The organism is Caulobacter sp. GW821-FHT10F06 (assembly GCF_058809215.1).
The window spans coordinates 57,672-112,830 of record NZ_JBXASK010000003.1 but is presented as its reverse complement, the minus strand read 5'-3'; the positions used below and the strand labels follow the sequence as shown (position 1 = coordinate 112,830).

At 67.8% G+C, this 55,159-nt stretch carries 55 protein-coding genes and 3 pseudogenes (2 of these 58 only partly in view); 30 read left to right on the top strand and 28 right to left on the bottom strand.

Annotated elements, in window-relative coordinates:
- The 3 genes from AC1RUS_RS06865 to AC1RUS_RS06855 form a co-directional block, all read left to right on the top strand.
- On the top strand, positions 1-1,268 hold the 3' portion of the coding sequence (locus tag AC1RUS_RS06865) for a M48 family metalloprotease (protein WP_492914374.1). 148 nt of this gene lie to the left of the window's left edge; 1,268 of the gene's 1,416 nt are visible here — the last part of the coding sequence; its start codon lies beyond the left edge, outside the window; the stop codon is at positions 1,266-1,268.
- Between the two features lie 26 nt (positions 1,269-1,294).
- Complete coding sequence (locus AC1RUS_RS06860) at positions 1,295-2,035, top strand: DsbA family protein (protein ID WP_492914372.1); 741 nt, start codon at positions 1,295-1,297, stop codon at positions 2,033-2,035.
- A gap of 183 nt (positions 2,036-2,218) precedes the next feature.
- On the top strand, positions 2,219-2,566 hold the full coding sequence (locus tag AC1RUS_RS06855) for a hypothetical protein (protein WP_492914370.1): 348 nt from the start codon (positions 2,219-2,221) through the stop codon (positions 2,564-2,566).
- 1 nt (position 2,567) lies between these two features.
- Here AC1RUS_RS06855 and AC1RUS_RS06850 read toward each other — a convergent pair whose 3' ends face one another.
- Together AC1RUS_RS06850 and thiS are read right to left on the bottom strand one after the other, a co-directional pair.
- Positions 2,568-3,377 carry a thiazole synthase gene (locus AC1RUS_RS06850; RefSeq protein ID WP_492914368.1) on the bottom strand — a complete coding sequence of 270 codons (810 nt, stop codon included), beginning with the start codon at positions 3,375-3,377 and terminating at the stop codon, positions 2,568-2,570.
- A gap of 158 nt (positions 3,378-3,535) precedes the next feature.
- A complete protein-coding gene (thiS, locus tag AC1RUS_RS06845) occupies positions 3,536-3,736 on the bottom strand; it encodes a sulfur carrier protein ThiS (RefSeq protein ID WP_035046802.1) in 201 nt (66 codons plus the stop codon).
- Positions 3,737-3,814: 78 nt separating this feature from the next.
- Between thiS and aroQ the strand changes: the two genes are divergently transcribed.
- The 4 genes from aroQ to aat are packed head-to-tail and all read left to right on the top strand — an operon-like array spanning position 3,815 to position 6,851.
- Positions 3,815-4,258 (top strand): type II 3-dehydroquinate dehydratase, encoded by a 444-nt coding sequence (gene aroQ / locus AC1RUS_RS06840; protein ID WP_492914365.1) that lies wholly within the window; start codon positions 3,815-3,817, stop codon positions 4,256-4,258.
- A gap of 53 nt (positions 4,259-4,311) precedes the next feature.
- Positions 4,312-4,836, top strand: a complete 525-nt coding sequence (gene accB / locus AC1RUS_RS06835; protein WP_492914363.1) for an acetyl-CoA carboxylase biotin carboxyl carrier protein — start codon at positions 4,312-4,314, stop codon at positions 4,834-4,836.
- 5 nt (positions 4,837-4,841) lie between these two features.
- Complete coding sequence (accC, locus tag AC1RUS_RS06830; RefSeq protein WP_492914361.1) at positions 4,842-6,185, top strand: acetyl-CoA carboxylase biotin carboxylase subunit; 1,344 nt, start codon at positions 4,842-4,844, stop codon at positions 6,183-6,185.
- 12 nt (positions 6,186-6,197) lie between these two features.
- A complete protein-coding gene (aat, locus tag AC1RUS_RS06825; RefSeq protein WP_492914359.1) occupies positions 6,198-6,851 on the top strand; it encodes a leucyl/phenylalanyl-tRNA--protein transferase in 654 nt (217 codons plus the stop codon).
- Here the strand turns inward: aat and AC1RUS_RS06820 are convergent.
- Both AC1RUS_RS06820 and AC1RUS_RS06815 read right to left on the bottom strand, forming a co-directional pair.
- The gene (locus AC1RUS_RS06820; RefSeq protein ID WP_492914357.1) at positions 6,785-7,408 is read right to left on the bottom strand and encodes a DUF2155 domain-containing protein; all 624 of its coding nucleotides are present in this window, start codon (positions 7,406-7,408) and stop codon (positions 6,785-6,787) included. The two genes, aat and AC1RUS_RS06820, sit on opposite strands and share 67 nt — an antisense overlap.
- Before the next feature lie 5 nt (positions 7,409-7,413).
- A complete protein-coding gene (locus AC1RUS_RS06815) occupies positions 7,414-7,809 on the bottom strand; it encodes an NADH:ubiquinone oxidoreductase subunit NDUFA12 (protein ID WP_492914355.1) in 396 nt (131 codons plus the stop codon).
- Between the two features lie 219 nt (positions 7,810-8,028).
- Between AC1RUS_RS06815 and AC1RUS_RS06810 the strand changes: the two genes are divergently transcribed.
- The 3 genes from AC1RUS_RS06810 to AC1RUS_RS06800 all read left to right on the top strand — a co-directional run bounded on the left by AC1RUS_RS06810 (position 8,029) and on the right by AC1RUS_RS06800 (position 12,339).
- On the top strand, positions 8,029-10,731 hold the full coding sequence (locus AC1RUS_RS06810; RefSeq protein ID WP_492914353.1) for a TSCPD domain-containing protein: 2,703 nt from the start codon (positions 8,029-8,031) through the stop codon (positions 10,729-10,731).
- Positions 10,732-10,802: 71 nt separating this feature from the next.
- Positions 10,803-11,306, top strand: a complete 504-nt coding sequence (locus AC1RUS_RS06805) for a pentapeptide repeat-containing protein (protein WP_492914351.1) — start codon at positions 10,803-10,805, stop codon at positions 11,304-11,306.
- Positions 11,307-11,400: 94 nt separating this feature from the next.
- Positions 11,401-12,339 carry a pentapeptide repeat-containing protein gene (locus tag AC1RUS_RS06800; RefSeq protein ID WP_492914349.1) on the top strand — a complete coding sequence of 313 codons (939 nt, stop codon included), beginning with the start codon at positions 11,401-11,403 and terminating at the stop codon, positions 12,337-12,339.
- Between the two features lie 61 nt (positions 12,340-12,400).
- On the opposite strand, the gene aspS is transcribed toward AC1RUS_RS06800, so the two are convergent.
- Positions 12,401-14,233: an aspartate--tRNA ligase gene (gene aspS, locus AC1RUS_RS06795; protein ID WP_492914347.1), complete on the bottom strand. Its 1,833-nt coding sequence runs from the start codon at positions 14,231-14,233 to the stop codon at positions 12,401-12,403.
- Positions 14,234-14,772: 539 nt separating this feature from the next.
- Between aspS and AC1RUS_RS06790 the strand changes: the two are divergent.
- Positions 14,773-14,876, top strand: a pseudogene (locus AC1RUS_RS06790) (hypothetical protein); the annotation flags it as partial.
- A gap of 204 nt (positions 14,877-15,080) precedes the next feature.
- Here the strand turns inward: AC1RUS_RS06790 and AC1RUS_RS06785 are convergent.
- Both AC1RUS_RS06785 and AC1RUS_RS06780 read right to left on the bottom strand, forming a co-directional pair.
- Entirely contained in the window at positions 15,081-15,818 is a 738-nt protein-coding gene (locus AC1RUS_RS06785; RefSeq protein WP_492914345.1) for an EcsC family protein, read from the bottom strand.
- Between the two features lie 14 nt (positions 15,819-15,832).
- The gene (locus tag AC1RUS_RS06780; RefSeq protein WP_492914343.1) at positions 15,833-17,203 is read right to left on the bottom strand and encodes an SIR2 family protein; all 1,371 of its coding nucleotides are present in this window, start codon (positions 17,201-17,203) and stop codon (positions 15,833-15,835) included.
- A 185-nt stretch (positions 17,204-17,388) separates the two neighbouring features.
- Between AC1RUS_RS06780 and hdaA the strand changes: the two genes are divergently transcribed.
- From hdaA to AC1RUS_RS06755, 5 genes are all read left to right on the top strand, one after another.
- A complete protein-coding gene (hdaA, locus tag AC1RUS_RS06775) occupies positions 17,389-18,087 on the top strand; it encodes a DnaA regulatory inactivator HdaA (protein ID WP_492914341.1) in 699 nt (232 codons plus the stop codon).
- A 222-nt stretch (positions 18,088-18,309) separates the two neighbouring features.
- Positions 18,310-20,532 carry an RNA degradosome polyphosphate kinase gene (locus tag AC1RUS_RS06770; protein ID WP_492914339.1) on the top strand — a complete coding sequence of 741 codons (2,223 nt, stop codon included), beginning with the start codon at positions 18,310-18,312 and terminating at the stop codon, positions 20,530-20,532.
- The gene (locus AC1RUS_RS06765) at positions 20,529-20,936 is read left to right on the top strand and encodes a hypothetical protein (RefSeq protein ID WP_492914337.1); all 408 of its coding nucleotides are present in this window, start codon (positions 20,529-20,531) and stop codon (positions 20,934-20,936) included. The genes AC1RUS_RS06770 and AC1RUS_RS06765 overlap by 4 nt, the downstream gene beginning before the upstream one ends.
- A gap of 63 nt (positions 20,937-20,999) precedes the next feature.
- Entirely contained in the window at positions 21,000-22,490 is a 1,491-nt protein-coding gene (locus AC1RUS_RS06760; RefSeq protein WP_492914335.1) for a Ppx/GppA phosphatase family protein, read from the top strand.
- Positions 22,491-22,644: 154 nt separating this feature from the next.
- Positions 22,645-22,908, top strand: coding sequence for a hypothetical protein (locus AC1RUS_RS06755; RefSeq protein ID WP_492914333.1), 264 nt, complete (start codon positions 22,645-22,647; stop codon positions 22,906-22,908).
- A 112-nt stretch (positions 22,909-23,020) separates the two neighbouring features.
- On the opposite strand, the gene AC1RUS_RS06750 is transcribed toward AC1RUS_RS06755, so the two are convergent.
- A complete protein-coding gene (locus tag AC1RUS_RS06750; RefSeq protein ID WP_492914331.1) occupies positions 23,021-23,842 on the bottom strand; it encodes a helix-turn-helix transcriptional regulator in 822 nt (273 codons plus the stop codon).
- A 98-nt stretch (positions 23,843-23,940) separates the two neighbouring features.
- Here AC1RUS_RS06750 and AC1RUS_RS06745 point away from each other — a divergent pair, with 98 nt between their 5' ends.
- Positions 23,941-24,834 (top strand): SDR family oxidoreductase, encoded by an 894-nt coding sequence (locus AC1RUS_RS06745; RefSeq protein WP_492914329.1) that lies wholly within the window; start codon positions 23,941-23,943, stop codon positions 24,832-24,834.
- Between the two features lie 48 nt (positions 24,835-24,882).
- Here AC1RUS_RS06745 and AC1RUS_RS06740 read toward each other — a convergent pair.
- From AC1RUS_RS06740 to rnd, 3 genes and pseudogenes are all read right to left on the bottom strand, one after another.
- Positions 24,883-25,000: pseudogene (locus AC1RUS_RS06740) on the bottom strand (hypothetical protein); the annotation flags it as partial.
- 44 nt (positions 25,001-25,044) lie between these two features.
- Positions 25,045-26,646, bottom strand: coding sequence for a response regulator (locus AC1RUS_RS06735; RefSeq protein ID WP_492914327.1), 1,602 nt, complete (start codon positions 26,644-26,646; stop codon positions 25,045-25,047).
- Positions 26,647-26,920: 274 nt separating this feature from the next.
- Positions 26,921-28,099, bottom strand: a complete 1,179-nt coding sequence (rnd, locus tag AC1RUS_RS06730) for a ribonuclease D (RefSeq protein ID WP_492914325.1) — start codon at positions 28,097-28,099, stop codon at positions 26,921-26,923.
- A gap of 114 nt (positions 28,100-28,213) precedes the next feature.
- Between rnd and purM the strand changes: the two genes are divergently transcribed.
- The 3 genes and pseudogenes from purM (at position 28,214) to purN (ending at position 29,947) form a co-directional block, all read left to right on the top strand.
- The gene (gene purM, locus AC1RUS_RS06725; RefSeq protein ID WP_492914323.1) at positions 28,214-29,239 is read left to right on the top strand and encodes a phosphoribosylformylglycinamidine cyclo-ligase; all 1,026 of its coding nucleotides are present in this window, start codon (positions 28,214-28,216) and stop codon (positions 29,237-29,239) included.
- Positions 29,240-29,369, top strand: a pseudogene (locus AC1RUS_RS06720) (hypothetical protein); the annotation flags it as partial.
- The gene (purN, locus tag AC1RUS_RS06715) at positions 29,366-29,947 is read left to right on the top strand and encodes a phosphoribosylglycinamide formyltransferase (protein ID WP_492914321.1); all 582 of its coding nucleotides are present in this window, start codon (positions 29,366-29,368) and stop codon (positions 29,945-29,947) included. The pseudogene AC1RUS_RS06720 and the gene purN, both read left to right, overlap by 4 nt.
- On the opposite strand, the gene AC1RUS_RS06710 is transcribed toward purN, so the two are convergent.
- The 3 genes from AC1RUS_RS06710 to ndk form a co-directional block, all read right to left on the bottom strand.
- The gene (locus AC1RUS_RS06710; protein ID WP_492914319.1) at positions 29,944-30,513 is read right to left on the bottom strand and encodes a hypothetical protein; all 570 of its coding nucleotides are present in this window, start codon (positions 30,511-30,513) and stop codon (positions 29,944-29,946) included. The genes purN and AC1RUS_RS06710 overlap by 4 nt on opposite strands.
- A gap of 53 nt (positions 30,514-30,566) precedes the next feature.
- Entirely contained in the window at positions 30,567-32,144 is a 1,578-nt protein-coding gene (locus AC1RUS_RS06705; RefSeq protein ID WP_492914317.1) for a tetratricopeptide repeat protein, read from the bottom strand.
- Between the two features lie 154 nt (positions 32,145-32,298).
- Positions 32,299-32,718, bottom strand: a complete 420-nt coding sequence (gene ndk, locus AC1RUS_RS06700) for a nucleoside-diphosphate kinase (protein ID WP_492914315.1) — start codon at positions 32,716-32,718, stop codon at positions 32,299-32,301.
- A 96-nt stretch (positions 32,719-32,814) separates the two neighbouring features.
- On the opposite strand from ndk, the gene AC1RUS_RS06695 reads away from it, so the two are divergent.
- Positions 32,815-34,686 carry an ABC-F family ATP-binding cassette domain-containing protein gene (locus AC1RUS_RS06695; RefSeq protein ID WP_492914313.1) on the top strand — a complete coding sequence of 624 codons (1,872 nt, stop codon included), beginning with the start codon at positions 32,815-32,817 and terminating at the stop codon, positions 34,684-34,686.
- A 65-nt stretch (positions 34,687-34,751) separates the two neighbouring features.
- Entirely contained in the window at positions 34,752-35,645 is an 894-nt protein-coding gene (locus AC1RUS_RS06690; protein WP_492914311.1) for an IMCp domain-containing protein, read from the top strand.
- 1 nt (position 35,646) lies between these two features.
- Here the strand turns inward: AC1RUS_RS06690 and AC1RUS_RS06685 are convergent, their stop codons facing one another.
- From AC1RUS_RS06685 to AC1RUS_RS06665, 5 genes are all read right to left on the bottom strand, one after another.
- Positions 35,647-38,091 (bottom strand): MASE1 domain-containing protein, encoded by a 2,445-nt coding sequence (locus AC1RUS_RS06685; RefSeq protein WP_492914309.1) that lies wholly within the window; start codon positions 38,089-38,091, stop codon positions 35,647-35,649.
- 102 nt (positions 38,092-38,193) lie between these two features.
- Positions 38,194-39,030, bottom strand: coding sequence for an acid phosphatase (locus AC1RUS_RS06680; RefSeq protein WP_492914307.1), 837 nt, complete (start codon positions 39,028-39,030; stop codon positions 38,194-38,196).
- Between the two features lie 223 nt (positions 39,031-39,253).
- Positions 39,254-39,592: a peptidase inhibitor I78 gene (locus AC1RUS_RS06675; protein ID WP_492914305.1), complete on the bottom strand. Its 339-nt coding sequence runs from the start codon at positions 39,590-39,592 to the stop codon at positions 39,254-39,256.
- Positions 39,589-40,047 carry a DNA polymerase III subunit chi gene (locus AC1RUS_RS06670; RefSeq protein ID WP_492914302.1) on the bottom strand — a complete coding sequence of 153 codons (459 nt, stop codon included), beginning with the start codon at positions 40,045-40,047 and terminating at the stop codon, positions 39,589-39,591. The genes AC1RUS_RS06675 and AC1RUS_RS06670 overlap by 4 nt, the downstream gene beginning before the upstream one ends.
- A 117-nt stretch (positions 40,048-40,164) precedes the next feature.
- Positions 40,165-41,646, bottom strand: coding sequence for a leucyl aminopeptidase (locus tag AC1RUS_RS06665; protein WP_492914300.1), 1,482 nt, complete (start codon positions 41,644-41,646; stop codon positions 40,165-40,167).
- Between the two features lie 218 nt (positions 41,647-41,864).
- On the opposite strand from AC1RUS_RS06665, the gene lptF reads away from it, so the two are divergent.
- From lptF to rsmA, 6 genes are all read left to right on the top strand, one after another.
- Positions 41,865-43,010, top strand: a complete 1,146-nt coding sequence (gene lptF, locus AC1RUS_RS06660; protein ID WP_492914298.1) for an LPS export ABC transporter permease LptF — start codon at positions 41,865-41,867, stop codon at positions 43,008-43,010.
- Positions 43,011-43,021: 11 nt separating this feature from the next.
- Complete coding sequence (lptG, locus tag AC1RUS_RS06655; RefSeq protein WP_492915278.1) at positions 43,022-44,110, top strand: LPS export ABC transporter permease LptG; 1,089 nt, start codon at positions 43,022-43,024, stop codon at positions 44,108-44,110.
- Positions 44,111-44,132: 22 nt separating this feature from the next.
- Entirely contained in the window at positions 44,133-46,490 is a 2,358-nt protein-coding gene (locus tag AC1RUS_RS06650) for an LPS-assembly protein LptD (RefSeq protein WP_492914296.1), read from the top strand.
- A 120-nt stretch (positions 46,491-46,610) separates the two neighbouring features.
- Complete coding sequence (locus AC1RUS_RS06645) at positions 46,611-47,915, top strand: peptidylprolyl isomerase (protein WP_492914294.1); 1,305 nt, start codon at positions 46,611-46,613, stop codon at positions 47,913-47,915.
- Positions 47,912-48,913, top strand: coding sequence for a 4-hydroxythreonine-4-phosphate dehydrogenase PdxA (gene pdxA / locus AC1RUS_RS06640; protein WP_492914292.1), 1,002 nt, complete (start codon positions 47,912-47,914; stop codon positions 48,911-48,913). Before AC1RUS_RS06645 ends, pdxA begins: the two co-directional genes overlap by 4 nt.
- A gap of 37 nt (positions 48,914-48,950) precedes the next feature.
- Positions 48,951-49,775, top strand: coding sequence for a 16S rRNA (adenine(1518)-N(6)/adenine(1519)-N(6))-dimethyltransferase RsmA (gene rsmA / locus AC1RUS_RS06635; RefSeq protein ID WP_492914290.1), 825 nt, complete (start codon positions 48,951-48,953; stop codon positions 49,773-49,775).
- A gap of 1 nt (position 49,776) precedes the next feature.
- Here rsmA and AC1RUS_RS06630 read toward each other — a convergent pair whose 3' ends face one another.
- The 5 genes from AC1RUS_RS06630 to AC1RUS_RS06610 form a co-directional block, all read right to left on the bottom strand.
- On the bottom strand, positions 49,777-49,974 hold the full coding sequence (locus AC1RUS_RS06630) for a hypothetical protein (protein WP_492914288.1): 198 nt from the start codon (positions 49,972-49,974) through the stop codon (positions 49,777-49,779).
- A gap of 4 nt (positions 49,975-49,978) precedes the next feature.
- Entirely contained in the window at positions 49,979-50,158 is a 180-nt protein-coding gene (locus tag AC1RUS_RS06625) for a hypothetical protein (protein ID WP_492914286.1), read from the bottom strand.
- Positions 50,155-50,412 (bottom strand): hypothetical protein, encoded by a 258-nt coding sequence (locus AC1RUS_RS06620; protein WP_492914284.1) that lies wholly within the window; start codon positions 50,410-50,412, stop codon positions 50,155-50,157. The genes AC1RUS_RS06625 and AC1RUS_RS06620 overlap by 4 nt, the downstream gene beginning before the upstream one ends.
- Positions 50,382-50,507 carry a hypothetical protein gene (locus AC1RUS_RS06615; protein ID WP_492914281.1) on the bottom strand — a complete coding sequence of 42 codons (126 nt, stop codon included), beginning with the start codon at positions 50,505-50,507 and terminating at the stop codon, positions 50,382-50,384. The genes AC1RUS_RS06620 and AC1RUS_RS06615 overlap by 31 nt, the downstream gene beginning before the upstream one ends.
- A 113-nt stretch (positions 50,508-50,620) precedes the next feature.
- Positions 50,621-50,746, bottom strand: a complete 126-nt coding sequence (locus AC1RUS_RS06610; protein ID WP_492914279.1) for a hypothetical protein — start codon at positions 50,744-50,746, stop codon at positions 50,621-50,623.
- Positions 50,747-51,173: 427 nt separating this feature from the next.
- Between AC1RUS_RS06610 and AC1RUS_RS06605 the strand changes: the two genes are divergently transcribed.
- Positions 51,174-51,374, top strand: coding sequence for a hypothetical protein (locus AC1RUS_RS06605; protein WP_492914277.1), 201 nt, complete (start codon positions 51,174-51,176; stop codon positions 51,372-51,374).
- A gap of 72 nt (positions 51,375-51,446) precedes the next feature.
- Entirely contained in the window at positions 51,447-51,704 is a 258-nt protein-coding gene (locus tag AC1RUS_RS06600; RefSeq protein ID WP_492914275.1) for a GlsB/YeaQ/YmgE family stress response membrane protein, read from the top strand.
- 37 nt (positions 51,705-51,741) lie between these two features.
- On the opposite strand, the gene gmk is transcribed toward AC1RUS_RS06600, so the two are convergent.
- The 4 genes in view from gmk to fabF are tightly spaced (at most 1 nt apart) and all read right to left on the bottom strand, a layout consistent with a single transcriptional unit that may run on beyond the window.
- Positions 51,742-52,386, bottom strand: coding sequence for a guanylate kinase (gene gmk, locus AC1RUS_RS06595; protein ID WP_492914273.1), 645 nt, complete (start codon positions 52,384-52,386; stop codon positions 51,742-51,744).
- Positions 52,379-53,260 (bottom strand): YicC/YloC family endoribonuclease, encoded by an 882-nt coding sequence (locus AC1RUS_RS06590; RefSeq protein WP_492914271.1) that lies wholly within the window; start codon positions 53,258-53,260, stop codon positions 52,379-52,381. Before AC1RUS_RS06590 ends, gmk begins: the two co-directional genes overlap by 8 nt.
- Before the next feature lies 1 nt (position 53,261).
- A complete protein-coding gene (mltG, locus tag AC1RUS_RS06585; protein WP_492914269.1) occupies positions 53,262-54,359 on the bottom strand; it encodes an endolytic transglycosylase MltG in 1,098 nt (365 codons plus the stop codon).
- Positions 54,356-55,159, bottom strand: partial view of a beta-ketoacyl-ACP synthase II gene (gene fabF / locus AC1RUS_RS06580; RefSeq protein WP_492914267.1) — the 3' portion only. Its footprint extends 477 nt past the window's final position; the window shows 804 of its 1,281 coding nt (coding positions 478-1,281); its start codon lies off the right edge, out of view; it ends in the stop codon at positions 54,356-54,358. Before fabF ends, mltG begins: the two co-directional genes overlap by 4 nt.

Below are 55,159 nucleotides of genomic sequence, written 5' to 3'. Positions count from 1 at the left end.
TGCTCAAGGACTCTGTGCCGATCTTCCAGGCCGCAGGCCTCGATCCGAAATCGGTCCATATCCTGCTGGTCGGCAGCAAAGACCTGCAGGCCTTCGCCGCGCCCGGCACCATGGGCATCTACACCGGCCTGATCCGCCAGTCCGAGAACCCCAACCAGCTTCGCGGCGTCATCGCCCACGAAGTCGGGCACTTGCAGGCTGGCCACTCGTTCCGCTCGGGCGAGATGACCAAGGCTGGCCTCAAGCCGATGATCCTGACCATGGGTCTGGGCGTTCTGGCCGCCCTGGCCGGCGCGCCCGACGCAGGCGCGGTGCTGCTGGGCAACGCCAGCTTCTTCGGTCAGTTAGGCGCCCTGGGCTACAGCCGCGAACAGGAAGGCCGCGCCGACCAGGCCGGAGCCACCTTGTTGGAAGCCACCGGCCAGTCCGGGCGAGGCCTCGTCGAGTTCTTCGACAACTTCCGCTACCAGGAGGTCTTCGACCAGTCGCGGCGCTACGCCTATTTCCGCAGCCACCCGTTGTCGTCCGAGCGTATCGACGCCCTGCGCAACCGGGTCGAGCGCTTGCCGCACTACGAGCAGGTCGACAGCCCTGCGGACCTGGCCGAACACGAGATCATGAAGGCCAAGCTGGAAGGGTTCATGAACCCCCAGTCCGCTCTCATCAAATACAAGGAAAGCGACCGCAGCTATCCGGCCCGCTACGCTCGCGCCATCGCCTACTATCAGATGAAGGAGCCCGACCGGGCCCTGGCCCTGATCGACAACCTGCTGACCGAGCAGCCCAACAATCCCTATCTGTGGGAGCTGAAGGGCCAGGTCCTGTTCGAGTTCAATCGCGTGCAGCTGGCCGAGGCGCCGCAGCGCCGCTCGGTCGAGCTGAAGCCGGACGCGCCGCTGCTGCGGATCAACCTGGGCCAGACCCTGATCGGCCTGAGTGATCCCAAGAAGGTCGAGGAAGGCGTCCAGGAGCTGAAGCGCGCCCTGATCACCGACAGCGACAACTCGGTCACCTGGCGCCTGCTGGCCCAGGCCTATGACCAACAGGGCAAGGACGGCGAAGCCCGCTTGGCCACCGCCGAGCAGTACTTCGCCATGGGCGCGCCACAGGAGGCCAAGGTCTTCGCCATGCGGGCCCGTGAGCTTCTGACCAAGGACACGCCCGACTGGCGGCGCGCCACCGACATCGTCCTGGCCTCGCGCCCCAGCAACCAGGACCTCAAGGATCTGGCCAAGGAAGGCGCGACTCAGTCCGTCTTCCGCCGCTGATCCCAAGCCTCCACACCGAGACCTTCATGACCCTTTCCCGCCGCGCCGGCGCCCTCACCGCCTCGCTCGCCCTGTCCGGCCTGCTCCTGGGCGCCTGCACGCCCGCAAAGCCCGACAAGGCGTTCGGCGAGAAGGTGCGCGCCTATCTGCTGGAGCACCCCGAAGTGCTGCTCGAGGTCAGCGCCAAGCTGGAGCAGAAGCAGGCGGCCCAGGCGGCCGACAAGGGCAAGAAGGCCATCGGCCAGTATCGCCAGGCGATCGAGCGCGACCCGCGCGACTTCGTGGCCAACCCCAACGGGTCGGTGACCGTCACCGAGTTCTTCGACTACCGCTGTGGCTACTGCAAGCTGGCCGCGCCGGAAGTGGTCAAGCTGATCCAGGAGAACCCAGACGTCCGGTTCGTGTTCAAGGACTTCGTGATCTTCGGTCACGACTCCGAGGTCGCCGCCCGCCTGTTCCTGGGCGCCAAGGACCAGGGCAAGGACCTGGCCCTGCACCAGGCCCTGATGGCCGAAAAGAACCTGGACGAGGCCGCGGCCGTGCGCGTCGCCACGGGCCTGGGCATCGACGTCGCCAAGGCGCGTGCGGTCGGCGCCAGCGCCGCCACCACCCAGCATCTGGCCGACACCCATGGCCTGGCCCAGAACCTCGCCATCGAGGGCACGCCCGCCTTCATCGTCGGCGACCAGCTGATCCCTGGCGCCGATATGAACGCCCTGAAGCTGGCCATCGCCAAGGCCAAGGCGGCGGGTCTGAAGATGAACTGATCGTTCGGCGCGTGGCCGACGCCTGAAACGTCCGCCGGTAGATTTCGCAGGGCAAACTTTGCCTTAGGACGGCGCGGCCGTTGTACGCGCCGCCAAGCCCTTGAAATCCTTGAGCGCGATTATTTCGAAAGTTGCACGAAGCTTGCGTTGCGTTCTCCGCCCTTATCGATGGCGGAGTGACCCATGCTTGTTTCCGGCTCCAGCAGCATCGCCGCGTCCCTCGGCGCGACGGCCCTGTCGCGCCTCGACCGCCTGATGGCGCCCAAGGAAGCCGGGCCCGCTGCCGACGGCATGAGCCCCGTCCCGACCAAGACGGCCAAGGACGAGTTCCTCGACTACCAGAAGATGACGCCCGCCCAGAAGATGCGGGCGGCCATGCTGTCCAAGCTGGGCGTGACCGAGGAGCAGCTTGCGGCGATGGACGCCAAGGAGCGCCAGAAGATCGAGGACAAGATCAAGGAGATGATCAAGGCCGAGATCGAGGGTCCGGACGGCGCCCGCAAGGGCTCGCTGGTCGACGTGAAGGCCTGAGCTAGATCAGGCCGGCAAGCGGCGAGCTCGGATCGGCGTACATCCGCTTGGGCATGCGGCCGGCCAGATAGGCTTCGCGACCGGCGATAACCGCGTGCTTCATGGCCCGGGCCATGCGGATCGGATCCTTGGCCTCGGCGATGGCGGTGTTCATCAGGATGGCGTCGCAGCCCAACTCCATGCCAATCGCCGCGTCCGAGGCGGTGCCGACGCCGGCGTCGACCAGCACCGGCACCTTGGCGTTTTCGATGATGATCCGCAGGTTGACGCGGTTCTGGATCCCTAGGCCCGAGCCGATCGGCGCGCCCAGCGGCATGATCGCCACCGCGCCCGCCTCTTCCAGCTTGCGGGCGTAAACGGGGTCGTCCGAGCAGTAGACCATCACCTGGAAACCCTCGGCGACGAGCAGCTTCAGCGACCGCAGCGTCTCCTCCATGTCGGGATAGAGGGTCTTGGGATCGGACAGCACTTCCAGCTTCACAAGGTCCCACCCGCCGGCCTCGCGGGCCAGGCGCAGCGTGCGCACGGCGTCCTCGCCGGTGAAGCAGCCCGCCGTGTTGGGCAGGTAGGTGAAGCGGTCCTGCTTGATGTAATCGACCAGCAGCGGCTGGGTCGGATCGGTCAGGTTCACGCGGCGCACGGCCACAGTGACGATCTCGGCCCCGGCGGCCTCGGCCGCGGCGGCGTTGGTCGCGTAGTCCTTGTACTTGCCCGTGCCGACGATCAGGCGCGACCGGAAGGTGCGGCCGGCGACGGTCCAGGTGTCGGACTCAGCGGTCGTGACGGAGTCGGTGGAAACATGCGCATTCATGGGGTTGGTTTACGCCTGCGGAAGCGCGGTTTCAAACACCTTGCGTCCTTCGAGGCTCGCAAGGCTCGCACCTCAGGATGAGGAAGTCTTGTTTGGGCTGTGTCGCTAAGACATCCTCATCCTGAGGCGCTGCGAAGCGGCCTCGAAGGACGCAACGACTAGCCGCCGCCAATAAACGTCACGATCTCGATGCGGTCGCCGTCGGCCAATGCGGTGTCGGCATAGGTCGAGCGCGGTACGATCTCGAGATTGCGCTCCACGGCAACCTTGCGGGAGTCCAGGCCCAGCGAGGCGACCAGATCGGCGACGCTGGAAACCTCGGCGATCTCCCGCTCATCGCCATTCAACAAAAGCCTCATCTCACCTCCTAAGCGAGCCCTGCTTGTGACGCGGAGGAACCGGCTATACAAGACCTTCGGAATCGACGGCGGAGCCGAATGGTAAAACCGATCCATGTGCTGAGCGGGCCCAACCTCAACTTGTTGGGAACGCGTGAGCCCGAGATCTACGGCAAGGACACGCTGGACGATGTCCGGGCGCGCTGCGAGGCGCGCGCGGCTTCGCATGGCCACTCTGTGGTCTTCCGGCAGTCCAACCATGAAGGCGAGCTGATCGACTGGGTACAGGAGGCGCGTGTGTCTGCCTCGGCGCTCGTGATCAACCCGGCTGGCTACGGCCACACCTCGATCGCCCTGCTGGACGCGCTCAAGATGTTGAGCGTTCCGGTGATCGAGTGCCACCTATCCAACCCGGGGGCGCGGGAGGAATTCCGCCGCCACACCTATGTCTCGCTCGCGGCTACGGGGATCGTCTCCGGCTTCGGCGCGGCGAGCTATGAACTGGCGATCGAGGCCGCTATCGGCCTGATCGGCGCGAACTAGGTCCAGGCCGCAAGCGTTCATTCGCAGCGGGCCAAGAGAACAAGGTAGCTTCAATGTCCAATCCCAAGGCTTCCGCCGATCCGGTCGAGACTCCGTCGATCGACGCCCGCCTGGTTCGCAAACTCGCGGACATCCTGAAGGACACCGGCCTGAGCGAGATCGAGGTCGAGCATGGCGGCCTGAAAATCCGCGTCGCCCGCGAACTGACCGTGGCGGCTCAAGCCACCACCTATGTCCAGGCCCCGCAGGCCTACGCTCCGCAAGCCGCCGCGCCCGTCGCCGCTGCTCCGGCGGCTGAAGCGCCCGCCGCCGCGTCGACCCCGGCCGCCGCCGCCCGCGCCGCCGGCGACCTGGTGAAGTCGCCGATGGTCGGCACCGTCTACATGTCGCCCCAGCCGGGCGCCGACGCCTTCATCAAGGTCGGCGACACTGTCGCCGCGGGTCAGACCCTGTTGATCGTCGAAGCGATGAAGACGATGAACCCGATCTCAGCTCCGAAGGCTGGCAAGGTCGTCGAGATTCTCGTCGGCGACGCCCAGCCGGTCGAGTTCGGCGAACCGCTCGTCGTCATCGAGTAACGATCATGTTTGACAAGATCCTGATCGCGAACCGGGGCGAGATCGCGCTCCGGGTTCACCGCGCCTGTAAGGAGATGGGCATCGCAACCGTGGCGGTCCACTCCGAGGCCGACTCCAACTCGATGTGGGTGCGCCTGGCCGACGAAAGCGTCTGCATCGGCCCCGCCCCCGCCGCCAAGAGCTACCTGAACATCCCGTCGATCATCGCCGCCTGCGAGATCACCGGCGCCCAGGCGGTGCACCCGGGCTACGGCTTCCTCTCCGAGAACGCCCGTTTCGCCGAGATCGTAAACGCCCACGGCTTCACCTTTATCGGGCCCAAGCCGGAACACATCCGGATGATGGGCGACAAGATCACCGCCAAGCAGGCCGTGAAGGACGCCGGCATTCCGGTCGTTCCCGGCTCGGACGGCGGCGTCGCCACCGAGGAAGAAGCCTTCGCGGCGGCCGAGGAAATCGGCTTCCCCGTGCTGATCAAGGCCGCCTCGGGCGGTGGCGGTCGCGGCATGAAGGTCGCGCAGACCCGCGAGGACCTGGCCGAAGCCGTCTCGACGGCCCGATCGGAAGCCCGCGCGGCGTTCGGCGACGACACGGTCTACATGGAGCGCTACCTTCAGAAGCCGCGCCACATCGAGCTGCAGGTCATCGCCGACAGCCACGGCAACGTGGTGCACCTGGGCGAGCGCGACTGCTCGCTGCAGCGTCGTCACCAGAAGGTTCTGGAAGAGGCCCCCTCGCCCGCGCTGGGCGCGGCCGATCGCGCCAAGATTGGCAAGATCGTCGTCGATGCGGTCAAGGCCATCGGCTATCTCGGCGTCGGCACCATCGAGTTCCTGTGGGAAAACGGCGAGTTCTTCTTCATCGAGATGAACACCCGCCTGCAGGTCGAACACCCGGTCACCGAAGCCATCACTGGCATCGACCTGGTGCGCGAACAGATCCGCATCGCCGCCGGCCTGCCGCTGTCGTTCACCCAGGACGACGTCGTGTTCGAAGGTCACGCCATCGAATGCCGGATCAACGCCGAGAACGCGCGGACCTTCACGCCGTCGCCCGGCACCATCACTGACTTCCATGCCCCCGGCGGACTGGGCGTTCGCCTGGATTCGGCGATCTACACCGGCTATGCGATTCCGCCCTATTACGACAGCCTGATCGGCAAGCTGATCGTCCACGGTCGCGACCGCGAGGAATGCATCGCGCGCCTCAAGCGTTGCCTGGGCGAGATGGTCGTTGGCGGCATCGAGACCACGATCCCGCTGTTCCAGGACCTGCTGGTGCAGCCCGACATCCTGGCCGGCGATTACGACATCCACTGGCTCGAACGCTGGATCAAGGCGCAGGGCTAAAGCGGAGGCGGAATGGACGCCTTCACGGTCGACGATCTCATCGCCTGTTACCAGCGGGGCATCTTCCCGATGGCGGACGCCCGCCACGATGAGAGCATCTTCCTGATCGATCCCGAACGACGGGGGGTGTTGCCGCTGGATGGCGTCCACATCTCCCGTCGACTGGCCCGCACGGTTCGATCCGACGCCTTCGAGATCCGCATCGACAGCGCCTTCGACGCCACGGTCGAGGCCTGCGCGACCTCGCGCCCCGGCCGCCTGGAAACCTGGATCAACGCGCCCATTCAGCAGCTCTACGGCGCCCTGTTCGCCCGAGGCCTGGCCCACAGCGTCGAATGCTGGCGTGATGGCGAGATGGTCGGCGGACTCTATGGCGTGTCGCTGGGCGCGGCCTTCTTCGGCGAGAGCATGTTCTCCACGCGCACCGACGCCAGCAAGGTGGCGCTGATGCACCTGGTGGCGCGCCTAAACGTGGGCGGGTTCAAGCTGCTGGACACACAGTTCATCACCGACCACCTGATGCAGTTCGGCGCGCAGGAGATTTCGCGGGCGGACTATCGGCGGCGACTGGCGCGCGCCCTGCCGGTCGAGGCCGACTTCTACGGCTTGTCGACGACCGGCGCGACCGGGGCTGACGTCTTGCAGGCGATCAGCCAGGCGTCATAGACCGGGTGCTGCAGCGGATTCAGGCCCGGCGAATTGGCGTACATCCAACCCTTGTAGACCTGGCGTCCGGGCGGCGCGACGCGACCGGCCACGGCCTTGGGCTGCGTGTCGACCACAACATAGGCGGCCGATTCCGGGGCCACCTCGTCCGGCGCCGAGGTCTCGCAGGCGCGGACGGTGAAGATCAGGGTCTTGTAGCGGATCGGCTGGCCGATCGGGGCCTCGAACCGCATGGTCTCGGTGGTCACCTTGTCCAGCGCCTGGATGATGGCGACGGACGAGCGGCCGCGCTTTACAGCCTCTGGCGGCTTGGCGGGCGTGACGACGGCGGCGGCGGGCTTGGGAACGGGTTTGGGCGCGGCCTGCGCCGGGTTCGGCACGGGCTGCTGGACCACCGGCGCGGTCTCGCGCGGCGTCTGCGGTTGGGGAGCCGGCGCGATGGGCGCCTGCGGGGCCTGGGGCGCGACCGGGGCGGTCGACTGGCGCGCGACGGCCGAACCGACCACGGTCAGTCCGGCGACGATCGCCGTCGCGCCAAGGATCGCCCCACGGCGCATCGAGGCTATTCCGGCTTCCAGGGCTGGTAGTCGCTGGTGGCCACCGCGCGCTCGCCGCCACGGGCCAGCGAGCCCTTCGGCTTCCAGGCGTGGACGGTGCCGGTCAGGTTGGGGATGTGATCCTTTTCCCAGTCGCGGCGCTTCAGCGGCGCCGTGGTCGGCGGCTCGTCGAAGGTGTAGTGCAGCCAGCCGCTCCACTCGGGCGGCACCTTGGAGGCCTCGGCGTAGCCGGTGTAGATCACCCAGCGGCGCTTGTGCTTGTCATAGCTGTCGCTGTTGTCGCGCGCTTCGAAGTAGCGGTTGCCGTAGTCGTCCTGGCCCACGAACACGCCGCGGCGGCCAATGTGGAAGCGTTGACCCAGGGTCGCGCCGTTCCACCACGTGAAGATCGCTTTCAGCACTACGTTGGCACCCGAATTAGCAAGGACTTCAAGGGTCGCGACCAGCGCGACGAAGCGGCCGGACCATAGCGCCGCCCGGCCCTAGCGTCCAGCGCGCGCCCGCAAAGCTCGACTTCAACATCTTGTGGACCAAGCGTCGCTAGGCCCCAACATCTATTGAAGGCGGTCGGACCGCGATCTAGGTTAAGGATCTCTTAGCGCTTAGACGCGGAATCGCCCATGCGCATCCAATCCGGATATGTCGGCCAGGCCCCTCACGTCGAACGACGCGAGGTCGAACGTAGCGACCGCATCGTCGAGGTAATGGCCCCGACGACGTGGACCGATGCGCGTGTCGAATCCTGGCTGGACTGGGCCGGCGGCGACTTGGACGCCGACGCGCCGCTGGGCGGAGGCCCTGCCCGCTACGCCGACGGATTGGCCAAAGCCGGTCTCGCCAAGGGCCTGTTCGCCGACAAGGCCGACGCCGACGCCTTCCGCGACGCCCTACTGACCACCATGCTGTCGGGCGTCGGCACGCCCGCCGGTTCACTGCCTGTGATGGAGCGCCTGCCCGACATCGCCGACCTGGAGTTCCAGCGCGAGGTCGAGGGCCATCTGGCGCGCCGGCGCAGCCATCTGCTGGCCAGCCGGGCGGCCGCCAAGCTCGACACCGCCCTGGCCCAGGTCGGCGACGCGGTCCAGCGTTGCCACGGCGACGCCAAGGCCTGCGCCGACCCCCGCAAGAACAGCGCCCTGGCCCGCGCCGCCCGCCGGGCCCGCGAGCTGGGCGCGGACGACCGGATGATCTCCGACGCCATCGCCATGGCCGGCGCCAAGCGCACCTCGTTGATCGATCCGACCGAGGAGCCCGAAACCGCGATGGCCGCTTCGAGTTCGCGGGCGACCGTGGCGGCCGGCGACGACGCAGCCAGCGCGGCGGCCCTGGTCGGCTGGGAGACCGGCACCCTCACCCTGGCCTTCTCGCCCGAGGACGCGGAGGCCGTGAGCCGCGGCGTCGCTCTGGGCGCGGCGATCGACGCCTCGGCCTTCCAGTCCGGCGACGCCTTCGACGTTCAGGGCTTCAACTACGCCGTTCACCTGTGGGCCACGGCCCTTGAGATCGAACGCGGCGAGCGCCGGGCCATGCTGGGCCTGGCCGGGGTCGGCGACTGGCTGCTGGCCCAGGGCCTGTCACTGGCCAGCGGAGAAGGCCGAGACGCCGCCGCCGCCCTGTGGGCTCTGGCCGCCGGATCGGCCCTGGCCGCCAGCGCCGAGGCTTCGGTGACCCTGGGCGCCGATCCGCTGTTCACTCAGGACCGCCAGACCATTCTGCGCAGCATTGCCGAGCGTCGCGTCCGCGCCGCCGCCCTGCGCTCGCCCTTGGCCACCGAGGCCGCCACGGCCTTGGCCATGGCCCATGGGCTGGCCAAGAAGCACGGCCTGCGCTCGTCCGGCCTTGTCGCCGCATTCGACGACGCCGAGGCGGCCCTGCGCCTGGGCGGCAAGCCCCTCGGCGCCGCCGGCGCCGCTTCGCCGGTTTCGACCGTACAGACAGCCGATGGCCTGCTGGTCCCCTCGTTCAGCGCCGCCGCCCATGCCTGCCTATCTGCAGCCGAAGCCGACATCGACGCCGCGCGACGTCATGCCCTGGGCCACGGCTCGCTGATCGACGCTCCGACCATCGACCACGTCACCCTGCAGGCTCGAGGCTTCACCGCCCACGAGATCGAGCAGGTCGAGGACGTGCTGCGCTCAGCCGCCGGCCTGCGCCAGGCTTTCGCACCCGCCGTGGTCGGGGCCGGCTTCCTGACCGATGTGCTCGGCGCGCCGGCTCGCTCGCTGTCGCAGCCTGACTTCGACACCCTGACCTTCGCGGGCTTCTCGCCGGGCGAGATCCTGGCGGCCGAACGCCACGCCCTAGGCGCCGGTACGCTGGCCGATTGCGAGGCGTTGAACGCCGAGCTGAAGGCCGTCTTCCAGTCGGTCGAGGCGCCGGCGACGGCCGACAGGCTGGCGATGATCGCCGCGGTCGAGACCTTCACCTGCCTGCCCATCCCCGTGGTCCTGTCCCTGCCCTTCGACGCCCGGCCCGTCGACGCCGTCCGCTTGCAGGCCTCGGCTGCCCGGGCCGGCGTTCGCGCCCTGCGCCTAGAGCGCGCCGAGGTGCCGGCCAACTTCCGCCTGGACCTGCCGGAGGAGCCCGTCGAGGCTCCGCGCCAGCCGGTCCGCGAACCGGTTGTCACCGAGCGCGTCGTCGAGAAGATCGTCGAGCGCGACCGCTCGCGCCGCAAGCTGCCCGACCGTCGCAAGGGCTACATCCAGAAGGCGGCCGTCGGCGGTCACAAGGTCTATCTGCACACCGGCGAATATGACGACGGCGAGGTCGGCGAGATCTTCATCGACATGCACAAGGAAGGCGCCGCCTTCCGCAGCCTGATGAACAACTTCGCCATCGCCGTGTCGCTGGGCCTGCAGCACGGCGTGCCGCTGGACGAATTCGTTGACGCCTTCGTCTTCACGCGCTTCGAGCCGGCTGGCCCGGTGACGGGTAACGACTCGATCAAGTCGGCGACCTCGATCCTCGACTATGTGTTCCGCGAGCTGGGCGTGTCGTACCTGGGCCGCGACGACTTGGCCAACGCCGACCCGCAGGAGTTCAACGCCGACGGCCTGGGCCACGGCAAGGCCGACGCTGCGTCGGAAGCCGAACCCCTGCCCGCCAGCAAGTTCATCTCCAAGGGCTTCTCGCGCGGCGCGGCGACCGACAATCTGGTGTTCCTGCCGTTCGGCGGTCGCAAGGCCGACGACGGGGCGCGGGCCGCCAGCAGCGAGGCCGACTTCTGCCCGGCCTGCGGCGACGTCGCCTTGACCCAGCGCGGCGCGATCACGGTCTGCGACAGCTGTGGGGCGCAGTCCAACCGTTCGGAGCCGGCGACCTGACGTCGTTTGCGGGGCCTTAAACTTCCGGCGTCATCCTGCTTGCGCCGATATTCGCCAGGATGCGTCTGAAGATGACCCCGATCGCCCGCCTTGCCGCCCTGGCGCTCAGCGCCGCCGCCCTGGCCGTCGCCGTTCCGGCCGTCGCTCAGAACCCCAGCCAGATCGCCAAGGTCCGGGCCGGAGCCCACTGTCCCGGCTGCAACCTGTTCCAGGCCGACCTGGCCAACCTGACCCTGCGCGGCAAGAACTTGTCGAAGGCCCGCCTGCGCCAGGCTGACCTGTCGACGGCGGTGATGAACCGCGCCAACTTCTCGGGCGGCGACCTGCGGGACGTCAACGCCTATGGCGGCGTGTTCGGCGGCGCCAGCTTCGCCCATGCCGACCTGACCAACGCCAGCTTCGTCGGAGCCTATCTGGAAGGGGCCAGCTTTGCCGGCGCCAACCTGACCGGCGTCAATTTGTCCGGGGCCGAGATGGATCGCGCCGTCGGCCTGTCGCAGAGCCAGCTGAACAAGGCCTGCGGCGATGATTCCACCCGCCTGCCGCGTGGGCTTTCCGTGCCCGTCTGTCGTTAAGCGCCTGTCATTACCGCGATTTAAGTGGCGCCCAAGGCCTGCCGGGGCCAAATCGTAACTCATGCAGTCGCGTATTGGCTGGTAGGAGATTTCGATGTCCCGTCTGGGCGTTTCACTCGCCGCGCTGACCCTGGCCCTGACCGGCCTGGTCGGGCAGGCCCAAGCCTCGACCGAGGACAAGGACGTCGCCCGTCTGGTTTCGTTCGGCGGCATGTGCGTCAACTGCGAGCTGTCGGGCCGCAAGCTGACCGGCGCCAAGTTCACCGGCGCCAATTTCGCCAAGGCCGTCCTGATCGGCGCGGACCTGCGCGGCGCGGCCTTCTACGGCTCCAACTTCCAGAGCGCCGACCTGACCCGCGCCGACATGCGCGGCGCCGAGATGCGGGGCGCCAACTTCACCAGCGCCAACTTCACCGACGCCCGCCTGTCCGGCATCGAGAGCAGCGGGGCCAATTTCCAAGGCGCCAACCTGCAGCGCGTCGACCTGTCGTCCTCCGAGCTGAACGCCGCCAACCTGGTCGGCGCCAACCTGACCAAGGCCAATCTCAGCAACGCCGAGATGACCGGCTCCAACCTCGTCAACGTCAACGCCCGCGGCGCGGACTTCCGCAACGCCGAGCTCAACGCCGCCAACCTGATCGGCGGCCGCTTCGACGGCGCCGACTTCCGCAACGCCGAGTTCACCGGCGCCCAGCTGCGCAACGCCACCTTCGCCGGGGCCGACATGCGCAACGCCGACCTGTCCAACGCCATGCTCGGCGGGGCCGACCTGTCCGGCGCCAAGGGCCTGGACCAGGACCAGCTGGACGAGGCCTGCGGCGACAGCACCACCCGCCTGCCCAAGGGCCTGGTCCTGAAGTCGTGCCACGGTCCCCGCAACATCCGGGTGATCGTCGACTTCAACCGCGCCCAGGCCGAGGCCGCCAAGGCCCAGGCCGAAGCCCAGAAGGCGCAGGCCGCCGCCGGCGCCGCCGCGTGGGCCGCGCCCAAGCCGCCCAAGGCCCCGGCGCCGCCCAAACCGCCGAAATACTAGGCTCGGCAAGGCCCTGAAAGTCGAAAGGCCCCGGTGCGAACCGGGGCCTTTGTCTTGGTCGCTACACCTTGATGGGCGGAGCGGAACGGATATGCAGTTCCTTGTACTGCCGCTCCACGGCCTCGGCCGGGGCGTTCATCAGCAGGTCCTGGCCCTGCTGGTTCAGCGGGAAGGCGATGACCTCGCGGATGGCGACTTGCTCGGCCAGCAGCATCACGATCCGGTCGATGCCGGGGGCCAGACCGCCGTGCGGCGGGGCGCCGAAACGGAACGCGTTCAGCATGCCGCCGAACTGCTCCTCGACCACCTCGGCGCCATAGCCGGCGGTCTCGAAGGCCTTGAGCATGATCTCGGGCTTGTGGTTCCGGATCGCGCCCGAGCACAGTTCATAGCCGTTGCAGACGATGTCGTACTGATAGGCGCGGATGGTCAGCGGGTCCTGGGTCTCCAGGGCCTCCAGACCGCCCTGCGGCATCGAGAACGGGTTGTGCGAGAAGTCGACGCGCTTTTCGTCCTCATTCCACTCGAACATCGGGAAGTCGACGATCCAGCAGAACTTGAACTGCTCTTCGTCCACCAGCTTCAGCTCGGTCCCGACGCGGGTGCGGGCCAGACCGGCGAACTTGGCGAACACGGAGGGATCGCCGGCCACGAAGAAGGCGGCGTCGCCCTGCGCGAGGCCCAGGCTCTCCATCAGCGCCTGGGTCGGTTCGCCCAGGTTCTTGGCGATCGGACCGCCCCACGAGCCCTGGTCTTCCGACCAGAACACGTAGCCCAGGCCCGGCTGGCCTTCGCCCTGGGCCCAGCTGTTCATGCGGTCGCAGAAGGCGCGGCTGCCGCCGGTCGGCGCGGGGATGGCCCACACCTTGTTCTTGGCGTCAGCGCCCAGGATCTTGGCGAACAGCCCGAAACCACCGTCACGGAAGTGCTCGGAGACGTCCTGCATCTTGATCGGGTTGCGCAGGTCCGGCTTGTCGCTGCCGTACCAGGCCATCGACTGGGCGTAGGTCAGGCGCTGGAAGCCCTTGTGCTCCAGCTCGACGCCGAAGTCGTTGGTGAAGGTGTGCGTGCCGGTGATCGGCGACACGGGCTTGCCGCCCGAGAATTCCTCGAACACGCCGTGCATCACCGGCTCGATGGCCGCGAACACGTCTTCCTGGGTCACGAAGCTCATCTCGACGTCGAGCTGGTAGAATTCCAGCGAGCGGTCGGCGCGCAGGTCTTCGTCGCGGAAGCACGGGGCGATCTGGAAGTAGCGGTCGAAGCCCGACACCATCAGCAGCTGCTTGAACTGCTGAGGCGCCTGCGGCAGCGCGTAGAACTTGCCCGGATGCAGACGCGACGGCACCAGGAAGTCGCGCGCGCCTTCCGGCGACGAGGCCGTCAGGATCGGGGTCTGGTACTCCAGGAAGCCCTGCTCGACCATGCGGTGACGGATCGAGTGGATCACCTTGCTGCGCAGCACGATGTTCTTGTGCAGGGTCTCGCGGCGCAGATCCAGATAGCGGTGCTTGAGGCGGATTTCCTCGGGGTAGTCCGGCTCGCCGAACACCGGCAGCGGCAGCTCGGCGGCTTCCGACAGCACCTCGACGGCGGTGACGTGGATCTCGATCGCACCGGTCGGCAGGTTGGGGTTCACGGCCGCGGCGTCGCGGGCCAGCACCTTGCCGTCCACCTTGATCACGCTCTCGGCGCGCAGGCGCTCGACGATGTCGAAGCCCGGGGTCTCGGGGTGCAGCACCAGCTGGGTCAGGCCGTAATGGTCGCGCAGGTCGATGAAGACCAGGCCGCCGTGATCGCGCTTGCGGTGGATCCAGCCCGACACCCGGACATCGGCGCCGGTGTCGGTGGCGCGGAGCGCGCCGCAGGTGTGGGTGCGGTAGGCGTGGGTCATGACAAAGTCTTCGAAAGTCGCGGGAACGCGTTGATTTGCAAGGCGCGGAAAGGCGCATGGGGGGGCGTCGATGTCAAGGATTCTGCGGCGGCCAACGCCGTGGAGGACCCCCTCCGGCCCTCCGGGCCACCTCCCCCAAAGGGGGAGGATCTTGCGCCGCGCTAGATGCTCCCCTTCGGGGGAGCTGTCGCGGAGCGACTGAGGGGGTCCTCACGTGCGTCCGCCGCCTCACGCTCTCGCTGTGAGTGGGTGGAAAGGGTCGCGGAGCGTCCGGGCTCGCCCGGAAGAAGATAGATAAATACCGTTTCGACGAAGCCGTTCGCTCCGCGTGACCGTTATCCGGAAGCGCGCGGCGCTCGAGCTCTGTTAGAGCCTCGCCGCCTTGAAGCCTCCGACGGGCGGGCTGGTTAGCATCCAACCCGGACCGCTGATCCTCCCGGACCAGCCTGCTGCTCTTTCGACCCTCGTGCTCCTGTCGTTTCTGTGCTGCAAGGCCGACCGCCGCCAAGGAAACACACGAGGTTGATGGCTTTCACCCATCATCGATTGAGCTTCCCGCTCGATCACCCCCCGCCGCCGCAACGGTCGCTGGCCATGCGCCCTTTCCTCGCGACGAGTTGGGATAACTATATGGCCGGTTTGAACGCGGTCGCGAAGATCGCGGTTACCCCCGCGCCCCTGCCCTTCTCCCCTTGCGGGAGAAGGTGTCAGCCGAAGGCTGACGGATGCGGGGTCGCACCGCCCTCAAAGCCTTACCTGGCAACGCCCCACGCTCATCGGACAGGCCTATCGACCCCTCATCCGGCGCTGCTCGCCACCTTCTCCCGCAAGGGGAGAAGGGAAGCCCCTATCCCCCGACCGTCACGCTCCCGGCGCCCGCGCTCGCCCCCTCGCCCCGCATCCGATAGGCCATCACCGCCGTCGCCCCCAGGTGCTCGACCAGCCGCCAGTTGACGATGGCCCCGACCGGCGCGCCGACCACGGGAAGGAGTTGAGCAAGTTTCGCCAAGTCGATGTGGTCGCGATACTGCTGCTGGAAGGCCCGCCAGTCGAAGGCCTCCAACGCACTTGGACGCTCCGCCACGCGCGCGTCCCAATCCTCCATGGCCGCCAGCACCTTGGCCCGGTGGCCGGCGTCCGAGAAGGCCAGCTCGAAGATGTGCAGGATGTAGAGCCGCTCATCCAACTGCGTCCCGTCATGGCCGAAGATCGCGGCGATCTCGAACAAGAGCTTGATCTTGAAGCTCATCAGCAGCGGAAAGTCGGCCGCCGCCGCCAGGAAGCCCCCGGCCCCGGTGATCCCGCCCTCGACGCTGGCGGCGTTGCGCCAGCCGGCGATCGCGGCCGCCGCCTTGGCCCGGCGCTCGTCCAGGGTCAGGCCGTGCAACGGCGAGCCGGTGGCGAAGTCGGCCCCGGTCAGGATGGCCTTGGTCATGCCCTCCATGGCGGCGGTGATCGCCGCGTGGACCTTCTCGGGGATGATCTGGTTGACCCTGATCTGCGCGGCGCGCGCCAAGCCGCTCAGCGGACCTGGAGGCTTGGTGATGGCAGCGCGCCAGGCGGCTAGGTCGGGGGCCGGGTGCATCTTAGAAAATGAATTCAAACTTCGTAAGGTTCGCCATCGCGAACCTTCCTCAAAAGTGCAATTGCCAAATCCGAGTATTTCTGGACCTTAGACTTCCCGTAAATAATTGTACTGTGATACTTATTATCCGATGATTTCATATCAAACCCGCTATCAGCTCGAAGCTTCTTCACAGTAGGCTCTAATTTCTGCCAACTTGAATAACCTAGCTTTGCAGCTAGCTGAGTCATATTATATTTGTAGTTCGCCGCATGCGCCATACCGTCGCTGACGGTAGTGAGTCCAAAGAGCTTGGCAAATGCCTCTGAATTTTCGACTGCACCTTCCAAGGTTTTAAAATCTGTCTCGATTGTCGCTCGAGGTATATCGTGTCTAACCAATTCGTATGATCGCGTCAAAAGTGCCCTTAAAAGCTTTGGGCTAATTCCAGATAGGTTTGGTTGCGATCCGAATGCATCGAAGACCCACTTAAAGCTGTCAGCTTCGATGGAATTCACCCTAACACTTCGGGCATCTTCGATCGGAATTAGCCTCTCTTTTTGAGGAGACACGTCTGCATTTGTAGGATTGAGCCGTTGCAAAATAAAGACATTCGATATTACGCCGCCAGAAACCGGAAGCGCCTCATCAATGTCTGAGAGTATAGCTCTAATGTTTGGATCTTCAGCACTATACCCTATAAACACCAAAGGATGTTCACTGAAAAATGTTAGAAGTTTCGCACTCAGATATTTCTTCTTCTTCATGAAATTCTGATAATCTGGTGTAGTAAGAACCATGCTTTCGGGTTCAGAAACACATCCGTGTATTTTAAATATTTCCCCGACCGAAGTCATAACGCCCTGGATTATTTTTTGTCCAACCACCGGCTCGTAGTCTGGGAACATAACCTCAAGAAGAGAGTCGTAGTTCGTAGTAATAATTGCATGAGGTTTAATTTTCTGGAGAGACACAATCTCCTCCTTATAAACCTTATTAATTTCCGCAATATTTTTTGGAGTAATTTTTAAAAAATGATCGGCAATTTTGCTTTTTATGTAAGCGTCGCCAGGAACATTTGACTCGAATAATGACTTGTCGAATTCCGATTTACCCGTCGACCAAGCCCACTCTTGATATATTTTTGCGAATTCATGGCCAACATCTTGAAGATTTGGCAAAGATTGCTTGTAGTAAGCGTAGTCCTTGTCAATTAGTGGGCAATCCTTTGCCAACCCGTCAAGCAATTCATCCCAGGACGGTCCGTTAAAATACCTCCGCGACAGGCCTGATCCAATGAAGAGTATAGGCTGGCAGCCCATTTTCTTCACGCACTCAACGATTTGTTCGGCCATTTCGGCCTTGTACTTTTCGTATTTCGTCTGAGATGGAGCAGAATCAGCCATGCATACCTCCCCAATTATTCACCCACCGTAGAGAGCCTTTGTTAGTTCCTCAACTATTGAGGCAGCACTTTATAATCCACACCTCCCCGCCCTCCATCCCCACCTTCCCTCACCCGCCCCGCTCGCACTGACGCTCCGGTAGGCCTATACCCAAGGCCTCGTTCACCACGCCGGACCACCCTCGTTTGTCCCGTCAGTTCAGACTGCCGCTGCACAGCCCGCCGTCGTTCGCGCGCGCCGACTTCGCGGTGTCGCCGACGAACGAAGGCGCGCTGGCCTTGCTGGACGCCTGGCCGGACTGGGCCGCCGGGCGGCTGGCGCTGGTGGGAGAGGCCGGCGCGGGCAAGACCCATCTGGCGCGCGACTGGGCCGGCAAGGCCGACGCCGTGATCGTCGAGGCCGCCAATCCCCTTGAGACGCCGCTGGACCTGGCCGCCCTGCGCGGCCGGGCGGTGCTGGTCGACGACGCCGATCGCCGGGCCGAGGGCGGGCATCTGGACGACGAGACCCTGTTCCACCTGATCAACATGGCCGGGGTCGACGGCGGCACGCTGCTGCTGACCGGGCGCGCCGCGCCGCTGGCGTGGCCCTGCGCGGTGCCGGACCTGCGCTCGCGCCTCAACGCCCTGACCGTGGCCAGCCTGGGCGAACCCGACGACATCGTGCTGGAAGCCGTGCTGCGCCGGGCCTTCGCGGCGCGGGCCATCACGCCGTCGGACGACGTCTATCCCTACCTGCTGCGCCGCATCCCCCGCTCGTCGCTGGAGGCCATCGCCGTGGTCGACCTGCTGGACGAAGCCGCCTCGGCCGACGGCCGCGCGGTGAGCCGCGTGCTGGCGGGGGAAGTGCTGGAGTTCGGCGGGGAGGATGAGGAGGAGGCGTAAGACGCCTTCCCTCCCGCTTCCAAATTCTTGTCATCCCGGAAGCCTCGCAGAGGCTGTCCGGGACCCAGGGGCCGGCGCGGTGCGGTTGCTCTGGGTCCCGGCTCTCCGCGCTACGCGCTGCGGCCGGGATGACAAGTTTAGTTTGCGAGCAATTTCGTTGTCTTGCCCCTGTCACTTGCCACGTTCACCATGCGCGAACACAGTTCGCCTATGGTTCCTCCGATGACTGACGCCGCGACTCTGCCGATTCCCGCCAACGCCCCCGCTCATGAGGCCGAGCACGAAGCCTGCCGGCTGGACAAGGAGTTGCTGGCTTCGCCCGAGCGGTTCTTCAATCGCGAACTGTCGTGGCTGGCCTTCAACGAGCGGGTGCTGGAAGAGAGCGGCAATCCGCGCCACCCGCTGCTGGAACGCCTGCGGTTCCTGTCGATCTCGGCCAACAACCTCGACGAGTTCTACATGGTCCGCGTGGCCGGCCTGAAGGGCCAGGTGCGCGAGGGCGTGCGGGTGGTCAGCCAGGACGGGCTGACGCCGGGCGAGCAGCTGGCGCGCATCAACGCCTCGGCCTCCGACCTGATGGCCGAGCAGCAGAAGATCTGGCGCGAAGTGCGGGCCGAGCTGTGGGCCGAGGGCCTGAAGCTCCTGGACGCCAAGGACATCGAGGGCGAGGACCGCGCCCTGGCCGAGGAACTGTTCCTGACCAAGATGTTCCCGGTGCTGACGCCCCTGGCGATCGATCCGGCCCACCCCTTCCCGTTCATCCCCAATCTGGGCTTCTGCCTGGCGTTGAAGCTGCGCCGCATCGCCGACGACAAGCACCTCTATGCGCTGGTGCCGGTGCCCAGCCAGGTGCAGCGGTTCTGGGAGCTCAGCAGCGTGGTGACGCGCGGCAAGAAGCGCCAGCGCAAGATCGTGGCGCTGGAGAGCTTCATCATCCTGTTCCTGGGCCACCTCTTCCCCGGCTACGAGGTCGAGGGCCGGGGCCTGTTCCGCCTGATCCGCGACAGCGATCTGGAGATCGAGGAAGAGGCCGAAGACCTGGTGCGCGAGTTCGAGGCGCGGCTGAAGAAGCGTCGCCTGGGCCAGGTGGTGCGGGTCAAGATCCAGACCACCATGCCCGAGGACCTGCGCGAGTTCATCATCGAGGGCCTGCGCGCCGAGCCCGAGGACGTCATCCTGGTGGACGGCAAGCTGGGCCTGGCCCAGATGAACGAGCTGATCCCGCCCGACCGTCCGGACCTGAAGTTCAAGCCCTACAACGCCCGCTTCCCCGAGCGCGTGCGCGACCACGGCGGCGACTGCTTCGCGGCGATCCGCGAGAAGGACATCCTGGTCCACCACCCCTTCGAGAGCTTCGACGTGGTGGTGCAGTTCCTGCGCCAGGCGGCGCGCGATCCGAACGTGCTGGCGATCAAGCAGACCCTTTACCGCACCTCCAAGGACAGCCCGATCGTGGCGGCCCTGATCGAGGCGGCCGACAACGGCAAGAACGTCACGGCCCTGGTCGAGATCAAGGCGCGGTTCGACGAGGAAAATAACCTGAAGTGGGCCCGCGACCTGGAGCGCGCCGGCGTCCACGTGGTGTTCGGCTTCGTCGACTGGAAGACCCACGCCAAGCTGTCGGTGGTGGTGCGCCGCGAGGGCGAGGCCCTGCGCACCTACTGCCACTTCGGCACCGGCAACTACCACCCGCAGACGGCGCGGGTTTACACCGACCTGAGCCTGTTCACCTGCGATCCGGCACTGGGCCGCGACGGGGGCAAGCTGTTCAACTTCATCACCGGCTACGCCCAGCCGCACGGCCTGGAGAAGCTGGCCTTCTCGCCCGAGACGATGAAGCCCGAGCTGCTGCGGATGATCGGCGTCGAGGCCGACAACGCCCGCGCCGGCAAGCCCGCGGCGATCTGGGCCAAGATGAACGCCGTGGTCGATCCCCAGATCATCGACGCCCTCTACGCCGCCAGCCAGGCCGGCGTCAGCATCGACCTGGTGGTGCGCGGCATCTGCTGCCTGCGTCCCGGCGTGAAGGGGCTGTCGGAGAACATCCGGGTCAAGAGCATCGTCGGACGGTTCCTGGAGCACGCCCGCGTGGTGGCCTTCGCCAACGGCGCAGCCCTGCCCAGCGCCCAGACGCGGGTGTTCATCAGCTCGGCCGACTGGATGCCGCGCAACCTCGACCGCCGGGTGGAGAGCCTTGTGCCGGTCGAGAACCCCACCGTGCACCAGCAGGTGCTGAGCCAGATCATGGTCGCCAACCTCAACGACGAGGCCCAGAGCTGGAACCTCGACAGCGAGGGCGAGTACACCCGCGACCCGGCCTGGGAGAGCAAGGGCGCCTTCTCGGCCCACGACTACTTCATGACCAATCCCAGCCTGTCGGGCCGCGGCCACAAGGTGAAGGACCTGCCGATGGCCTTCGACCACGTGGGACCCCGTCGCGGTTGAGGCGCCTCGCCGCCCTGGGCCTGCTGCTGGCGAGCCTGAGCGCCTGCGCGCCCAAACCGGCGCTGCAGGCCGACATCTGCGCCATCCTGGCCCAAGCGGTCGCGCCGGGCCTGGACCAGATCGGCGACGCGCGCGGCCTCGACAAGCTGGACGAGCGCCTGCAGGCCGAGGGCCGTTTCTACGGCCCGGGGTTCCGGCTGGGCACCAATGTCCGGACCTGGGGCAAGTGCGCCAGGGCGCCGGCCACCGCCCAGATGCTGCTGTTCAGCCAGGACGGACGGCTCGCCGCGCTGAAGGGCGGCCCGCGCGATCACGGCCTGCAACGGCGTTTCGGCACCTGCTTCTACCAGAAGGACGAAACCCGCTGGCGTTTGCTCGCGTGCCGGATTAATGGCGCGTCCTGAAACATCCCGCGATTTTCGTCCGGCCACGCTTTCCCGCTCGCCTGAATAGGCTAAACCATCCCCATGCCTTTTGCGGCGCCGCGCGACGCGGCCGTTATCGATATCGGCTCCAACTCGGTGCGCCTCGTGGTGTACCGGCTGGAAGGCCGCGCCATCTGGACCGTGTTCAACGAGAAGGTGCTGGCCGGCCTGGGCCGCGATCTCGGCGACAACGGCCGGCTGTCGCCCGACGGCGTCCTGCAGACCCTGGCGGCCCTCAAGCGCTTCCGCGCCGTGCTGGAGGCCGTCTCGCCGGCCGAGACCTTCGTGGTCGCCACCGCCGCCGCCCGCGAGGCCACCGACGGCCCGGCCTTCGTGGCCCGGGTCAAGGCCGAGACCGGCCTGGTCGTTCGCGTCCTCACCGGTGAGGAAGAAGCCCGCTACGCCGCCTTGGGCGTGCTGGCCGGCGCGCCCCAGGCCACCGGCGTCGTCGGCGACCTGGGCGGGGCCAGCCTGGAGCTGATCCGCCTGGAAACCACCGGCGCCGGCCTGGGCGTCACCCTGCCGCTGGGCCCCTTCAGCCTGGGCCTGTCCGACGGTTTCGACGGCGAGCGCGTGCGCCGCCTGTGCGCCCAGCGCCTGGCTCCGGTGGCCAGCGCCTTCAAGACCGACAGCTTCCACGCGGTCGGCGGCGCCTGGCGCAACCTGGCCCTGCTGCACATGCGGCTGTCGGGCTATCCGCTGCATGTCGTGCATCAGTACGAGATCCCGGCCAGCGAGGCCCTGGAGGCCGCCCGACTGGTCTCGCACCAGTCCAAGAGCTCGCTGGAACGCATCGAGGGCATGAGCAAGAAGCGCTCGGAGACCCTGCCCTACGCCGCCGTGGTGCTGGAGAGTCTGATCGAGAGCCTGGCCCTCAAGCGCATCGAGATCTCGGCCTTCGGCGTGCGCGAGGGCCTGCTGTTCGAGGCCATGCCGCCGCGCACTCGGGGCCTGGACCCGCTGATCGAGGGCTGCGCGTCGCTGGGAGCCCGGCAGGGCGTCGCCGACGAGCTGGGCGAGGGCCTGAACGCCTGGATCAGTCCCGCCTTCTCCACCCTGCCCCCGCTGTTCAATGAGGGCCGCGACGCGGTACTGACCGCCGCCGCCTGCCGGCTGGCCGATCTGGGCGCGCGCCTGCACCCCGATCATCGCGCCGACCTGGTGTTCGAACAGGTGCTGCGCGCCCCGATCGCCGGCCAGGGCCATGACGAGCGCGCCTTCTTGGCCGCCGCCGCCTACGCCCGCCATTCCACGGCGTTCAACCCGCCCGAGGCCGACGCCTTGGACCGCCTGCTGACCCCGGCCCGCCTCAAGCGCGCCCGGGCCCTGGGCGCGGCGATCCGGCTGGGTTGCGACCTGTCGGGCCGCAGCGCGCCGCTGCTGGCCAAGTCGCGCCTGACGCTGCACAAGACCCAGCTGATCCTGACCGCCGAGCCCGGCTATGCCGACCTGCTGCTGGGCGAGCAGACCAGCAAGCGGGCCGGCACGGCCGCCCAGCTGCTGGGCCTGAAACTCAAGATCGCCACCCTCTGATCTCAAGTCTTCGCTTCCGCGCGAACGTACTTAATGGGGCATAAATCTACCCATATTGAGCTTGCGACAAGCTGACACAGATGTACCGGCGTTCACGGAGCATGGTTTGTTAGCTTTACCTCCCCACTATGCCTGGAAAGACATAAGGAGGTCAGTGATGCTTCAGCGTAAAGTAGACTACCTGGACGCCATCGCGCCGAGCCCGCGCAAACGCCCCGAGCTTCGCTTGGTCAATGACAACGACGCGCCGGTGGAAAGCGCCGCGCGAGGTCTGCAACACGACATCGCCCGCGTCTTCGCCCAGGAAACCACCTGGTCGGTGCGCCGCACCGTCGCCATCGGCATCGTCTTTCACCTGGGCGTCTTCTGCGCCCTTGGGCTGGCCGCTGGCGGCGCGATCAACCACCTGCCGCACTAAAGCGCTCTCCTGTCATCCCGGGCGAAGACCCGGGCCCGCGACAGGTTCGGCGCTTCCCCGTGGTCCCGGATAGCCTCTGCGAGGCTTCCGGGATGACACTGGGTTTCGCAGCCTACCCCGCGATCAGCGAGAGGATGCCCTCGGCGTCCTCCCGGGTCGCCGGGTTGTAGACCACCATCGCCAGGTCGGGTCGACCGTCGACGGCGAAGGCCGAATATTCCAGCGAGATCGCGCCCAGCACCGGATGGCGCAGGCGCTTGAAGCCCTCGCCATGGCCGCGCACGTCGTTGTCGCGCCACATGGCGTCGAACTCCGGACTGCGCCGGCAGAGTTCCTCCACCAGCGCTTCCACCTTGGCCGTCGCGCCGGCTCGCGCCGCGTCCACCCTGAAGGCCGCGACCACGAAACGGGCCACGCCCTCCCAGTCGAACTGCGCCTCGCGGGCGCGCGGATCGCAGAAGATGCGCCGCAGGATGTTGCGCTGATCGGGCGGCAAGGCGGCGTAGTCGGTCAGCACCACTGTCGCGGCGCGGTTCCAGGCCACCACGTCCCAGGTGGCGGTCTTGACGAAGGCCGGGGTGGGATCCAGCGCGTCCAGAACCCGTTGCAGGCGCGGCGTGACGCCCTCGACCTCGTGGTAGCGGACGTCGGGCAACCGCCCCAGGCCCAGCAGGAACAGGTGCTCGCGCTCGACCTCGGTCAGCATCAGCGCGCGGGCGATGCGGTCCAGCACGTCGGCGGAGGGCGCGCCGCCCCGGCCCTGCTCCAGCCAGGTGTACCAGGTGGCGCTGATATTAGCGCGCTGGGCCACTTCCTCGCGGCGCAGGCCCGGCGTGCGGCGGCGGGCGCTGGGAAAACCGAAGGCGGCCGGATCCAGCCGCGTGCGGCGGTCCTTCAGATAGACGCCCAAATGTCTGTCGTGGGAGAGCGGCATCGGCAGCCTGTTAGTTCCTATACCCTGATAAGGTCACTACTTTAACAGGATAGGATAAGGCGCAGAGTACGGCCAGAGATGATCTTTGGAGTATCTGCATGCGAGTATTCGTCACCGGCGCGAACGGCTTCGTCGGCTCGGCCGTCGTCCAGGACCTGATCGACGCCGGCCATGACGTGCTGGGCCTCAGTCGGTCCGACGCGGGCGCGGCGGCGCTGGAAGCGGTCGGCGCCAAGGTCCACCGCGGGACGCTTGAGGACCTGGACAGCCTGCGCGCGGGGGCGGCGGCGGCCGACGGCGTCATCCACACGGCCTTTAACCACGACTTCTCGCGCTTCGCCGAAAACTGCGACCTCGACCGGCGCGCCATCGAGGCCCTGGGCGCGGCGCTGGAGGGTTCGGAACGCCCCTTGCTGGTGACCTCGGGCATGGCCCATGTGACCGACGGCGACCTGGCGACCGAGGAAGACCCCACAAGGCCCGCCTCCGCCGCCTATCCGCGCGTCTCGGAGTCGACGGCGCTCGCCCTGGCCGAACGCGGGATCAACGCCTCAATCGTGCGGCTGCCGCCCTCCGTGCATGGCGTGGGCGACCACGGCCTCGTGCCGCACCTGATCGACATCGCCCGCCAGAAAGGCCGCGCGGCCTATGTCGGCGACGGCGCCAATCGCTGGTGCGCGGTGCATCGACGCGACGCGGCGCGGGTCTACCGGCTGGCCCTGGAGCACGGCGCGCGCGGTAAGCGCTATCACGCCGTCGCCGAGGAAGGCGTCGCGTTCAAGGACTTCACCGCCGTGATCGGGCGTCGCCTGGGCGTGCCGGTTGTCTCCGTGTCCGGGCAGGAGGCGGTCGACCACTTCGGCTGGTTCGCCAACTTCGCCGGCATGGACGTCCCGACCTCCAGCCAGGCGACGCGCGCGCTGCTGGGCTGGACGCCGACGCAGGCGGGCCTGCTGAGCGATATCGACCAGGCGGGGTATTTCGGGGGTTAGGGGCGAGAGCAGGCATCCGACTCGGCAACGCCCCCTCCGTCACGTCGCCTATCGGCGCCGCGCCACCTCCCCCGCAAGCGGGGCAGGAGGAGAGCGGCTGAGCCTTCCTGCCCCGTGAAACGGGGGAGGTGGCGCGATGCGAATACGCATCGTGACGGAGGGGGCGTTATGAACCGGCCGCCATCGACGTCCGCATAAGATCGTCCACCCCTACGCCCCGCCGAACAGCGCGGCGTAGAGCTCCGTCGCGCTGACGGGCTTTTCCACGCAGCCGGTCATGCCGGCGGCGGCGTAGGCCTGGCGGTCGTCGACGGCGACCGCGCCGGTGACGGCAATCACCGGGGTGGCGCGGTTCAGGCCCTCGGCGCGCAGCCGGCGGGTGGCTTCCAGGCCGTCGACGCCCGGCATGCGGACGTCCATCAGGATCGCGTCGAACACCCGCGAATTGGCGGCCGCCAGGGCGATCTCGGCGTCGTCTGCCGTCTCGACCCGCACGCCGAACGCCTCGAGCATGCCGCGCAGCGCCCGGCGGTTGATGTCGTGGTCGTCGACCACCAGGATCAGCGGCGCGTCCGCCACCGTCTCGAGGCTGCCGGCCGACAGGTCGCGCGCGGGCTCGGCGCCGGCGGGCGCGGGGATGACCAGGGAAAAGCGCGCGCCGCCGCCGACGTCGCTGGCCGCCGTCAGGGTTCCGCCCATCAGCCGGGCCAGGTCGCGGCTGATCGACAGGCCAAGGCCGGTGCCGCCGAAGTCGCGGGCGGTGCCGACGCCCAGCTGCTCATAAGCGTTGAACAGGCGCTCGGCCTCGTCTTCGGTCAGGCCGCGCCCGGTGTCGACGACGTCGATGGCCAGCTGACGTCCGCCCAGCCCGTCCTTCAGGTCCAGCGACAGGGTCACGCCGCCCTCGGTGGTGAACTTGATGGCGTTGGACAGCAGGTTGTTGAGGATCTGGCGCAGGCGCATCGGGTCGCCCCGGATCCAGCGCGGCAGGCCGTGCGCGCCCTCGACCGCCAGCTTGATGCCCTTGGCTCGCGCCTCGCCGCGCCACAGCATCACCGTGTCGCGCAGCAGCAGCCGCAGATCGTAGTCGACGGCCTCGACGCCCATGCGCCCGGCCTCGATCTTGGAATAGTCGAGCAGGTCGTTGAGCAGGGTCTTCATCATCGCGCCGGCGTCGACGATCAGGCTGGCCGCGCCGCGGTCGCCGCCGGCCTGGCGCTCCAGCGCCGCCGCGCCGTTCAGGAGGGCGTTGATCGGCGTTCGCAGCTCATGGCTGACCATGGCCACGAAGGCCGATTTGGCGGCGGTCTGGGCCTCGGCCGCCAGCCGCGCCGAGCGCTCGGCCAACATCGCCTTGCGCGACCACAGGAAGACCATGGCCAGCACCAGGGCCAGCAGGCAGGTTCCGATCATGAAATAGGGCGTCACCGGGTCGTGCAGCGCCCCGCCAACCACGGGCAGGATGAAGAGATAGATCATGTGCGGGGTCACCGCCGCCATGAAGGCGGTGAAACAGCCCTCCGCCCCCATCAGGGCCGTCAGGATCGATCCGGACAGCAGCAGAGCGGCGGCCGCGGCCGAGGCCGGGGTCCCGACCTGCCACAGCGGGATAGCCACCCAGCCGAACACGCTGGCCATCAGCAGATCGGTGATCAGGTTGAAGCCGATCGTGGAGCCTGGATGGGGATGGGCCAGGAAGCGCTTGAGCGCCTGGATCTCGGCCAGCTGGGCGACCAGATAGGCCACGGTCCAGCCCAGCAGGAAGCCGAAGCCTGGCCGCCAGGCCATCGCGCCGCAGAGGACCAGGATCACGAACAGGCGCAGCGGAACCTGGTTGCGCCGGGAGACAGCCGCCGGTCGGTATGCGACCGCGAGATTTTCCCAGAAACCCGTCAAGCCAATCCTCGCGGACGCCACCCCGTCCCGCCCTCGAAATTCGAGCCGCGCCAGGAAGTTCCCGAACGCGGCTCAAATTCTACCTGGGCGGGAATTACGCCGGCAGTAGCCGTCTTTACTGGTGATTATCGCCCGATTTGGAAGGCGATCATCGATACGACTTTAAATTGCAACTTCGGATAACGCCGTCTTACGAAGACGCATCAGACTTGGGTGCGCGGCGCACTTCGACCACGCGCACGCGCGAGCCGTCCAGCACCAGGGCCAGTTCGCCGCGCTTGATCTTCAGGGCGTCGGCCCCGAAGGCGTCGCGGCGCCAGCCGGTCAGGGCGGGCGTGGCGGCGTTGTCGTCGGCGGCGATCTTTTCCAGGTCCGAGACGGTGGCGATCAGCTTGGACGCCACGCCGGCCTCTTCCGAACGGGCCTTCAGCAGCACCTTCAGCAGCTCGACCACGGCGCCGGCCGAGGGCGGCGGCGGCGGGCCGGGCTTTTCCAGCACGGGCGCATAGCCTTCCGGATCGGCGAGGGCCGCCTTGATGGCCGCCAGCAGGTCGGGACCGAACTTGCTGCCGCCAAAGCCCTTGGGCACGCCGCGCAGGGTGTTGAGGCCGTCGACGGTGGTCGGAGCCTGGGTGGCCAGCTCGTCGATGGCCTCGTCCTTGAGGATCCGGCCGCGCGGCTGGTCGCGGGTCTGGGCGGTGCGCTCGCGCCAGGCGGCCACGGCCTTGAACACGGCCAAGTACTTGGCGGCGGTCTTGCGCGGACGCAGGCGACGCCAGGCTTTTTCCGGATCGACGTCATAGGCCGCCGGATCGCACAGCGCCTTCATCTCCTCCTCGACCCAGGCCAGGCGGCCCGCATTGGCGAGGCGGTCGCGAAGCATCGGATAGAGCGAGGCTAGGTGGGTGACGTCGGCCAGGGCGTAGGTCAGCTGGGCGTCGGACAGCGGGCGACGGGCCCAGTCGGTGAACCGGCTGGACTTGTCGAGCTCGATCTTGAGCATCTGTCGGACCAGGGCGTCATAGGCGATCTGCTCGCCGAAGCCCGCGGCCATGCCGGCCACCTGGGTGTCGAACAACGGCCGGGGCATAGCGCCCAGATTGTTGAAGATCTCGACGTCCTGGCGGGCGGCGTGAAACACCTTGAGCACGCGTTCGTCGCGCATCAGATCCAGCAGCGGCGTCAGGTCGATACCGTCCGCCAGCGGATCGATAACAGCCTCCGCATTGGGCGCGCCAACCTGGATCAGGCAGAGCTTGGGCCAGTAGGTCGTCTCGCGCATGAACTCGGTGTCCACGGCGACGAAGGGCTGGCCCTGCAACTCATTACAAAACGCCGCCAGTTCGGCGGTAGTGGTTATCGGCTTCATCGGCTGCTAATAGCCTCGCGCACCCCCGAGTCTGCAAGCGTCAAGCGGCGCCAAGGTGCAAATTTCCGCGAGTTGAAGGCGACATTGCGTCTTCAAATAGACCAGAGCGAGCGAATGAGCGATCTGCCCAACGGCCTCACCTATGCCCAATCGGGCGTGGATATCGACGCGGGCAACGCCCTGGTCGAGGCGATCAAGCCCCTGGCCAAGGCCACGAGGCGCCCCGGCGCCGACGGCAGCCTGGGCGGCTTCGGCGCCCTGTTCGACCTGAAGGCGGCCGGTTACGACGACCCGCTGCTGGTCTCCACCACCGACGGCGTCGGCACCAAGCTGCGCATCGCCATCGACGCCAAGATGCACGACAGCGTCGGCATCGACCTGGTGGCCATGTGCGTCAACGACCTGCTGGCCCAGGGCGCCGAGCCCCTGCTGTTCCTCGACTACTTCGCCACCGGCAAGCTGGACCTCGAGGTCGCCAAGAGCGTGGTCGCCGGCATCGCCGAGGGCTGCAAGCTGGCCGGCGCGGCCCTGGTGGGCGGCGAGACCGCCGAGATGCCGGGCATGTACAGCGACGGCGAATACGACCTGGCCGGCTTCTCGGTCGGCGCGGTCGAGCGCGACGGCGTGCTGCCCAAGCTGGACAAGCAACGCGCTGGCGACCTGATCATCGGCGTGGGCTCGTCGGGCCCGCACTCGAACGGCTACAGCCTGGTGCGCCGCGTGGTCGAGCGTTCGGGCCTGGCCTGGGACGCCCCCGCCCCCTTCGCGGACGGCAAGACCCTGGCCGAGGCCCTGATGGCCCCGACCCGCATCTATGTGAAGTCGATCCTGCCCCTGCTGCAGTCGGGCCGGATCAAGGGCGGCGCCCACATCACCGGCGGCGGCCTGATCGAGAACCCGCCGCGCTGCATCGCCAAGGGCCTGGTCCCCGAGTTCGACTGGAACGCCTGGCCCCTGCCCCCGGTGTTCGAATGGATGCAGCAGGTCGGCGGCATCTCCGACCACGAACTGCGCCGCACGTTCAACTGCGGCGTCGGCTTCATCCTGGTGGTGGCGGCTTCTGACGCCGAACCGGTGCTGGCCGCCCTGCTCAACGCCGGCGAGGACGCCTTCATCTGCGGCCAGCTGGTCGCGGGCTAACGCCTTGCGTCCTTCGAGGCTCGGCTTTGCCTCGCACCTCAGGATGAGGAATTCAGAAAACGCTCCTCATCCTGAGGCGCCCGCGCAGCGGGCCTCGAAGGACGCAGAGCGTAGGAGGCTCGCCAGATGACCCAACGCACCAAGGTCGCCGTGCTGATCTCGGGCCGGGGCTCCAACATGGAGGCCCTGGTCCGCGCGGCCCAGGCGGACGACTGCCCGTTCGAGATCGCGCTGGTGCTGGCCAACAAGCCCGAGGCCGGCGGTCTGGCCACCGCGCAGGCGGCCGGGATCGAGGCGCTGTGCGTCGACCAACGTGAGTTCGGCAAGGATCGCGAGGCCCACGAGCGGGCCATCGACACGGCCCTGCGCGCGCGCGGGATCGAGGTCATCGCCCTGGCCGGCTACATGCGCATCCTGACGCCGTTCCTGGTCGACGCCTGGGCGGGCCGGATGCTGAACATCCACCCGTCCCTGCTGCCCGCCTATCCGGGCCTGGACACCCACGGCCGCGCCCTGGCGGCAGGCGAGGTCGAGGCCGGTTGCACGGTGCATCTGGTCACGGCCGGCGTCGACGAAGGTCCGATCCTGGGCCAGGCCCGCGTGCCGATCCTGCCCGGCGACACCGAACCCCTGATCGCGCAGCGGGTGCTGGAGCAGGAGCACAGGCTCTACGCCGAGATCCTGGCCGCTTTCGTGCGCGGGCTCTAGTCGCGGCCGTAGCCGCCCATGTCGATCCGATTGCGGCGCAGCAGCTTGGCGGCCTCGTCCAGGCGCGGTTCCAGCTGGGAGCCGTACTCGGCCGTCAGCTCATGCCGCCAGGCCTCCTCGCGGCCGACGACGACCTTGCGCATCGCCGCCAGGGTGGAGATGTCGCTGACTGCCCCAGTGACGCCGCCACAGCCGCTGTCGACCGACGAGACCAGATCCTGGATGTTCTCGAACCGGCGACTGATGGCCTGGAAGTAGAGATACCGCGCCGACTTCGGCATCGACATCAGGGTGGGCTTGTCCAGCATCTCGATGATCAGCGCCGGAAACAACTCGCGCCGTTCGGCAGGGCTCATGGTCTCGCAGATATTGGCCGCGGTGCGCTTGCCCTCGAGCTTGGACCGCGCTTCCCGGCCGGCCTCGCCCGCCTCGTGCAGCGCCGTGCGGTCGCCCGCCACATAGGCGTCCACCGCCTTGGCGAAGCTGTCGGGCGCCGCAGCGCCGCCCGCCGCGCCGCAACCGGCCAACAGGCCGCACATCGCCAGAACCGGAATGAGATTACGCATCGCGCCCTCCGCCTTATCACAGGTTGTGTAACCCGAAGGCGGTGAAGGTTTCTTCAACGCGGAGGTGAGCCTCCAGGAACAGGGGCCGGCCCCGCGACGCGCGCCATCACGTCCAGCAGCTGCTTGGCCTTCCGGGCCTCGGGCCCGCCATAAGGATCGGCCGAGATCGGCTTGAGCAGCAGGAACGCGCCCTGGGTGTCGTCGGCCATCAGGGAGGCCACCGCGGCGACCAGGCGGATCTTGGTCACCTCCGGCGCCAAGCTCACGGCGCGGCGCAGCAGGGCCAGCCGCTCCGGCGATGGCGTGTCGCCCGTGGCCATGGTCTGAGCCAGCAGGAACAGGGTCTGGTAGTCGTCGGGCTCGATGGCCTGGGCGCGTCGCAGATAGACGCTCGCGGCCGCCTGCAGCTGCACGCGGTGATCGCGGTCCGCCACCGCCCGATAGAGCTTGCTGGACCCCATCAGCCGCAGGGCCTCCAGGTTGCCGGCGTCTTCCTGCAGAAGCTCCTCCAGCAGGCGCTCGCCTTTGTCGCGGTCGCCGATGGTGATCTCCGCCCGGGCCAGGGCCTGGCGACTGTAGCGCTCGTCCGGACGTCGCGCCGCGGCCTTGCGGAAGCGCCTGAGCAGGCCCGCCCGATCGACGGTGAAGCCCGCCTTAAGCTGTTGAAGCTCCAGGATCAGGTCGTTGGCGCCGGCCGGCATCCGGTGGATCCTGATCTCGGGCGGCGCCGGTGGACGGGGGACCGTCGTCAGCACCGGCGCGGTGCGCAGGAACGCCTCCAGCGACGTCTCCAAGGTCTCGATCGGCTGGCCGAACACCTCGCTCCAGGCCGCCTTCAGGTCGTGATCGCCGCCCTCGATGCGGTCCAGATAGGTCGCCAGCCGCGCCTTGCGGTCGGCGTCGGCCCAGAGATAGCGGACCAGCAGCGCCGATTGCGCGTCGTAGCGCTGCTTGTCGGCGTAGCTCCAGTCGTCGCCGCGCTCGGCGATGACGTTGGGAACCGTCTTGAGATTGCGCGACACCTGAGCGTTGTCGAACAGCGCGGGCGTCTGGCCGATCACGACGCTGTCCGCCCGGATGTCGATCGCGCTGTAATAGACCGCCGCGCCCTTGGTCAGCCAGCGCGGCTGGCGGAACGGGAAGTTCTCGCTGAAGAAGTGGTAGGCATAGGCGCCCAGCACGCCATCGTCGCCCTCGGTGTGGTCCGTCTTGGCGAAGAACCGGAAATTGTCGCGGACCACGACGGCGAAGATGTCATCGGGCTCGGCCACGGTCATGAACAGCGATGTGACGGGCGCGCCGGGCAGGAAACGGCGATAGGTCTCGTTGGCGGTCTCGCCGCGATCGACGGGCCGGACCAGGTAGATCGGAAACTTGCGCGGCGACGCCCCGTCCTGCTTGCCGTAGAGCGCGCGCAGCGTCGCATCCAGCGCCTCCAGGTCGGTCACCACCCGGCGAAGAACCTCCGGGCGCTCGTCGGAATAGACGATGACGTGGTCGCTCTCGGCCCGCAGCCAATGGCCGCTGGCCTGGGGCGAAAGCACGACATCGTCGACGGATGTCGTGGCCTGAGCGAGGGCGACGCCCGGCGCGCCGGTGATAAGCACGGCGGTCAGCAGGCCGAGCGCCATGATCCTCCGTCTCGCCACCCTCGCTCCCCCGCGCGACTCTCGTCGGCGGCAGAATAGGAAGGCGGTCGGGGATTGGAATGCTCGGCGCGATCGCCCAACGAAAAAGGCCGGAGCTTTCGCCCCGGCCTTTCGCGTCTCGTAAGGCGTGAAAGCCTTAGCCGACGATCTCTTCGTCCTTGAAGAACTGGGCGATTTCGATGCCCGCGTTCTCGAGGCTGTCCGAACCATGGACCGAGTTCTCGCCGATCGACAGGGCGAACAGCTTGCGGATGGTGCCCTCGTCGGCGTTCTCCGGGTTGGTCGCGCCCATCACTTCGCGGTACTTCAGGACGGCGTTGTCGCCTTCCAGCACCTGAACGACGACGGGTTCAGCGGTCATCTGGCCGACGAGTTCGCCGTAGAACGGGCGCTCGGCGTGCACTTCGTAGAACTTCTTGGCTTGGGCTTCGGTCAGCTTCACGCGACGCTGAGCGACGATGCGGAGGCCAGCGGCCTCGATCACCGCGTTGATGGCGCCGGTCAGGTTGCGACGCGTCGCGTCCGGCTTGATGATCGAGAAGGTGCGTTCGGTCACGAAGATATCTCACACATAAAGTTGTGAATTGGGAGGTTGCGGGCTTATAGCCGGGCGCTCCCTCCCCGCCAACCCGCCGCGTACCTTCAAAATCAAATGCTTCAGATCAAAGACCTGACCTTTAACGCCTGGGGACGGAAGTTCTTCGACCACGCCAGCGTCAGCCTGCCGCCCGGCGCCAAGGTCGGCCTGATCGGTCGCAACGGCGTGGGCAAGTCGACGCTGTTCAAGTTGATCCTGGGCCAGTTGCACGCCGGCGACGACGAGATCAGCCTGCCCAAGGCCGCGCGCATCGGTTCGGTGGACCAGGAGCACCCCGCCACCCCCTTCACCCTGCTGGAGACGGTGCTGGAGGCCGACGAGGAGCGCCACGGCCTGCTGACGCGGCTGGAGACGGCCGATCCCGAGGACATGGGCGAAATCTGGGCCCGGCTGATCGAGATCGATTCCGACGCGGCGCCCGCCAAGGCTTCCGAAATCCTGGTCGGCCTGGGCTTCTCCCAAGAAGACCTGGCCCGGCCGATGAGCGAGTTCTCGGGCGGCTGGCGCATGCGCGTGGCCCTGGCTGCGGCGCTGTTCGCGGAGCCCGACATGCTGCTGCTGGACGAACCGACCAACTATCTGGACCTGGAAGGCGCGCTCTGGCTTGAAGCCCGCCTGCAGAAGTACCCGCACACCGCCCTGATCGTCAGCCACGACCGCGAGCTGCTCAACAACAGCTGTACGCACATGCTGCACCTGGCCGGCGGCAAGCTGGAGCTCTACACCGGCGGCTACGACGACTTCGAAAAGCGCCGCGCCGAGAAGGCTCGCCTGCAACTGTCGGCCAAGGCCAAGCAGGACGCCGAGCGCGCCCACCTGCAGGCCTTCGTCGACCGCTTCAAGGCCAAGGCCTCCAAGGCCGCTCAGGCCCAGTCGCGCATGAAGCGCCTGGCCAAGATGGAGCCGGTGTCCACCACGATCGAGGAGCGCGTCGCGCCTTTCACCCTGCCCTCGCCGCCGCGCCCGCTGCCGCCGCCGCTCATTCGCCTGGAACGGGCCAATGTGGGCTACGAGGAAGGCCGCTCGATCCTCAAGAACCTCAACCTGCGCATGGACCTGGACGACCGCATCGGTCTTCTGGGCGTCAACGGCGCGGGCAAGTCGACCTTCGCCAAGATGATCGCCGGCGCGCTGGGCGTGCAGTCGGGCGAATTCCACCGCGACAAGAAGATGAAGGTCGGCTGGTTCCATCAGCACCAGATCGAGGCGATGGATCCCGAAGACACGCCGCTGGAGATCATCCGGCGGGCCATGCCGGAGGCGTCCGAGAGCTCGCGCCGCTCGAAACTGGCCCAGTTCGGGCTGGGCTTCGAGAAGCAGGAGACCAAGGTCGAGAGCCTGTCGGGCGGCGAGCGCGCGCGCCTGCTGCTGAACCTGGTGGCGATGGATGCGCCGCACATGCTGATCCTCGACGAGCCGACCAACCACCTGGACATCGACAGCCGCCGGGCCCTGCTGGACGCGCTGAACGACTACATGGGCGCGGTGATCCTGATCACCCACGACCGCTCGCTGATGGAGCTGGTGGCCGACCGCCTATGGCTGGCCGCCGACGGCACGGTGAAGCCCTTCGACGGCGACATGGACGATTACGCCAAGTTCGTGCTGGACCGCGCCAAGCAGTCGGTGAAGCCCACTCAGGTGGCGCGCGAGCCGGCCAAGGGCGCCGAACCCGCCGCCGCGCCGAAGAAGACGGTGGCCATCGAGCCCCTGAAGCGCAAGATCGAAGCCGCCGAGCAGGTCGTCACCCGCACGACCCGACAGCTCGCCGAGCTCGACGCCCAGCTGGCCGATCCGCAGCTCTACAAGAACCCGACCAAGTTGGCGGAGTTCACAAAGCGCCGCGACAACGCCAAGTCCAAACTGGACGAGGCCGAAGCGACGTGGATGAGCCTGGCCGAGGAGCTGGCGGCCGCCGAGGCCTGATCGGGCCCGGTTCTTGCGGCGGTCGCGCACGGAGTCCCTTTGCGGGACAGTGCGAGTACGCTGCGATGACCTTCAAGAGCTTCCTGATGATCGGCGCGCTGGGGTTCGTGGCCACGCCGGCCCTGGCCGACGGCTTCCCGGCCGGCGTCAGTTACACGCCCAATCCCCGTCCCGTCGTGCGACACAAGGCCAAGCCCGTGCGGCGGGCTCCGGCCCGGACGGTGGTGATCGAGAAGATCGTCAAGGTCCCGGTCTATGTCGACCATCCGGTCGAGAAGATCGTCGAGAAGCCCGTCTATATAGACCGCCCCGTCGATCGCGTGGTCGAAAAACGCGTCGAGATCCCCGTCGATCGCCCGGTGTTCGTCGACCGCCCGGTCGAGCGGATCGTGGAGAAGCGCGTCGAGGTGCCGGTCGTCAAGGTGATCGAAAAGCCCGTCTATATCGACCGGCCGGTGGACCGGGTGATCGAGAAGCGCGTCGAGGTTCCGGTCGACCGCCCCGTCTATATCGAGCGTCCGGTCTATGTGGACCGTACGCCGCCGCGCCGCGACGAGCGGCATGAAGAACGTCGCGGCGGAGTCGTCTACGAGTCCAGCGAGAGCAGCTACGAGTCGGAATCCTATTCCAGCAGCAGCGAGGAAAGCCGCTGGCGGCAGGGGCAAGCCTATGGCCAGGCCTACGACTACAACCCGATGACCGGCCAGCCGGACTATCTGATAACGGGCCTGAACATCTACGGCACCACGGCCCGCTACGGCGCTGGCGGCGGCTGGATCCCGCGCGTGGCGTCGGGCGGTTCGGCCTCGGCCTGGGGCGCCAGCCGCGCCTATGGCTCGGCCACGGCGTCGTCCAGCGCCCGGGCCAGCGCTTCGTCGTCGGTCAGCGTCCATGTGGGCGGCTCGACCAAGGGCGGCGGACACAGCGGTGGCGGCGGCTGCTGCAAGGGCCGCTGGTAGGTCAGGCCGCCAGCGCCAGGGCGATCGCCGTGACCAGCGAGGCCACGGTCATCGGCTTGGGCACCGCCCCGTCGAACACCGCGGCCGGCTTGCCCGCCCGCACGTCGGCCGAGAAGGCGATGATCGGCGCGCCAGCACTGGGACCACGCCCCGCCCGGATCCGCTCGGCCGCCTGAGCGCCGTCCAGGCGCGGCATGCGCAGGTCCATCAGGATGACGTCGAAGATCTCGGCCTGGGCGGCGATCACGCCCTCCTCGCCGTCGACGGCCTCTGACACCTCGGCCTGGAAAGCCTCCAGCACCGTGCGGACCAGCTCGCGATTGGCGGCGTTGTCGTCGACCACCAGCACCCGGCAGCCGACCGGCAGGCTGGGCAGCTCGGCGTGTTCCTCGGGCTCCGGCTCGGCGACGATGGGGGCCGGCAGGTCGAAGGCGAAGCACGTGCCCTGCCCCACTTGGCTCTCGACGCCGATCTGACCGCCCATCAGCTCGACCAAGCCCTTGCTGATCGCCAGGCCCAGACCCGCGCCGCCGTGCATCCGGCTGATCGAGACGTCGAGCTGCGAGAACCGCATGAATAGCAGCGGCAGATCCTCGGGCGCGATCCCCCGCCCGGTGTCGATGATCTCGAAGTTCAGTTTCTGATCGCCGGCGTCATAGGCCAGCCGCGCCGTCACATAGCCGGCCTCGGTGAACTTGATGGCGTTGCCCACCAGATTGACCAGCACCTGCCGCAGGCGCTCGGGATCCAGCCACAGGCCCTCGGGCAAGGCGTCCAGCCCCTCCGCGCCCAGGCGCAGTCCCTTCACCTCGGCCGAGCGGGCGAAGATGTCGAGCACCTCGCGCACCAGGTCGGCGGCGGCGGTGCGGCGCGGCTTGAACTCCAGGTGGCCGGCGTCGAGCTTGGAGAAGTCCAGGATGTCGTCGATCGTCGCCAGCAGCGAGCGGCCGCCGTCCAGGATGCGGGCCACCTGGCGGCGGGTGTCGCTGGAGAGCTCGGGCTGGTCCTCGACCAGGTTGGCGAAGCCGATCACCGCCGTCAGCGGCGTGCGCAGCTCGTGGCTCATATTGGCCAGGAACTCGCCCTTGGCGGCGGCGGCGGCCTCGGCCCGGGCCTGGGCCTCGCGCAGGTCGTGCTCCAGCTTCTTGCGGGCGGTGATGTCGCGGACGATGTCGGTGATGCCGATCTTCTTGCCGCTGACCGGGTCGCGCGCCAGGGTCGGGCGGGACTCCAGCCAGATCAGCGCGCCATCCTTGCGATAGGCCTGGTACTCGATGCGGTCGGGCGCGCCGACCACGCGGCCGCTGACCTGCTCCTGACTGATCTTCATGACCTGGTCGAGATCGTCGGGATGGACCAGCTCGATGGCGCGCGTGCCGATCATTTCCTCGGGCGTGTAGCCCAGCACCGCCGTCACCGCCGGCGAGATGTAGGTCACCTTGCCGTCCAGGCCGCTGTGGACGATGACGTCCAGGGCGTTCTCGGTCAGCACGCGATAGCGGGCCTCACTGCGGGCCACCGCCTCGCTGGCCTTGGCCATATCGTCCAGGATGTGCCGCCGCTGGCGCTGGAAGGCGGCCACCGGCAGGCTGACGAAGATCGACACCGCCAGGAACAGCTGCAGCACCAGCGACTGCTCGGCCGCGCCCTCGATCAGCTGGATCGGTCCGTGTCCCGACATGGTCGCCAGCACGGCCACGGCCGCCACCAGGGTGGCGCCCAGCACGCCGCCGATCACCTCCTGGCGCGCGGCGACCAGCAGCATCAGCGGCGGGACCACGAACAGCAGCGGATAGCGGCTCTGCAGGAACACCCAGTCGGTGGCGACCACCAGAACCAGGATCGACAGCACCCCGTCCCGCGACCAGGGCCGCTCGCGCAGATAGGCCCGGGCCTGGCTCAGCACCAGCAGACAGGGCGTCAGGGTCAGGACGCCCAGGATGTCGCCCAGCACCCAAACCACCAGGTTACCCCACAGGTCCCCGCCTCGCGTGGCGGTGTGGTAGAGCGACGAGGCCGCGCCGGTGACCGTCGGAACCAGGAAGCCGGCCAGGCCGACGAAGACGATCATGTCGCGCGGCCGGCCAAGGTCGATATGGCGGCCCAGCACCCGGCGCACGGTCCAGGCGCAGGCCCAGACCTGGAAGACGTTGCTGGGCATCAGGACGAAGTTGATCGCCACCGAGTCGCCGGCGTGCAGCCCGGCCACTAGGCCCGCCGCCAGGGTGACGGCCAGCATCCAGGCCCATCGGCGGGTATCGACCGCCAGCAGACACGCCACGACGAAGCCGTTGGACAGCCAGATCGGCGTCACCTGATTGTAGGCGCGGGGGATCTCGACGCAGAGATAGGCCAGCAGGCCAAAGCCCAGGCCGGAGATCAGCGCTGCCGCGATCGTCCGCAGCGTGTCGTGACGAGAAACGAGCGGGCTGGGCGCCAGGGTCATGAGTCCGGTGTCAGGCGGAGAATCCGCGCGGTCGCACCCTTATTCCATTTCGCCGCCGTCACTTCCACACGCGCGTTTCGCGCGGCAAAGCGACAGAAGGTCTCACGGCGTGACCTTGGCCGCCTGGGCTTCGACCGCGCAGGCGGCCGCCGAGGGCGCGCTGCCCGAGCGGGCCAAAGAAGTCAGTTCGACGCGCGAGGCCAGCAGATCGCTGCGGAAATCGGGCGCGGCGTGCACGGCCGCCACCATCGCCGCCCCCACCAGGCGACCGGCGTCGACCGCGCTGGCGCTGTGGGCGCCGCAGACGACGCGGCTTTCGCCATAGACGCGGCCGCGGGCCAGCAGGGCGTCGGCCCTGTCCGGCGCGGCCTCGGCCAGCAGCAGGGCCACGGCCCAGCCCCAGGCGGCATGGCCCGACGGATAGTCGGGACTGCGCATCAGCTGGTCGGTCTTGGGAATGCAGATCTCGCCCGGATTGCTCAGGAACGGCCGCGAGCGGTTGAAGCCCGCCTTGGCCGCCTCGATCACCGGGGCCTGGTCGCGGGCGAAGCGCTCCAGCATGGCGTTGGTCGCTGGCGCGCTGGCTGGGCCCAGGTCCACGCCCAGGGCGCAGCTGAAGGCCTTCAGGGTGGCCGGAACGCTTTGATCGGCGTCGGCCTGGGCCAGGCTCCAGCGCGGCGTGCCGCGCAAGGCGCGGGTCTTGAGGAAGGTCTGGCGATCGGCGGCGTCCTGGGCCGAGCCCGCCGCCGGCGGTCCCGGCAGCAGGCGCAGGGGCTGCACCGCGCCCGGGGCCAGATAGCCGCTGGCCCCGCCGTTGGAATAGGCCTCCTCGACGCCCGCGCCCACCGCACCCGGCCGGGCGCGACCGTCGGACGACGGCAACAGCATGATGGTCACCGCGCCGATGGCGAAGCCGGCCACGACCGCCACGGCGAGCATGGCGACCAGCGGCCCGGCCGCCTTGCCCTTCGAGGCGCTTTTAGACGCGCTCCTCGACGACGCGGAGGACGAAGACGAGGATGACGCACTGGAACGTCGCCGCGAGCTTCGCTCGCCGCCCTCGTGATCCTGACTGCTCATGCCCCCTCCGTTCGGACCGCCCTCGTCGAGCCTGTCCGATCCCTTCCCGTCCGCCAAGGTGTTTCGAAGACTTATCGCGCGGCTATCCGCACTTGACCTCTTTGACCACGCCGGTGTCGGCGTCGAACAGGATGTTCAGGCGGTCGGGCCGGAAGTCCATGGTCACCGGACAGGTCGTGCAGGCCACGCGCCAGCGGGTCGGGTCGACCGGAGCCGGCAGGTCGGTGCGCTTCTTGCCGACGAAGGCCTTGGCGTCGGCCATGCCGCACTGGTCCTTGGGCTGGGGCGGCGCGATGGCGACCGGCGGCGGCGCGACCGGGGTTTCCGGAGGCGGCAGAGGCGCGGGCGGCGGCGCGCTGGAGCACGACACGGCCAGGATCGCCATCGCCAGACCCGCGCCCGCCATCATCAAACGCTTCATGCCTGCTTCTCCCAACCGCGTTCGGCCTGGCGCCAGTAGGACACTGGGTGGCCCGCCTTCTTGAAACCCGCCCAACGGCCCCGGGCCTGGGCGAGCGCCGACTCGTCGCGCCCGTCGAACAATAGGATGCAACGCGACAGGCCGGCCAGATCACCCGGCTCGGCCCCGTCGATGAGGAACAACGCGTCACGCCCCGGCGGGTTGTCCGGCTGGTCGGTCAGCAGCACCGGCTGGCGCTCGGCCATCGGCTCGCTGGCCAGGCCGTGCGGCAGGAAGGTCTCGTCGCGATAGGTCCACAGATGGCCGTCGAGACCCTCCATGCGGACACGATCGACGCCGCGCACCAGGGCCTTCCAGCCTCGCCCCAGAGTCTTTTCCAGCAGCTCGGGCAGCACCTGTTCAGGGCCGCTCCGCTCCAGATGGTAGAACCAGACCTCGCAGGGGCTGTCGGTCATTCAAGTTTCCCTGTCATCCCAGGCGCAGCGTAACGAAGACCCGGGACCGCGGCGAGCGTCGGCTTATCTTGCGGTCCCGGATCGGCCTGAAGGCCGTCCGGGATGACAATGAGGGCGTCAGCTTTCGTAGGCGTCGGCGACCAAGCGGTTGAGCAGACGCACGCCGAAGCCGACCGCGCCGTCCGGCACGGTGGGGTCGGTCGAGGGCTTGCGCCAGGCGACCGAGGCGATGTCGAGGTGCGCCCACGGCGTGCCGTTGACGAACTTCTGCAGGAACAGGCCCGCCGTGATCGAGCCGGCCGGGCGGCCGCCGATGTTCTTCATGTCGGCGATCGGGCTCTCGATCTGCTTCTCATAGGCGGCCGGCAGCGGCAGGCGCCACAGCTTCTCGCGCTCGCCGGCGCCAGCGGCAAGAAGTTTCTCGGACAAGCCATCGTTATTGCTGAACAAACCGGCGTAGTCATGACCCAGCGAGATGATGATCGCGCCGGTCAGGGTGGCCAGGTCGATCATGAACTGCGGCTTGAAGCGGTCCTGGCAGTACCAGAGGGCGTCGGCCAGAACGAGGCGGCCTTCAGCGTCGGTGTTGATGACCTCGATGGTCTGGCCCGACATCGAGGTGACCACGTCGCCGGGACGCTGGGCGTTGCCGTCGGGCATGTTCTCAACCAGGCCCAAGATGCCGATGGCGTTGACCTTGGCCTTGCGGCCCGCCAGGGCATGCATGACGCCGGTCACGGCGGCGGCGCCGCCCATGTCCCACTTCATGTCTTCCATGCCGTCGGCCGGCTTGATGCTGATGCCGCCGGTGTCGAAGCAGACGCCCTTGCCGACGAAGGCGATGGGCTGGGCGGACTTATCGGCCGCGCCGGTCCACTTCATGATCACCAACTGGCTCTCGCGGACGGAGCCCTGCCCGACGCCCAGCAGGCTGCCCATGCCCAGCTCGGCCATCTGGGCCTCGCCGAGGATCTCGACCTCCAGGCCCAGGCTCTCCAGGCTCTTGGCGCGGGCGGCGAACTCTTCGGGATGCAGGATGTTGGCCGGCTCGGAGACCAGGTCGCGGCTGAAGAGGATGGCTTCGGCCAGGGCGTCCAGCCCCTCGAACACCTTGGCGGCCTTGACCGGATCGGCGGCGGCCACCTTCACGACCTGGACCGAGGGCTTCTTCTCGGGCTTCTCGGTGGTGCGGTACTTGTCGAAGCGATAGGCGGCCAGCTTGACGCCGAAGGCGGCGCGGGCGGCGGTCTCGGCGTCGGCGCCCAGCTTCAGCACCAGTTCGGTGACCCCCGAGGTCTTCACGGCCTGGAAGGCGGCTGCGGCGGCGATCTCGACCGTCTCGGGCTCGACCGCGCCAACGCCGTCGACGCCGATCAGCACGACGCGAGCGGCCTCCAGGCCGTGCGGGGCGACGAGATCGAGGGTCTGGCCCTTGGCGCCGGTGAACCGGCCGCCGGCGATGGCCCGCGCCAGAGCGCCGCCGGTGGCCTCGTCGACCACGCGCGCTTCCGGCGACAGCGCCGCGGCTTCATGGGCCAGAACCGCGAGGGCGGCCGTGGCGCCGGCCTGGACATCGGCGGGGACGAACTCGATACGCATGACGCGCTCCATGAAATCAGCTTGGCGAAAAGCGATCGTCCGTGACGACCGTCTCACCTCGATCAGGCGGCATAGTCCAACCCTTGTCCCGAGAAAAGACTTCCGGCGAGACGGCTCGCGCGGTGAGCGGTTGTGCCGATGCGAAACGCCCGTGTAGAACACCCGTCTTCCGTGGGGGTTCGCATTTTTCGAATCCGCTCGCCCGAACCCCATTTTCGATGCGCCTGATCGAACGCTACCTCTTCCGCCAATTGCTGGGTCCGACGCTGCTGGCGACGGCGGCCCTGGCGGCGCTCGCCTTGCTGGCGCGCAGCCTGTCGGAGTTCGACGTGCTGGTGGAACAACGCCAGAGCGCGTTGGTTTTCCTCAAGATCATCACGCTGGCCCTGCCCCAGCTCTTGAACATCGTGCTGCCGATCGCCCTGTTCGTCGCCGCGCTGGTGGCGCTGAATAGGCTCCATACCGAGCAGGAGATCGTGGTCTGCTTCGCGGGCGGCATGAGTCGCTGGCGAGTGATCTCGCCGGCCATGCGCCTGGCGGTGATGGCGGCCCTGTTCTCGCTGTTCCTGGGCCTGTGGGTGCAGCCCTGGGCCGCCCGGCAGATCCGCGAGACCGCCTTCCAGGTGAAGACCGACGTGGCCTCCACCCTGGTCCAGCCCGGACAGTTCACCGAGCCGGGTCCAGGCCTGACGGTCTATGCCCAGTCGATCGACCGCAACAACCTGATCCACAACCTCTTCATCCACCAGGAACGGCCCGACGGCGGCGCCTCGACCTATTCGTCGCGCGAGGCGGTGATCGCCACCCGCAACGGCGTGCCGGTGCTGATCATGCTGAAGGGGTCCAATCAGCAGTTCTCCAAGGCCGGCGTGCTGCAATACACCTCGTTCGAGGAATACACCTTCGACCTGTCGTCGCTGTTCCAGAGCGACGAGCTGCTGCACTACAAGATCGCCGACCGCTATCTGCACGAGCTGTTCTTCCCCGACATGACCCAGGAATGGGAGCAGAAGAACCGCGTCGAGATGCTGGCCGAGGGCCATTCGCGCTTCGCCGGGCCGCTCTACAACATCGCCCTGATGGCCATGGCCCTGGCGGCCGTGATCGGCGGCCAGTTCAGCCGCATGGGCTATGGCAAGCGGATGGCCAGCATCGGCGCGGCCGCCGCCGTGGTGCGGATCGTCGGCTTCGGCGTGCAGGCGGCCTGCGAGGACAGCGCCTGGCTGAACATCCTGCAATACGTGGTGCCCATGGCCGCCACTTGGTGGGGGCTGTCGCAGGTCTTCCGGCAGAAGGTCTCACGCTACGTCGCCATCAGCCGCCGCCGCAGCGCCTACGCGGCCGCCCAGGGAGGCGCGGCGTGATCGGCGTGGGCATGCTGGAGCGCTATGTCCTGAAGCGGACCATGGCCTCGCTGGGCGCGGCCCTGGCCGTGCTGGGCTCGATGGTGATGCTGATCGCCTTCGTCGACATCGCCCGCAATGTCGGCACCCGCGCGGACGTCGGCTTTCTCGAGCTGCTGTACCTGACCATCCTGCAGGCCCCGGCCACCATATTGGTGCTGACGCCGTTCATCTTCCTGTTCGGCACCCTGGGGGCCTTCGTCGGCCTCAACCGGCGCAGCGAGCTGATCGCCATGCGCGCGGCCGGCGTCTCGGCCTGGCGCTTCATCTTCCCGGCGGCCACGGCGGCCTTCCTGATGGGCGTGGTGACCATCACCCTGCTCAACCCGCTGAGCACGGCGATGACGGCGCAGTACGAGACCACGCGCGACGCGATGATGGAGAACTATCTGAAGTCGGCGCCCAAGGGCACTTGGCTGCGCCAGGGCGACGACACCACCCAGATCGTCATCCACGCCCGGGCTCGCGACCAGATCGAGGGCTCGGTCCGCCTGCGCGGCGTGTCGCTGTTCATCTACACGCTCAACAGCAAGGGCGTGATGGACTTCTCTCGCCGCATTGAGGCCAACGAGGCGCGCCTGGAGCCCGGCTTCTGGCGGCTGATCGGCGTGCGCGAGGCCACGCCCGGCGCCGGGGCGATTCGCTCCGAGAGCCTGTCGATCCCGTCCAATCTCGACGATCGCACCGCGTCCGAGCGCTTCAACTCGCCCCAGGCTGTGGCTTTGTGGCGACTGCCGGTGACGATCAAGCACACCGAGGACGCCGGCTTCTCGGCCACGGCCTTCCGCCTGCGCTTCCACCAGATCCTGGCCACGCCTCTGCTTTTCGCCGCCATGTCGGTGCTGGCGGCGGCGTTCTCGCTGCGCCTGATGCGTCTCGGGGGCCTGGCGGCGCTCGCCGGCTCTGGCGTGGCGCTCGGTTTCGGGTTCTTCTTCTTCAATGAGCTTTGCAGCGCATTGGCGAAGGCTGACGTCCTGCATCCAGCGATCGCCGCTTGGACGCCTCCGCTCGTCGCGCTTTTGGCGGGCTTCACCCTGCTTTGCTATACCGAGGATGGTTGAGTCCGTGTCTCCGAGGTCGTTCATGATGGATCAGCGCCAAGGCGCGTCGCTCAGCGCGCGCGTGAGGTTGCTCGCGGGCGTCGCCGGGCTCGTGCTCGCCGCCTCGGCGGCGCACGCTCAGCAGAGCCTCGCCGAGGTCCCGCCCGTGCCGGTGGTCAAGGCCCCGCCGTCCGACGGCCTGGGGACCGACGGCTACTACCTCGAGTCCGACCTGCTGATCCGGGACGACAAGACCCACACCCTGACCGCGCGCGGCGACGTCGAGGCGCGCTATGAGGGCCGCACCCTGCGCGCCGACGAGGTGGTCTACGACACCGAGGCGGGCGTCGTGACCGCCAAGGGCAAGGTGCAGCTGATCAACGCCGACGGCACCGCCCAGTTCGCCGACGAGATGACCCTGGACAAGGATTTGAAGGCCGGCTTCGCGCTAGGCTTCTCGGCGCGGATGGACAAGAACGTCAAGATCGCCGCCGCGTCGGCGATCAAGCGCAACGAGACCATCACCGAACTGAACCAGGCGATCTACACGCCCTGCGAGGTCTGCGCCGAGAAGCCGACCCCGACCTGGTCGGTGGCCGCCGACCGCGTGGTGCAGGATAAGCAGCGCCAACTGGTCTACTACAAGAACGCGGTCATTCGCCTGTGGGGCGCGCCGCTGATGTACCTGCCGGTGTTCTGGCACCCGGATCCGCAGGCCAAGGCCAGCTCGGGCTTCCTGACGCCCAAGCTGGGCGCCTCCAAGCGCCGGGGGATGTCGTACCAGCAGCCCTATCTGTACGTGATCTCGCCGTCTCAGGATGTGGTCGTAAGTCCCCAAATCAATTCAAGTGTTAACCCGTTCCTGAACGTCAATTGGCGCAAGCGCTTCTACTCGGGCTACGCCGAGGCGCGGGTGGGCTACACCTACGAAAAGGACATCGACAACCGCGGCGAGCGCTTCGGCGAGGCCACCTCGCGCAGCTACATCCTGGCAAGGGGCCTGTTCGACATCAACAACGAGTGGAAGTGGGGCTTCAGCGCGGAAAGAGTTTCCGACAAGCTGTTGTTCGACAACTACAATATCAACGACGTCTACCAGACACGCGGCTTGTTCACGAGCGAGGATCGCCGCCTCAATTCGCAGATCTACACCACCCGCCAGGACAAGCAGTCGTACCTGTCGATCTCGGCGATCTCGGTGCAGGGCCTGCGGGTGTCGGGCACCGATCCGGTCACCGGCCTGGCCAGCTTCGAGAACAGCGACGTCTTCCCGTTCATCGGCCCGCTGGTCGAGGCCCGCTGGCAGCCTGAGGTGCCCGTGCTGGGCGGTCGCCTGCGCGTCCAGGGCTCGGGCGTCGTCCTGACCCGCGCTGAGTCGCCCTACAGCGCCACGGCCAGCGGCGTCGACAGCCAGCGCGGCAGCGTCAACGCCGACTGGCGCTCAAACATCACGCTGAAGTCGGGCATGCGGATCTCGCCGTTCGTCCAGGCCCGCGGCGACGCCTACCACATCAGCGACCTGCCCGGCGCCAGCGCCAGCCAGAACTATTCCCGAGCCTTGGGCGTGACCGGCGTCGACCTCAGCTATCCGCTGTTCAAGGCCCTGAAGAACGGCAGCATCGTGCTGGAGCCCCTGGCCCAGATCGCCGTCGGCTCCGACAGCCGGCGCGTGCCGGTGGTGGTCGGGACGTCGGGAACGACCAGCTACATCTACAACGAGGACAGCACCTCGTTCGAGTTCGACGAGACCAACCTGTTCCGCGCCAACAAGTCGCCGGGCTTCGACCTCTACGAGGGCGGCCAGCGCCTGAACGTCGGCGGCCGGGCCACCGTCAGCTATGCCGACGGACGCGGCGCCAGCCTACTGGTCGGCCGCAGCTTCCGCTCGGAGACCGACCTGCTGCTGCCCAGCCGCTCGGGCCTGCAGAACAAGTCCTCGGACTGGATCGTGGCCGGCACGGTGACGCCGGTCCGGGGCGTCAACGCCTTTGTCCGCACCCGCTACGCGCCCGATCAGGACAGCAACAAGTTCCGCCGCATCGAGGCGGGCCTGGATGCCTATCGCGACCGCGCCAACGGGTCGATTCGCTACATCAAGGACCAGCAGGACGCCGGTGGGAATCCGCTTGAAACCTTCGAAATGCGTGGACAACTCAATCTGACCAAGCGCTGGGGCGTCACGGCCTACGGGCAGCATGATCTGGTCGCCGGGGTGTGGCGCCGCCGCGATTTCGGCGTCGTCTACAACGATGACTGCATCCGGATCGACGTGATCTACCAGAACGAAGACCGTTACAGCCAGGTCGCTACGGGTGGCCTGAAGCTGAAGTCCGACGAATCCATCGTGCTGCGCCTAACGCTCGCCACATTGGGTGATACAGGTTACAGCGACTTAAATTGATCCGCGGCGCCGCTTGGCGCGCGTGGTTTATGCGCGCGTGATCGGCATGCCCGCTCTAGAGGAACGACACTACCCATGCGGCCTGCGCGTAGCGTGACGACTTTTGCGGCGGTTCGAGCCGTGTCCCTCATCGCCCTGGCCGCCGCGAGCTTCTGCTCGACGGCCAGCGCCCAGGATGCTGCGCCGCCCGCCGCTGCGGCTCCTGCCGCCCCGCGCCCCAACACCCTGTCGGAAAGCGTCGCGGCGGTCGTCAACGACGACATCATCTCCAGCTATGACCTGATGCAGCGCATGCGCCTGCTGATGATCAGCTCGGGCCTGCAGCCGACCGAAGAGAACCTGCCGCAGCTGCAGCAGGAAGCCCTTCGCTCGCTGATCGACGAACATGTCCAGATGCAGGAGCTCAAGCGGGTCGAGAAGGCCCAGAAGATCACGATCATCTCGACCGAGAAGGAAATCGACGAGCAGATCGAGGACATCGCCAAGGGCAACAACGCGGGCATGACCGGCGCCCAGCTGATCGCTCAGCTGACCTCGCAAGGCGTCGGCGCAGAGACCTTCCGCGCCCAGATCCGCGCCGACAGCAGCTGGCAGAACTGGATCAGCGGTCGCTACGGCTCGCGCCTGCGGGTCGGCGAAGACCAGATCAAGGCCTTCCAGCGGCGCCTGGCCGAGTCGGCCAGCAAGCCGCAATACCAGGTCAGCGAAGTGTTCCTGGACGCCAGCCGCGTCGGCGGCATGGAAACGGCGATGAACGGCGCCACGCAGCTGGTCACCCAGATGCAGCAGGGCGCGCCCTTCCCGGCCGTCGCCCGTCAGTTCTCGGCGGCGCCGACGGCGGCCAACGGCGGCGACGCCGGCTGGATCAGCCCCGGCGAAATGCCGGCCGAGGTCGACGCCGCGCTGGAACAGCTGCGCCCCGGCCAGCTGTCGCGCCCGATCCCGGTCAAGGACGGCGTCTACATCATCTACCTGCGCGACAAGCGCGCGGGTGCGAAGTCGGCCCTGGTCGACCTCAAGCAGATCGCCTACCCGCTGGCCGCCGACGCCAGCCAGGCCCAGGTCGACGCCGCCGCCAAGGTGCTGGTCGACCTGAAGCCCAAGATCACCAGCTGCGAGACCCTGGAAGCCACGGCCGGCAAGGTCGACGGCCTGGTCGCCGGCGATCTGGGCGAAGCCGAGATCACCGACCTGGCCCCCGCCTTCCAGGCGGCGGCGGGCGCGCTGCAGGTGGGTCAGGTCTCTGACCCGATCCGCACCGACGCCGGCCTTCACCTGATCGCGGTCTGCGGCAAGCGCCAGTCGGGCGGCAACGCGCCGACCCACGACCAGATCGAGAACCGCTTGCGCGGTCAGCAACTGGCCCTGATCTCGAAGCGTTACCTGCGCGACCTGCGCAACTCGGCGACCATAGAGACCCGGTGAAAATCAGCCCCCTGGCCCTGAGCGCCGGCGATCCCGCCGGCACGGGGGCCGAGATCATCGCCAAGGCCTGGACGGCCCTCCGCTGGGAAGGGCCGGCCTTCATGGTCGTGGGCGACGCCCGCTCGCTGGCCTCGGCCGGCTCGGGCGTGAAGGTCAAGACGGTAACCGGACCGGCCGAGGCGCTGGACGTCTTTCCGGTCGCCCTGCCCGTTCTGGACGTGCCGTTGCTGTCGCCGGTGATCTCCGGCCAGCCGTCCAGCGCCCACGCCGCCCAGATCATCCGCTGCATCGAAACCGGCGCGGGCCTGGCCCTGTCCGGCGCGGTGTCTGGCCTGGTCACCGCCCCGATCGCCAAGGCCCCGCTCTACGACGCGGGCTTCAAGTTTCCCGGCCACACCGAGTTCCTGGCCGAACTGACCGCCGGCGCGCCCCATGACGGCGTGCGCGGTCCGATCATGATGCTGACAGCCGGCGGCCTGCGCGCCACCCTGGTGACGATCCACAAGGCCATCAAGGACGTCCCGGCCGCCCTGTCGGTGGAAGCCATCGTCACGGCCGGCATGGTCACCAGCCAGGCCCTCAAGCGCGACTTCGGCATCGTCCGGCCCCGCCTGGCCCTGGCCGCCCTCAACCCGCACGCCGGCGAAAGCGGCGCGCTGGGCCGCGAGGAGATCGAGATCGTCGAGCCGGCCGCCCGCGTCCTGCGCGACCTGGGCGTCGAGGTGCTGGGACCGGCTCCGGCCGACACCCTGTTCCACGCCGAGGCTCGCGCCCGCTATGACGGCGTGGTCTGCATGTATCACGACCAGGCCCTGATCCCGGTGAAGATGCTCGACTTCTGGGGCGGGGTGAACGTCACCCTGGGCCTGCCGATCGTGCGGACGTCCCCCGACCACGGCACCGGCTTCGACATCGCTGGACGCGGCCTCGCTCGACCCGATAGCCTGATCGCCGCGATCCGGCTGGCGGCGCAGATCGCCGCGCGCCGCGCGGCCTAAACTTTCGTCCAACGACGACCTTTTCGAGATCAAGACCATGAGCCTGGCCGACCTGCCGCCGTTGCGTGACGCCCTGGAGCGCCACGACCTGCTGGCTCGCAAGAGCTTCGGCCAGCACTTCCTGCTCGACCTGAACATCACCCGCAAGATCGCCCGCCTGGCGGGGATCGGTCCGGACGACGTGGTGGTCGAGGTCGGTCCCGGCCCCGGCGGTCTGACCCGCGCCCTGCTGGAGACCGACGCCCGCGTCGTCGCCATCGAGATGGACAGCCGCTTCCTGCCGATCCTGGCCGAGTTGACCGAGGCCTCCGACCAGCGGCTTGAGGTTGTTCAGGGCGACGCCCTCAAGGTCGACGCCTCGAAGGCCGTCGGCGGCGTCCCGGCCCATGTCGTCGCCAACCTGCCCTACAATGTCGGCACCCAGCTGCTGATCAACTGGCTGACGGGGCCGTTCAAGCCGTTGTCGATGACCCTGATGTTCCAGAAGGAAGTCGCCGAGCGCATCGTCGCTCAGGTCGAGGACGACGCCTATGGCCGCCTGGCCGTGATCGCCCAGACCCTGTGCGAGGCCAAGATCGTCATGGACCTGCCGGCCCGCGCCTTCACCCCGCCGCCCAAGGTGGCTTCTGCCGTCGTGCGGCTGGTCCCGCGCGCCCATCCGCCGTCTCCCGAGGTGATCGCCGCCCTCGAGCGCGTCACCGCCGCGGCGTTCGGCCAGCGTCGCAAGATGCTGCGCTCCAGCCTCAAGGCGGTCGGCGGCGGGGCGCTGTGCGAGAAGGCCGGGATCAACCCCGACATCCGGGCCGAGAACGTGCCGATCGAAGGCTTCCTGGCCTTGGCCAAGGCGACGCTGAACGCCTGACCTATTCGGCCGGCGACGGAGAGTCGTGGGTGGCCAGGGCAGCGGTCCCCTCCGGCGTGATCTGCCAGCCTGACCGGTCGCGCGAGGCGTAGCCCAGCTCGGTCAGGGCGCGGGCGTCGGCGATGTTGATCCAGTCGACGTGACCGCCGGCCTGCTTCAGGTGAAGATTGCGCAGCGCGGTGAGCTGTCCTGGCGTCATCGTTCTATTGTCCTCCGGAGAGCGGGTTGGGGGGCGAGACGCGGCGGTTGGCGATCTGGCCCAGCTGTTGCTGGAGCCGCGTGACCTCGCCGGTGAGATTGGTGACATCGTCCTGGAGCTGGGCGTTGCGGCGCTTGAGATAGGCGTTCTCGCGTTCCAGGCGCTGAAGATCGTCGTCGCTCATCCTTGGTCTCCTGCCGCGTGACGCCGCGTGGCGCGATCGCGGCGGATGACCGCCTTCAGCAGCACCGCCCGCCGGACCGAAATCCCCGGCGCGCGCAGCTCCAGGCGCGCGCCGTCGATGACCCGCCCCAGATGCCGCCCGCCCAGGCCCCAGGCCTCGGCCCGCACCTGCGCCGGGGTGACCCACAGCGAGTCCACGGCGGAACGCAGTCGCGCCAGCAGGCTCATGGCGCGGCCAAGGCGGCGATCTCGCACAGCGCCACCCAGCCGTCGGCCTCGCGGGTCAGGCGCGTCACGGTCACGTCCTCGATGTCGCAGCCGGGATGGCAGAGCGTGTAGGTGTCGCCCACCGTCAGCGGCCGCGCCTGGCGGCCGCTGATCGTCAGGCTGAGCGCCTTGCTAGCCCAGCCGAAGGCGATCTCGTAGTCGTGCTGGCCGAACGGCCCGTCGGGCGCGGAAGGTGTCAGGTCTTGGTCCCCCGCAGGGCGTCCGGATCGATCGGCCGGGGCCGCGAGGGCTGGCCGCCGGTCGACCGGGGATCGTTGAGGCCCTTGGGACCCGAGGGACGCGTGCCGGAATAGGTTTTCATGGCTGTGGCTTTCGGCGGGATCGCCAGGCGTCCCGCGGGAACAGGAGGGACCGACTAGCGCTTGTGGCCCAACGTGGACGCCAGGACGGGTGGAGCGGCCGCGATCACCTTGGGCTTGATCGCCTTGGGTTTGCGAACCTCGCGATTGCCTTTGGACATGGGTCTCTCCTTGCAACGCCACGTCCACGACGCCAGCCGCGCGATCGCGACGACGGAACAGGTCCGTCGGCGGAGGTCGATCGTCGATCAGCTTCGATGGTGAACGCTAGCGGGTCGCGGCGCTCCGGAAGGAGCGTCGTAGAGGCGTGCCGGCCAGGGCCGGACCGTCGTGGCGCGTCCTAGCGCCAGAAGGCCACCCTATCACATCGGCGATCCGGGCGCCGACAAATCGTGGACGCGCCGGCTGCTCGCCAAAGGCGCAGACCCCATGGCCGATCGTCGCACGCGGCGCTTTGGTCTTGGCCGCGCCGGAGTCGCCCGGCATGAAGGTCATGGGTGGCGTGGAGTGGCCGAAATGAGCATGTCGTTTCTGATCGGGGCCGTGATCGGCTCGGGGGTTTTCATCATGCTGGGCCGCGGCCCGGCAGAGAAGGCCATCGCCTTCGTGCAAGAACGCATCAAGCGCTAGGGAACGAACTGGGCCGTTGAAGCCTTGTGAGGACAGGGTCGCGAAGGGCGACCGCTCACGGAGGTCTCCACGATGTCCATTCTCGCCTGGCTACTTCTCGGCCTGATCGCCGGCTTCATCGCCAGCAAGATCGTCAACCGCTCGGGCAGCGGCCTGCTGCTCGACATCGTGCTCGGCATCGTCGGCGCGTTCGTCGGCGGCTGGCTGTTCAACCAATTCGGCAGCGCCGGCGTTTCCGGCTTCAATATCTACAGCCTGATCGTCGCCACGATCGGCGCGGTCGCCGTGCTGGTGGTCTACCACCTGCTGTTCAATCGCCGCGCGCTCTGACGCGTGATGCTGGCGGCGAGCTCGAAAGGGCTCGCCGCTAGATTTCTTCCTTCAGAAGGTCCTGCACCAGGTCGCCGATCCAAGGGTTGCGCGCCCTTTTCTGGCGTTCGGCGTGGTAGATGTGGGCTAGGTCGGCATAGGCCTTGTCGAAGTCATCATTGAGGATGACGTAGTCGAATTGCTCCCACGCGGCGACCTCGTCCTTGGCCCGCGACAGGCGACGGTGGATCACCTCTTCGCTGTCCTGGCTGCGGGCGTGCAGGCGACGGCTCATCTCGGCCAGCGACGGCGGCAGGATGTAGACCAGGACGCTATCTTCCTTGGCCTGGGCGTGGACCTTCATCGCGCCCTGGAAATCGATGTCGAACAGCACGCTCTCGCCGCGCTCCAGCGAGTCCATGATGGGCTTGCGCGGGCTGCCATAGTGGTTGCCATAGACCTCGGCCCACTCGAAGAACGCCTCTTCCTCGATCATGCCCTGGAAATCGCCGCGGCTGACAAAGTGGTAGTCGCGGCCGTGATGCTCGCCTGGACGCGGGTCGCGCGTGGTGGCGCTGATCGACAGGTGCAGGTCGCCATGGTCGGCGACCAGGCGGCGGGTCAGCGAGGTCTTGCCCACGCCCGACGGCGCGACGACCATCAGCAAGAGGCCGCGGGTCTTATGATGCGGGGTCTTATTCAACGTTCTGAACCTGTTCGCGGAACTGCTCGATCGTGGCCTTCAGTTCGAGGCCGATCGTGGTCAGGCTGGTCAGGGCCGACTTCGAGCAAAGGGTGTTGGCTTCGCGCATGAACTCCTGGGACAGGAAATCCAGACGACGGCCGGCGGCGGCGTCGCTGGTCAGCAGGGCGCGGGCGGCGGTGACGTGGCTGGCCAGTCGGTCGAGCTCTTCGCGGACATCGGCCTTCACGGCCTGGGCGGCGGCTTCCTGGACGATGCGGTCCTCGGGCACCGCCTCGCCCAACAGTTCGGCCAGACGGCGGGCGAAACGCTCCTTCAGCACGGCCGGCTGACCGGCGGCTTCAACGCCGGCCTGGGTGTTCAGGCTGTCGATCAGATCCACATGGCCGTTCAGCACCGGATCGAGCGCCGCGCCCTCCTCCAGCCTGGCGACCTTCAGCGCGTCCAGGGCCTGGCCGATCGAGACGGCCATGGCGGCCTCGACCGCGGCGCGGGTGTCGGCGTCGTCTTCCTCTTCACGGGCCTCGATGACGCCGCGCAGGGCCAGCAGGCCATCCAAGGTGGGCTTGGCGACCATGCCGGTGGCGACATACGGCCCGCCCGCCTTCAGATAGCGCTCCAACGTCTCGACGACGACCTGGGTCTGGGCCGTGGCCTCGGCGCGCTTGGCCTGGATGTTGACGGTCAGCTGGCCGCGCTGGAACCGGGACTGGGCGCCGTCGCGGGCCGCGCGGTCCAGGCTCTCGAAGCCGGGCGGGCCGCGAAAGCGGGTCTCGAGATTGCGGCCGTTGACGCTGCGAGCCTCGACCGCCCAGGACCAGGGCCCTTGAGCGCCCTCGACCCGGGCAAAGCCCGTCATGCCCGACAGCGCCACCTCAGCCCCCGCTCAGCGCGGTCTTGGCGGGCGGCGCGGGGACGACCAGGACCTTGCCGGCCCGCGAACGCTCGATCTGCCGCCACTTGGCGACATTGGCGTTGTGTTGCTCCAGCGTGTTGGCGAACACGTGGCCACCCGTGCCGTCGGCGACGAAATAGAGGTCGCCGGTCTTGGGCGGATCCAGCACGGCGGCGATGGCGGCGCGACCGGGATTGGCGATCGGCGTGGGCGGCAGACCGTCAATGAAATAGGTGTTGTACGGCGTCTGGCGCTGCAGCTCCGACAGCAGGATGCCGCGCCCCAGCGGGCGACCACGGGTCAAGCCGTAGATGATGGTCGGGTCGCTGCCCAGGCGCATGCCGGTGCGCAGGCGATTGACGAACACGGCGGCCACGCGCGGACGCTCTGAGGCCAGACCGGTTTCCTTTTCGACGATCGAGGCCAGCGTGACGGCCTCTTCCTTGGTCGAGAACGGCAGGCCCGGCTGGCGCTTGGGCCACAGGGTGTCGAGCAGCTCGTCGCGATCGTCCATCATGCGTTGCAGGACGGCGGCGCGGTCTTCGCCGCGTTGCACTTCGTAGGTCTCGGGCAGGATCGCGCCCTCGGGCGGGGTGGCGGCGCTGCCGACCAGCACGTCCGACTTGGCCAGGATGTCCATGACCATGTCCGAGGTCAGGCCTTCGGGCACGGTGATCCAGTGGCGAACGATGCGGCCGTGACGGACGGCGTCCAGCACCTGGGCCATCGAGGCGCGTGACTTGAATTCGTATTCGCCGGCCTTCAAGCCGCGCGCCGCGCCGGTGACCTTGGCGGCGGTCATGAACAGCGACGACGAGCGGATCGCCCCGCCCCGCTCCAGGCTGGAGGCGATCTCCGGGAGGCTGGCGCCCTTGCGCAGCACCACGGTGGTCACCTCGCCGCCCTTCGCCGCCGGTCCGGGCCCTTGGTAGAGCCACAGGGCGCCGAAGATCAGCACCATGCCGATCACCGCCAGGGTGACCACGCCGGACAGGAACGTCGCGATCAGCCGGCGACCGATCGAGGCCGACTCGCGCTTGCGGGCGGCGCGCTTGGGAGGGGCGGCTTTGCGGCTCACGAGACTTTACGGAACACGACGGAGGCGTTGGTGCCGCCGAAGCCGAAGCTGTTGGACACGGCCACGTCGATCTTGTGCGGCACGGCCTTGTTCGGCGCCAGGTTCATCGCGACGTCCACGTTGGGATTGTCGAGATTGATGGTCGGCGGGGCAATCTGGTCGCGGATGGCCAGGATCGAGAAGATCGCCTCGATCGCGCCGGCCGCGCCCAGAAGGTGGCCGGTCATCGACTTGGTCGAAGACATCACCACGTTCTTGGCGTGATCGCCCAGGAAGCGCTCGACGGCCCCGGCCTCGATGCCGTCGGCCATGGTCGAGGTGCCGTGAGCGTTGACGTAGTTGATGTCCGACGGAGCGATGCCCGCGTCCTTCACGGCCGCCGACAGAGCCCGGAAGCCGCCGTCGCCGTCTTCCGACGGGGCGGTGATGTGATAGGCGTCGCCCGACAGACCGTAACCGATGACCTCGGCATAGATCTTCGCGCCGCGCGCCTTGGCGTGCTCGTACTCTTCCAGGACGACGACGCCGGCGCCCTCGCCCATCACGAAGCCGTCGCGGTCCTTGTCGTAGGGACGCGAGGCCTTTTCAGGCGTATCGTTCCAGTCGGTCGAGACGGCGCGGCAGGCGATGAAGCCGGCCATGCCGACCTTGCAGACGGCCGCTTCGGCGCCGCCGGCGATCATCACGTCGGCGTCGCCGTACTTGATCAGGCGGGTCGCGTCGCCGATGGCGTGGGCGCCCGTGGCGCAGGCCGTGACGACCGCGTGGTTGGGACCCTTGAAGCCGTAGCGGATCGAGAC

What these genes read in the sequence shown, in the direction of transcription:
- AC1RUS_RS06860 (WP_492914372.1), top strand. Translation starts at nt 1,295, where the DNA reads ATGACCCTTTCCCGCCGCGCCGGCGCCCTCACCGCCTCGCTCGCCCTG.
- AC1RUS_RS06855 (WP_492914370.1), top strand. Translation starts at nt 2,219, where the DNA reads ATGCTTGTTTCCGGCTCCAGCAGCATCGCCGCGTCCCTCGGCGCGACG.
- AC1RUS_RS06850 (WP_492914368.1), bottom strand. Translation starts at nt 3,377, where the DNA reads ATGAATGCGCATGTTTCCACCGACTCCGTCACGACCGCTGAGTCCGAC.
- thiS (WP_035046802.1), bottom strand. Translation starts at nt 3,736, where the DNA reads ATGAGGCTTTTGTTGAATGGCGATGAGCGGGAGATCGCCGAGGTTTCC.
- aroQ (WP_492914365.1), top strand. Translation starts at nt 3,815, where the DNA reads ATGGTAAAACCGATCCATGTGCTGAGCGGGCCCAACCTCAACTTGTTG.
- accB (WP_492914363.1), top strand. Translation starts at nt 4,312, where the DNA reads ATGTCCAATCCCAAGGCTTCCGCCGATCCGGTCGAGACTCCGTCGATC.
- accC (WP_492914361.1), top strand. Translation starts at nt 4,842, where the DNA reads ATGTTTGACAAGATCCTGATCGCGAACCGGGGCGAGATCGCGCTCCGG.
- aat (WP_492914359.1), top strand. Translation starts at nt 6,198, where the DNA reads ATGGACGCCTTCACGGTCGACGATCTCATCGCCTGTTACCAGCGGGGC.
- AC1RUS_RS06820 (WP_492914357.1), bottom strand. Translation starts at nt 7,408, where the DNA reads ATGCGCCGTGGGGCGATCCTTGGCGCGACGGCGATCGTCGCCGGACTG.
- AC1RUS_RS06810 (WP_492914353.1), top strand. Translation starts at nt 8,029, where the DNA reads ATGCGCATCCAATCCGGATATGTCGGCCAGGCCCCTCACGTCGAACGA.
- AC1RUS_RS06805 (WP_492914351.1), top strand. Translation starts at nt 10,803, where the DNA reads ATGACCCCGATCGCCCGCCTTGCCGCCCTGGCGCTCAGCGCCGCCGCC.
- AC1RUS_RS06800 (WP_492914349.1), top strand. Translation starts at nt 11,401, where the DNA reads ATGTCCCGTCTGGGCGTTTCACTCGCCGCGCTGACCCTGGCCCTGACC.
- aspS (WP_492914347.1), bottom strand. Translation starts at nt 14,233, where the DNA reads ATGACCCACGCCTACCGCACCCACACCTGCGGCGCGCTCCGCGCCACC.
- AC1RUS_RS06785 (WP_492914345.1), bottom strand. Translation starts at nt 15,818, where the DNA reads ATGCACCCGGCCCCCGACCTAGCCGCCTGGCGCGCTGCCATCACCAAG.
- AC1RUS_RS06780 (WP_492914343.1), bottom strand. Translation starts at nt 17,203, where the DNA reads ATGGCTGATTCTGCTCCATCTCAGACGAAATACGAAAAGTACAAGGCC.
- AC1RUS_RS06770 (WP_492914339.1), top strand. Translation starts at nt 18,310, where the DNA reads ATGACTGACGCCGCGACTCTGCCGATTCCCGCCAACGCCCCCGCTCAT.
- AC1RUS_RS06760 (WP_492914335.1), top strand. Translation starts at nt 21,000, where the DNA reads ATGCCTTTTGCGGCGCCGCGCGACGCGGCCGTTATCGATATCGGCTCC.
- AC1RUS_RS06750 (WP_492914331.1), bottom strand. Translation starts at nt 23,842, where the DNA reads ATGCCGCTCTCCCACGACAGACATTTGGGCGTCTATCTGAAGGACCGC.
- AC1RUS_RS06745 (WP_492914329.1), top strand. Translation starts at nt 23,941, where the DNA reads ATGCGAGTATTCGTCACCGGCGCGAACGGCTTCGTCGGCTCGGCCGTC.
- rnd (WP_492914325.1), bottom strand. Translation starts at nt 28,099, where the DNA reads ATGAAGCCGATAACCACTACCGCCGAACTGGCGGCGTTTTGTAATGAG.
- purM (WP_492914323.1), top strand. Translation starts at nt 28,214, where the DNA reads ATGAGCGATCTGCCCAACGGCCTCACCTATGCCCAATCGGGCGTGGAT.
- purN (WP_492914321.1), top strand. Translation starts at nt 29,366, where the DNA reads ATGACCCAACGCACCAAGGTCGCCGTGCTGATCTCGGGCCGGGGCTCC.
- AC1RUS_RS06710 (WP_492914319.1), bottom strand. Translation starts at nt 30,513, where the DNA reads ATGCGTAATCTCATTCCGGTTCTGGCGATGTGCGGCCTGTTGGCCGGT.
- AC1RUS_RS06705 (WP_492914317.1), bottom strand. Translation starts at nt 32,144, where the DNA reads ATGGCGCTCGGCCTGCTGACCGCCGTGCTTATCACCGGCGCGCCGGGC.
- AC1RUS_RS06695 (WP_492914313.1), top strand. Translation starts at nt 32,815, where the DNA reads ATGCTTCAGATCAAAGACCTGACCTTTAACGCCTGGGGACGGAAGTTC.
- AC1RUS_RS06690 (WP_492914311.1), top strand. Translation starts at nt 34,752, where the DNA reads ATGACCTTCAAGAGCTTCCTGATGATCGGCGCGCTGGGGTTCGTGGCC.
- AC1RUS_RS06685 (WP_492914309.1), bottom strand. Translation starts at nt 38,091, where the DNA reads ATGACCCTGGCGCCCAGCCCGCTCGTTTCTCGTCACGACACGCTGCGG.
- AC1RUS_RS06680 (WP_492914307.1), bottom strand. Translation starts at nt 39,030, where the DNA reads ATGCTCGCCGTGGCGGTCGTGGCCGGCTTCGCCATCGGCGCGGTGACC.
- AC1RUS_RS06675 (WP_492914305.1), bottom strand. Translation starts at nt 39,592, where the DNA reads ATGAAGCGTTTGATGATGGCGGGCGCGGGTCTGGCGATGGCGATCCTG.
- AC1RUS_RS06670 (WP_492914302.1), bottom strand. Translation starts at nt 40,047, where the DNA reads ATGACCGACAGCCCCTGCGAGGTCTGGTTCTACCATCTGGAGCGGAGC.
- AC1RUS_RS06665 (WP_492914300.1), bottom strand. Translation starts at nt 41,646, where the DNA reads ATGCGTATCGAGTTCGTCCCCGCCGATGTCCAGGCCGGCGCCACGGCC.
- lptF (WP_492914298.1), top strand. Translation starts at nt 41,865, where the DNA reads ATGCGCCTGATCGAACGCTACCTCTTCCGCCAATTGCTGGGTCCGACG.
- lptG (WP_492915278.1), top strand. Translation starts at nt 43,022, where the DNA reads ATGCTGGAGCGCTATGTCCTGAAGCGGACCATGGCCTCGCTGGGCGCG.
- AC1RUS_RS06650 (WP_492914296.1), top strand. Translation starts at nt 44,133, where the DNA reads ATGATGGATCAGCGCCAAGGCGCGTCGCTCAGCGCGCGCGTGAGGTTG.
- rsmA (WP_492914290.1), top strand. Translation starts at nt 48,951, where the DNA reads ATGAGCCTGGCCGACCTGCCGCCGTTGCGTGACGCCCTGGAGCGCCAC.
- AC1RUS_RS06630 (WP_492914288.1), bottom strand. Translation starts at nt 49,974, where the DNA reads ATGACGCCAGGACAGCTCACCGCGCTGCGCAATCTTCACCTGAAGCAG.
- AC1RUS_RS06625 (WP_492914286.1), bottom strand. Translation starts at nt 50,158, where the DNA reads ATGAGCGACGACGATCTTCAGCGCCTGGAACGCGAGAACGCCTATCTC.
- AC1RUS_RS06610 (WP_492914279.1), bottom strand. Translation starts at nt 50,746, where the DNA reads ATGAAAACCTATTCCGGCACGCGTCCCTCGGGTCCCAAGGGCCTCAAC.
- AC1RUS_RS06605 (WP_492914277.1), top strand. Translation starts at nt 51,174, where the DNA reads ATGGCCGATCGTCGCACGCGGCGCTTTGGTCTTGGCCGCGCCGGAGTC.
- AC1RUS_RS06600 (WP_492914275.1), top strand. Translation starts at nt 51,447, where the DNA reads ATGTCCATTCTCGCCTGGCTACTTCTCGGCCTGATCGCCGGCTTCATC.